We start from the raw sequence: 57671 nt of genomic DNA, 5'->3' as shown, positions 1-57671 counted from the left end.
CATTGATCCGAAATGTTGGTACGGCGGAAGTGACAGCTTCTGGGATGCCTGGGAGTGGAAGGGTCCCGTCATCAATAAGATGAAGTGCGCCTACGGGAAATTCCTTAAAGGCAAGGCTATGTATATCAGCTCCAAGTGGTTTCCGGATTTTGCTAATTTTCGCAGAGACGGCTATGATTTCGATGCCAGATATGATGACGGACTTGCATCATACCACGACAAGGAACTGTTCGAGCTGATAGATGCCAATGCACCGATTCTCTCAAAACCGCTGAAGAAGCTCGGCGATTACGGTAAGGGTGGCAAGAAGGGCTATGATACCATGATCACAAGACTTCAGAAGCAGTGCTATATAATTACCAGTGACTTCAAGTACGCGACAGACAAGTTTGGCAATCAGTACGGCTGGGGAATAGCAGAGTATTCAACTCCCGAGAAATTTTTCGGCAAAAAGTTCAGAGACAAAGTCTACAAAAGAACACCCGAGGAATCCTACGAAAAGATTCTCGGGCAGTTTTCAAAAATCCTCCCAGAGGCAGATGAAGCCAGTATACGGAAAATATTAAAATAGACAATAAAAAATCCAAACTACTTGGTAGTTTGGACGATAGGGTTGGGCTGTTTACACAGTCAGTAGCTCGTAGCGGAATCGAACCGCTGATTCTGCCGTGAGAGGGCAGCGTCTTAGCCGCTTGACCAACGAGCCATATTGTTTTTGTTGTCGCCTTTCGTTTGGCGACTTGATTATATTATTACAACTTCCAAAATAATGCAAGTACTTTTTTGAAAAAAATTAAAAAAAATTTCAAAAGGCAAAAAATGTTATTGCAACAATTAGGAATTAAAAAGCAAAAAGTGTAATGCCAAGATAGACAAAAAACATTATAATTATCATTGTGCGATAGTGTCGTTGGGGATGATTTTTCACCGGGACATATGGCATGAAAAAAGTAAAAAAAGACACAAAAGAAATTGGGAGGTTACATATGCTTTACATAGGTGTAGATCTTGGAACATCATCGGTTAAGCTTGTACTCATGGATGAGACAGGTAAGATTCACGGCACAGCCACAAGGGAGTATCCTTTATATTTCCCGCAGCCCGGTTGGTCAGAGCAGAAGCCTGAGGATTGGTACACACAGGCAGTAGAGGGACTTAAGGAGCTTCTTAAGGATGTTGATAAGTCACAGGTTGCCGGCATCAGCTTTGGCGGACAGATGCACGGACTTGTTATTCTTGATGAGAATGATAACGTTATCCGTCCCGCAATCCTTTGGAATGACGGCAGAACTCAGAAACAGGTAGATTACCTTAATAACGAGATCGGTAAGGATAAGCTTTCCGAGTACACAGCAAATATTGCTTTCGCTGGATTCACTGCTCCAAAGATTCTCTGGATCAAGGAGAACGAGCCTGAGAACTTCAAGAAGATTAAGAAGATAATGCTTCCCAAGGATTATCTTGCATATAAATTCACAGGAACTTTCTGCACAGATTACTCTGATGCATCAGGAATGCTCCTTCTTGACGTTAAGAACCGCAAGTGGTCTGAAGAGATGTGCAAGCTTTGCGACATCACTACAGATATGCTTCCGGGGCTCTATGAGAGTTATGAGAAGGTTGGCGAGCTCACAGCAGAGCTTTCTTCCGAGCTTGGACTTAAGAGCGGCGTAGTTGTGGCAGCAGGCGCAGGCGACAACGCAGCAGCTGCTGTTGGAACAGGTACAGTAGGTAACAACAAGTGCAACATTTCACTTGGTACCAGCGGAACAATTTTCATGTCCTCCAACAACTTCGCAGTGGATAGCAATAATGCGCTTCATTCCTTCGACCATGCGGACGGACACTTCCATCTCATGGGCTGCATGCTCAGCGCAGCAAGCTGCAACAAGTGGTGGAATGATGAGATTCTTAAGACCAAGGATTATGCAGCAGAGCAGAAGGGTATTGAGAAGCTTGGCGAGAACCACGTATTCTTCCTTCCTTACCTTATGGGTGAGAGATCTCCCTGGAATAATCCGAATGCCCGCGCTACCTTTACAGGCATTACAATGGATACCACAAGAGAGGATATGACTCAGGCAGTGCTCGAGGGCGTTGCTTTTGCTACAAGAGATATGTACGAAGTTGCCAAGAGCATCGGCGTTAAGCCCGAGAGAACTATGATCTGCGGCGGTGGTGCTAAGAGTCCTCTCTGGAGAAAAATGATTGCGAACATTCTTAATATAGAAGTAGATGTTCCTGTTTGTGAAGAGGGACCCGGCATGGGCGGCGCTATGCTTGCCATGGTTGCATGCGGTGCTTACGCAAGTGTTGAGGATGCTGCGGCTGCTATCGTTAAGGTTGATAAGACCGAGAAGCCCGATCCCGCTCTTGTAGAGAAGTATGAGGCAAGATATCAGCAGTTCAAGAACATTTATCCTGCACTCGCTGACACTTTTGATAAGATTATCTGAACGTATTGACGGGACGAGGTTTATTGGTATAATTAGTCTCGTAAACAAAAACAAGCAGAGTAGAATCCGGTGCGTTAAGTGCCATCTGGACAGGGACTGCCAGAAGGACGAAGGGCAACCGCGGTGTCGGATTCGGTTCCCACTGTAGCATATCGAATGTGTTGTAATTTCAGACACCTCCTTGTGCATACTGTGGAATGCATTAGGAGGTGTTTTTATGCAGAAAAATGTAACAGTTAATGAAGCAAATGAGATCAGTGTAAACAGATGGCTCAGATCCCTGAATGAGTTCAAGAGCCTACGAAACGTAGTGTTTTGTGGAATGATGGCTGCTGTAGCGATTATCCTCGGCTATGTAGCCACCATCAGAATCGGTCAGTTTATCAGAATCGGTTTCTCGGGACTCCCGAATCAGGTTGTAGACTATCTCTTCGGACCTGCGGTAGGTGCTATCTTCGGAGCGGCGCTTGATATCATCAAGTGGTTTTTACAGCCCTCAGGTGATTTCTTCCCGGGCTTTACAATCAGTGCGGCCCTTGGCGGAATCATCTATGGCTTCGCATTTTATAAAAAGAACATAACTCTTCCGAGAATCTTTGTGGCTCAGCTTATTGTCAAAGTCTTCGTAAATATCGGACTCAATTCACTCTGGCTCAAGATGCTCTACGATCAGGCGATAATTGCGATGCTTCCGGGAAGAGTATTATCCAATGCAATAATGCTCCCTATTGATACTTTTATCACTTATGCAATGCTCAAGGCTATAGAGAGAACAATCAAGCCTATGATGCAGGGACTTTGATGGATATGGGCTTTACACAATCTTTACTTGACAAAAAGCAGTAGCGGTGCTACATTACACTTGTAACTTAATAATAATTCAGACTAGAAGTGGACTTGCAAGAGTCCACTTTTTCTATGCAAGTGCATTTGTAAAGAAATTTATGCACGCTTGCGTAAGAGGAATATCCTATGTCCAGAAGAGAAGAAATAGAGAACAAGACAGAAGCTCTTCTTAAGCCGATAGCTGAGAAGAACGAAGTTCGAATCTACGACGTCGAATTTGTTAAGGAAGCGGGACAGTGGTACCTGCGAGCTTACATTGACAGAGATGGCGGAGTTGATATTAACAAATGCGTGGATGTCAGCCACGAGCTCTCCGATGCTCTTGATGAACACGACTTCATCGACGAAGAGTACATCCTTGAAGTCAGCAGCCCGGGACTTGGCAGAGCACTTAAAAAGGACAGACATTTTGAGAACAGCTTAGGCCAGGAGGTTGACGTCAAGCTTTACAAGGCTCAGGACGGCACCAAGGAATTCACCGGAAATTTAAAGAGCTACGATTCAGATACAATCACAATCGAAACTCCCACCGGAGACAAAACATTCATTAGAAAAGAAGTTTCAAGCGTTAAGCTTACGCTGGACTTTTAACATTAAATATGTATATTCACAAACTTTCATAGATCAAGGAGAAAAAAACTATGAGTAAAGAATTGATGGACGCACTCGATTTGCTTGAGAAGGAGAAGAACATAAGCAGAGATTCTCTGTTTGATGCTATCGAGAACTCACTCATCACTGCCTGCAAGAATAACTTTGGCAGAGCTGAGAACATCCGTGTTGAAGTTGATCGCGATACCTGCGATTTCAGATGCTTCGCTGACAAGGAAGTTGTTGAGCTCGAGGACGACGTAATGGATCCCCTTCTTGAGATCTGTCTTGATGATGCACATAAGATCGATCCTAAGGCGCAGATCGGCGATATTGTTGCGGTTTCACTTAATTCCAAGGAATTCGGACGTATCGCAACACAAAATGCGAAGAACGTAATCCTTCAGAAAATCCGCGAGGAGGAGAAGGACGCAATCTACAGCGAGTATTATGAGCATGAGCATGACATCGTTACAGGTGTAGTTCAGAGATTCATCGGTAAAAATATCAGCATCAACCTTGGTAAGGCTGACGCTATGCTCAATGAGAACGAGCAGGTTAAGACTGAGCACTATCGTCCCACAGAGCGTATCAAGGTTTACATTCTTGAAGTAAGAAATGGTAACAAGGGTCCCAGAATTCTTGTATCCCGTACACATCCCGATCTCGTTAAGAGACTCTTCGAGCAGGAAGTTGCTGAGATTCAGGATGGAACAGTTGAGATTAAGAGTATTGCCAGAGAAGCCGGCAATCGTACAAAGATTGCGGTTTATTCCAATAACCCCAACGTTGATGCGGTTGGTGCCTGCGTTGGCGTGAACGGAAGCAGAGTTAACCTTATCGTTGATGAGCTCAACGGTGAGAAAATCGATATCGTTAACTGGGATGAGAACCCCGGAAACCTTATTCAGAATGCACTTTCACCTGCAAAGATTGTTGCAGTTTTCGCTGATCCCGATGAGAAGAGCGCAAAGGTAGTTGTTCCTGATTACCAGCTCTCACTTGCAATCGGTAAGGAAGGCCAGAACGCAAGACTTGCTGCACGTCTTACAGGTTATAAGATTGATATCAAGAGTGAGACTCAGGCTAAGGATGCTCCCGGATTCCGCATTGAGGATTACATGGATGATGAGGAAGAGTACGATGAGTACGAAGAGGGTGAGTACGCCGAGGACGGAGAGTATGAAGAGGCTGAGTACGAGGAAGAGGCTGCAGCTGATGCTGAAGAAGAGACTTCCGAGGAAGAGTAATTACAGAATGCTTCGTTACTATATATAAAGGATAATTATGGAAAAAAAGAAACCTATGCGAAAATGCGTCGGTTGCGGAGAAAGCAAGGAAAAAGCGATGTTGATCCGCGTTATCCGGGATACGAACGGAGAGATTCATTTGGATCCGACCGGACGTGCGAATGGAAGAGGCGCTTATGTATGCAGGGATGCCGGGTGTCTTGAGAAGGCCATCAAGAGAAAAGGTCTTGAGAGATCACTTAAGGTCAGCATTCCGGAGGAAACTCTGGAACAGTTAAAGAAGGAGCTTGAGGTAAATGGATGAAAATAAAATTTACTCTCTGCTCGGATTATGTCAAAAGGCAGGAAAACTTGTAAGCGGTGAGTTTGCGGTTGAGAATGCCATAAAGAGCGGGAAAGCCTGTATGGTCATTGTGAGCAGCGATGCTTCAAATAATACGGGCAAGAAATTCCGGGATAAATGTGATTATTATGATGTGCCGTTTTTCATGTTTGGGGACAAAGAGAAGTTAGGACATGCGATCGGCAAAGAAGTTCGAACGAGTATTGCGATCACGGACATGGGATTTGCAAAAAGCTTTCAGAAGAACTTACGCGTAGATGAATTGTACGGAGGAAATGCGAATGTCGAAAATTAAAATATCCGAACTCGCTTCGGAACTTGGTGTTGAAAGTAAGGAGCTTGTGGCATACCTGCAGGAGCAGGGTGTTGAGGCTGCAAAGAGATCAACAAGTTCAGTCGAAGACGATGATGCGGAGAAGGTAAGGAAACACTTCGGAAGCGGAAAGGCAGATGCTAAAAAGGAGAAGGCTGAGGCTCCTGCAAAGGAAGTAAAAGAGCAGGCTCCTGCTAAAGAAGATGCGTCAAAAGCTGCATCTTCGTCCGATGATAAAAAGGCTCAGAAGCCCCTTAAGAAAAAGCCCGAAGGTGAAGGTGCGGTTAAAAAGAAGAAAAATATCATTTTTGTAACCAACCCCAATAACTCAAAGAGCGGCAATTTCCAGGGTAACCAGAATAATCAGAATCGCGGTACCCAGAATAAAAACCAGAACCGTGATAATAACAGAGGTGGTCAGAAGCAGGGTACATTTGCCCGTTCACAGAATGTATATCATCCGATTAAGCCTTTGACAGCACCGTCACAGCTTGAGTCTTATAACACAGATATACCTAAATATCAGGAGACTGCAGCAAAGCCTGCTAAGGCAGAGACACCTAAAACAGAACCTGCTAAGAAGCCCGTACAGGCAGCAGAGACACCTGCAAAGCCTGTGGCAGCAGAGGCACAGCAGAAGCCTCAGACTGAGAATCGTGAGAACCGTGTAAACCGTGAGAATCGCGATAACCGTGAGAACCGTGAGAACAGAGGCGGAGAACTCAGAAGAGGAGAAGGAAGAGATCAGGGCGGCCAGCAGCGAAGAGGCTCTCAGAACGACAGAAGAGGTGCAGCTCAGGGTGCTCCTCGTCAGAATATGGGCGGAGCAAGACCCGGACAGGGCGCACAGGGAAGACCCGGCGACCGTCAGCAGGGCAAAGGAAAAGATTTTGCAAAAGGACAGGGAAGAGGCGGATTTGACGCAGCTCCCATGAACGAAGGCGGTAAGGGCGAAGGAAAGAGACGCTCCGGCCAGGATAAGGATAAGAGATCTAAGAAAGATCATATTTATGAAGAGAATGAAGAGATGATGCCCAGAAGTAAGAGGGTTGGTCGCTTCATTAAGCCTGAAGTTAAAAAGGTAGAGGAGCCTGAGGAGCAGATCAAGGTTATCACAATTCCTGAAAAGCTTACGATCAAGGAACTCGCCGATAAGATGAAGCTTCAGCCTTCAGCTATTATCAAGAAGCTTTTCATGGCAGGCCAGATCGTTACCGTTAACTCAGAGCTTTCATACGAAGATGCTGAGAATATCGCGATCGATTATGATATCATCTGCGAGAAGGAAGTTCAGGTAGACGTTATCGAGGAACTTCTTAAGGAGGAAGAGGAGGACGAGAGCCTTCTTACATCCAGACCCCCGGTTGTCTGCGTAATGGGTCACGTCGATCATGGTAAGACATCACTTCTTGATGCTATCCGTGACACAAGCGTTACTGATAAAGAGGCCGGTGGTATCACACAGCGTATCGGTGCTTATCAGATCAAGGTTCAGGATAGAAAGATCACCTTCCTTGATACACCCGGACACGAAGCTTTCACAGCTATGCGTATGCGTGGTGCAAATTCTACAGATATTGCAGTTCTCGTAGTTGCAGCGGATGACGGTGTTATGCCTCAGACAATCGAGGCTATCAACCATGCTAAGGCTGCAGGCGTTGAGATAATTGTTGCTGTCAACAAGATTGATAAGCCCAGTGCTAACGTTGACAGAGTTAAGCAGGAGATGACAGAGTACGGCCTTATTGCTACAGATTGGGGCGGATCAACAGAGTTTGTTCCCGTTTCCGCTAAGACCGGCGAGGGTATGGATGTGCTTCTTGACACAATCCTTATCACTGCTGACATCCTTGAGCTTAAGGCTAATGCAAACCGTGAGGCAAGAGGTCTTGTCCTTGAGGCTAAGCTTGATAAGGGTCGCGGCCCCGTTGCCAACGTACTTGTACAGAAGGGTACACTCCATGTGGGAGACTTCATTTCTGCAGGTGCATGCTCCGGTAAGGTTCGTGCGATGATAGATGACAAGGGTAAGAGACTTAAAGAGGCTAAGCCTTCACAGCCCGTTGAGATTCTCGGTCTTTCAGATGTTCCGGGAGCAGGAGAGGTATTCCTTGGACACCAGAGCGACAAGGAAGCTAAACAGTACGCTAATACATATCTTCAGCAGCAGAAGAAGGATCTTATCGAGGAGACTAAGGCTAAGATGTCACTCGATGATCTGTACTCCAAGATTGAGGAAGGTAAGTTAAAAGAGCTTGATATCATTATCAAGGCTGACGTTCAGGGTAGTGTGGAAGCTCTTAAGGCAAGTCTTCTTAAGCTTTCAAATGACGAGGTTGTTGTTAAGGTTATCCACGGCGGTGTTGGTGCCATCACTGAGTCTGATGTATCACTTGCCGCTGCATCCAATGCGATCATCATCGGATTTGACGTTCGTCCCGATGCGGTTGCAAAGAGCACAGCTGAGCACGAAGGCGTAGAGATCAAGCTTTACAAGGTTATCTACCAGGCTATCGAGGATGTTGAATACGCTATGAAGGGTATGCTTGCTCCCGTATATGAGGAGAAGGTTATCGGACACGCTGAGATCCGTCAGCTCTTCAAGGCTTCCAAGGTTGGTAATATCGCCGGTGCTATCGTTACTGACGGTATGGTCCAGAAGGATTGCAAGGTTCGCATCTCCAGAGATGGCGAGCAGATCTTCGAAGGTGATCTTGCAACTCTTAAGAGATTTAAGGATGATGTCAAGGAAGTTAAGGACGGCTACGAGTGTGGTATGGTATTTGACGGCTTTGACCAGATCAATGTAGGCGATATCGTAGAAGCATACATCATGGTCGAGATTCCTCGTGAGAAGTTAGACAAGAAATAACAGCCTTCCCCTTGGGGGCGCAAAAAATAAAAGCCTTCCCCTTGGGGGCGCTCGACGTCCGGGGTTGCTACTCGTCCGGGGGACGAGTGCTTAGCAACGACCGGAGTGGAACGTAGACCGTCGGTCCAGCGCGGACCGAAGCGGAGCGTAGACAAGGTGGCACGAAGTGCCGGATGAGGGGCATGGAGTAAAAATATGAGAAAAAACAGTATAAAAAATATCCGTATAAACGGTGAAGTACAAAAGGTCATATCTGAGGCAATCAGATACAGCAAGGACCCCAGGATCAGCCCAATGACATCCGTTATGGATGTCGAGGTTGCACCTGACCTTAAGACCTGTAAAGTATGGGTTTCTGTAATGGGCAACGATGAGGACAGACTCCGCACTGAGGAAGGCCTCAAATCCGCTGCCGGCTACATCAGAAGTACAGTAGCCAAGGAACTCAATATGCGTTACACCCCCGAGCTCAGATTCATCATGGATGATTCAATTGAGTATGCCATCAACATGTCGAAGAAAATCGACGAAGTTGCAGCAAAGGACGCAGCTGCAAAGGCAGCAAGGGGAGAAGTGGACGAAGAACCCACAGAGGAAGAATAATAGATGAGAATAGACGAACTCGTAAAGGACGCCAAAACCATTGGAATCGGTGGGCATATTCGCCCCGACGGAGATTGTGTTGGCTCTACAATGGCATTATATCTCTATTTAAAAAAGAATTATCCGGATCTCAAGGTGGACGTTTTTCTTGAAAAGATTCCCGAGAGCTATAAGATAATCGAAGCTACTGCTGAGGTTAAATCGGACTTTAAGACTAACGTCGACAGCTATGATATTTTCTTTGCCCTCGACTGTGGAAAAGAAAGACTCGGAGATGCTGAGAAATTCTTTGATGCCGCAAAAAAGACAGTTAATATAGACCATCATGTCAGCAATGAAGGCACAGGTGATGAGAATTATATTGTTCCCACAGCCAGTTCAGCATGTGAGCTTGTTTATGATTGCATTGATAAGGACAAGCTTGACGCTGAGATAGCCAAGGCTATCTACATGGGAATAATTACAGATACCGGGGTATTCAAGTATTCAAACACATCACCCGCTACCATGCAGGTGGCTTCGGATCTCATAGGCTACGGCTTTGATTTTGGAAGCCTTATAGATTCTGTATTCTATGAGAAAACCTATGTTCAGAACCAGATAATGGGACGAGCACTTCTTGAGAGCATGCTTTTCATGCACGGAGACTGCATCGTGAGTGTGGTATCCAGACAAACGATGGACTTTTATCACGCTGAATCCAGTGATCTCGACGGAATAGTCAGCCAGCTCCTTCTGACAACAGGTACGGAGTGCGCAATTTTCATGTATGAGATCGGAAGCCTTGAGTACAAAGTCAGCCTTCGCTCCAAGGGAAAAGTGAATGTTGCAAAGATCGCAGAGCTTTTTGGCGGTGGCGGACATTCAAGAGCTGCGGGCTGTACCATGAACGGAACCCAGCATGATATAATAAACTCACTTTCAGAGTATATTGAGAGAGATTTGAAGGGCGTTCTCGCTGCAAAATAAATATATGAGGGTCATATGTACAACGGACTAATTAACGTATACAAGGAGGCTGGCTATACATCTAGTGATGTGGTGGCACGCCTCCGTGGCATTTTAAAGATGAAAAAGATCGGACATACAGGGACTCTGGATCCGGATGCGGTCGGAGTCCTTGTTATTTGTCTGGGAAACGGGACAAAGCTCTGTGACATGCTCACGGATCACGACAAGGAATATATCGCCGTCTGCAGACTTGGAGTGACGACAGACACTCAGGACATGTCTGGAAGAGTGCTTTCCGAGAATGAGGTCAATGTCACAAGTGAGCAGCTTCATGAAGCGGTTAAACGCTTTGTGGGTGAGTATGACCAGATTCCGCCCATGTATTCCGCGATTAAGATAAATGGCAAGAAACTCTATGAGCTTGCAAGACAGGGCAAGGAAGTCGAGAGAAAGCCAAGAAGAATCAAAATCGAGGCTATAACAATTCTCGATGAATCTCATCTTCAGGATGAGCACGTTTTCACAATGGAGGTTAAGTGTTCAAAGGGCACCTATATCAGAACCCTTTGCAATGATATAGGCGAGGCTTTGGGCTGCGGCGCAGCCATGGAACATCTCACAAGAACAGCTGTAGGAAGCTTTCATCTCGAGACTGCGCACACCCTTGATCAGATCGAGCAGCTTCGCGATGAGGGAAAAGTGGATACGATAGTTGCCTCCACTGAGAGCCTTTTCAGAGACCTTGACTATTGTATTGTTAAGGATAGCTTCAGGCGTATGCTTGAAAACGGCAACAGCTTCAAGGTGGAGAACCTTGTAAGTGAAGCTCCCGAGGATGAGCAGGATTTTGTAGAACCCGAAAAGCTCTATGCTGACGGCACCAGAGTGAGGGTATACGCTGAGGACGGCACATTCTTTGGCATTTACAAATGCGACGGCAGAACCGGCCAGTTCAAGGTGGAGAAGTTTTTCTATACGGAGAGGTAAAAATGCGGATAATATCCGGAACCACACAATTTAATATAGAGGATAAAACCGCAGTAGCCATCGGTAAATTTGACGGAGTCCACATGGGGCATCAGAAGCTCCTTAAACATATCCTTGATAAGAAAGATCAGGGTATGAAGGCGACAATCTTTACCTTTGATCCGCCGCCGGCTGTATTTTTCTCACAGCTTATGGCAAAAAGCGAGAATGAAAAAAAGGATATCATTTTATCCCAGCTTCTCACTAAGGATGAAAAGAGACGTAAATTCGAGGAGCTTGGAGTCGATATCCTTGTGGAATTTCCTATGAATGCGGAGACCGCGCGAACGGCACCGGAGGACTTTGTCAGAAAAATCCTTCATGAGCAGATGAATGCAGCCTACCTTGCAGCAGGAGATGACTTATCCTACGGATATAAGGGAAAAGGCGATTTTGCGCTTTTAAATAAGCTTGCACCTGAACTCGGCTACAGAACTCGCGCCATAAAAAAGCTTCAGATGTTCGGAAGGAATGTTAGCTCAAGCTTTATAAAAGAGGAAATACTTCAGGCTGAGATGGAGCGTGCATCTGAGCTTCTGGGAGAACACTACTATGTGGGAGGCTTTGTCGAACATGGCAAAAAGCTTGGCAGAACAATTGGCTTTCCTACGGTAAATCTGCTGCCGCCTTCTGAAAAGTGCCTGCCACCTTTTGGGGTATATTTTTCGGAAGTCAGAATTGATGGCAGAAAATATCATGGAATGACTAACATCGGACTTAGGCCGACGGTTTCAGACAGCGGTCAGGTGAGTGTTGAGACTTACATTTATGATTTCGATGAAGATATCTATGGAAAATATTTAGAGATTGCTCTTTTGACTTTCCATAGAAAAGAACAGAAATTTTCAGGTGTTGAGGCTTTAAAGGGGCAGCTTCGGCTTGACCTTGACGCTGGAAGAAATTTCTTCGATTATGAATGACGATGGCCTTCACTTTACATTTATTGCTCACTGTGTTAAAATCAATTGGTTTCTCGCATGAGGAACAGTAACGTTATTACCGATACTCGGAGGTAGGATACTCCAGCCGCTTCTGTGTATTCGGCACATTGTAATTAAAGGAGAATGAAACATGATTACAAAGGAAAAGAAGACAGAGGTTATCAATCAGTACGCTAGAACAGCTGGCGACACAGGTTCACCGGAGGTTCAGGTTGCTATTCTTACAACCAGAATCAAGGAGCTCAACGAGCACCTTAACACACATCCGAAGGATCACCACTCAAGAAGAGGTCTTCTTAAGATGGTAGGTAGAAGACGTGCTCTTCTTGCATACCTTAAGAAGAAGGATCTTGAGAAGTATCGTAAGCTTATTGCTGATCTTGGACTCAGAAAATAATTTCCGATGGGAGAATAGGGCGGGGATGCCGATTAGAAATAGTCGGCTTGTTCCGCCTTGTTTCTTTTATTAAGGTAATAACTATTAAGTTTACATATTTTAATGCGCCCGAGGATGGCGCGAGAAGGAGAAAAACATGAAAACATTTTCAACAGAACTTGCAGGAAGAACTCTTACAATTGAGATCGGCAAGGTAGGAAAACAGGCTAACGGATGCGCATTCATGAAGTACGGCGATACAACCGTTCTTTGTACAGCAACAGCTTCCGACAAGCCCAGAGACGGAATTGATTTCTTCCCTCTCAGCGTAGAGTACGGTGAGAAATTCTATTCTATCGGTAAGTTCCCCGGAGGATTCAATAAGCGCGAGGGAAAGCCTTCTGAGAATGCTATTCTCACAAGCCGTGTTATTGACAGACCTATGCGTCCTCTTTTCCCTAAGGACTACCGCAACGATGTAACAATTGAGACTATGGTTATGTCTGTAGATACACAGTGCAGACCTGAGCTTGTGGCTATGATCGGTGCATCTGTAGCTGTTTCTATTTCAGATATTCCTTTCGATGGCCCCTGCGCTATGACACAGGTTGGACTTATCGATGGCGAGTTCGTTATCAACCCTTCACAGGAGCAGTGGGATAAGGGTGATATGCGCCTTACAGTTGCTTCAGTAGGTCAGAAGGTTATCATGATCGAGGCAGGTTGTAACGAGGTTCCCGAGGATAAGATGAAGGAAGCTATTTACCTTGCACATGATGTAAACCTTAAGCTCATCGAGTTCATCAAGGGTATCGTTGCAGAGGTTGGTAAGCCGAAGCACGAGTATGCAAGCTGTGCAGTACCGGAAGAGCTTTTCGCAGCAATCAAGGAAGTAGTTCCTCAGGAAGAGATGGAGAACGCTGTATTCACAGATGAGAAGCAGAAGCGTGAGGCTAACATCGCTGAGATCACAGCTCGTCTTGAAGAGAAGTTCGCTGACAACGAGGAGTGGCTTGCTATCCTTGGAGAGGCTATTTACCAGTATGAGAAGAAGACAGTTCGTAAGATGATCCTCAAGGATCACAAGCGTCCTGACGGAAGAGCACTTGATCAGATCCGTCCTCTTGCAGCAGAGATTGATCTTATTCCGAGAGTACACGGAAGTGCTATGTTCACACGTGGACAGACTCAGATCTGTGACGTTACAACTCTTGCTCCTCTTTCAGAGATGCAGAAGGTTGAGGGACTTGATCCTTTCGTAACAGGTAAGAGATATATCCACCAGTACAATTTCCCTGCTTATTCAGTAGGTGAGACAAAGGTTTCAAGAGGACCCGGACGTCGTGAGATTGGTCACGGCGCACTTGCAGAGAGAGCACTTCTCCCTGTACTTCCTTCAGAGGAAGAGTTCCCTTACGCAATCCGCTGCGTTTCAGAGACCTTTGAGTCTAACGGATCAACATCAATGGCTTCCACATGTGCATCATGTATGTCACTTATGGCAGCAGGTGTTCCGATCAAGAAGATGGTTGCAGGTATCAGCTGCGGTCTTGTAACAGGCGATACAGATGACGATTTCGTAGTACTTACAGATATCCAGGGTCTTGAGGACTTCTTCGGAGACATGGACTTCAAGGTAACAGGTACTAAGGAAGGTATCACAGCTATCCAGATGGATATCAAGATCCATGGTCTTACAAAGGATATCGTAACTCAGGCTATTTCACAGTGCCGCGAAGCTCGTCTCTTCATCATGGATGAGTGCATGAGCAAGGCTATCGCTGAGCCTCGTAAGGAAGTTAGCCAGTATGCTCCCAAGATCATCTCTATCGAGATCGATCCTGATAAGATTGGTGATGTTGTTGGTCAGAGAGGTAAGACAATCAACGAGATCATCGACCGCACAGGCGTTAAGATCGACATCACAGATGATGGTAAGGTAAGCATCTGCGGTGAAGATAAGGATAAGATGCAGCAGGCTATTGATATGATCAATATCATTACAACAGATTTCGAGAAGGGCCAGATCTTCACAGGAAAAGTTGTAAGCATCAAGGAATTCGGCGCATTCGTTGAGTTTGCACCCGGCAAAGAGGGTATGGTACACATCAGCAAGATCGCTAACGAGCGTATCGATCACGTTGAGGATGTTCTTACTCTTGGCGATGAGGTTAAGGTTGTATGCCTTGGCAAGGATCGTATGGGCAGAATCAGCTTCTCAATGAAGGATGTTGCACAGAAATAATCAAAAGCAGATTTGCTGCGATAAATACAAAATAAGAAGAACTGAGAAAGTGACCTTGAATCATTTTCTCAGTTTTTTTAATATGGAAAAAACTCATTTTATCAAAAAATTATAATGTTTTGATACTATTTCATGATAAACTAATAGGGTAGGAAAGATTTACCTACTATTTCTAATTTTTCCGGAGGATACAAATATGGGAAGAATTTTTCTAATAGTGCTTGATAGCTTTGGTGTCGGAGAAGAGCCCGATGCTGCAGAGTACGGAGATTTTGATGTAAATACAATAAGGTCATGCGCTACCAGCAAGTATTTCAGCATGCCTAATATGGGAGCGATGGGACTTTTCAATATTGATGGAGTTGACTGTGTGCCTTCCGTTCCCAATCCCATAGCAGCTTATGGCAAATGCCAGGAGGCAAGTAAGGATAAAGATACAACGACAGGTCACTGGGAAATCGCAGGTGTGATATCACCCAAACCCATGCCGAAATTCCCCGACGGATTCCCGCAGGAGTTCCTGGATGCATTCAGTAAGCGCGTCGGAAGAGGAGTTATCTGTAATAAGCCTTACTCAGGCACTCAGGTAATCAATGATTACGGCGATGAACATGTAAAGACAGGAAATCTTATCGTCTATACATCTGCAGACAGTGTGTTCCAGATTGCAGCACATGAGGATATAGTTCCGCTGGAGACCCTCTATGAGTATTGCCATATTGCAAGAGAAATGCTTCAGGGAGACCTTGGCGTGGGACGTGTAATTGCAAGACCTTTCGTCGGTACAAGCGGCAATTATACAAGAACTCCTCACAGACACGATTATTCACTTGAGCCTCCGAAGACAACCATGCTTGATCAGCTGAAGGCAGCAGGCAAGGATGTTCTGGGAGTTGGTAAGATAAGAGACATATTTGAAGGAAAAGGCCTTACGGAGTTTGTTTTCTCCGAGAGCAATGCCGATGGAATCGAAAAGACACTCGCATATATGGACAGGGATTTCGACGGACTCTGCTTTGTGAATCTGGTAGATTTCGATATGCTTTACGGACACAGAAGAGATATCGACGGCTACGCAAAGGCGCTTAATTACTTTGATAACAAGCTTCCCGAGATGGTCGCTAAGCTTCGCGATGATGACATCATTATGATGACAGCTGACCATGGCTGTGATCCCGCATACCAGAAGACCACGGATCATACCAGGGAATACATACCTTTCATTATGTATGGCAAGAATGTAGCACCGAAGAACCTCGGAACCAGAAGTACTTTCGCTGATATAGGAGCCACTGTTCTTGACTACTTTGGAATTAAACCGGAGTTTGAAGGAACATCAATGTTATAAAACGTAAATTTAGGAGGAAGAAGTATGAAAAAACTAGGGGTAAAATCAATTGTAGCTATTGGTATCGGTGCGGCACTTTTCTTTGTGCTCGGAAGATTCGTTGCAATCCCGAGTCCTGTGCCCAACACTAACATTTCAATCCAGTATGGTCTGCTTGCATTTATAGCCGCTGTTTTCGGACCGATTCCGGGAGCTCTCGCAGGCCTTATCGGACACTTCTTTATCGACTTCAGTTACGGCTGGGGAGTATGGTGGAGCTGGGTTATCGCTTCAGCGGTATTTGGTTGCCTCATGGGAATCGTAACAATGAAACTGAAGATAGATGAGGGCGAGTTTGGTACAAAGGGTATTATTACTTTTAACGTAGGTCAGGCTATTGCACATGCTATTTCATGGATAGTTGTTGCACCTATCCTGGACATCCTTATGTTCCAGGAACCTGCAAATAAGGTATTCGTTCAGGGTGTGACCGGTGCTATCATAAACATTATTACAACTGCCATTGTTGGAACAATTCTTTGCATAGCTTATTCTAAGGCAATCCCGAAGAAGGGCAGCCTTACGGAAGAAAACTGATTATAATATGAGCGAATATATACTGGAATTTAAGAATCTTGGATTTAAATATAGGGCGCAGGCTAAGCCTACGCTCTATAATATTGACCTCAAAATTAAAAGGGGTGAAAAGCTGCTTATAGCGGGGCCTTCCGGTTGCGGTAAGTCCACTCTGGGAAGTCTTATAAACGGTCTTATTCCGTCGTCTTATAAGGGCGATATAACCGGATCCCTTTTGATCAACGGTAAAGATTCAAAGGAAATGTCAATCTTTGATATCTCACATATCGTGGGAACTGTTCTTCAGGACAGTGATGCCCAGTTTGTAGGGATGACTGTTGCGGAAGATTTGGCTTTTGCTCTTGAGAATGACTGCGTTCTTCTACCGGATATGAGAAAGAGAGTGGATGAAGTTGCGACAACTCTGAATCTAAAGGACTTTCTGCTTCACGCGCCCGGGGAGCTTTCCGGTGGGCAAAAGCAGAGAGTATCCGTCGGAGGAGTTCTAGCCAGTGATGTTGATCTCTTTTTGTTTGACGAGCCTCTTGCAAACCTTGATCCCAAGACGGGAAAACAGGCGATTGAACTTATCGCTGAGCTTCAAAAAAAGACAGGTGCTGCGGTTATCATAATTGAGCACCGTCTTGAGGATGTCCTTCACAGAAGTGTTGACAGAATTGTTCTGATGCAGGAGGGACATATAGTTGCAGATGAAAGTCCTGATGAGCTTCTTTCAAAAGGGCTTCTTGCCGAATGTGGTGTAAGAGAGCCTCTGTATCTTACTGCTCTTAAATATGCAGGCGTGAGTATAGAGAGCAAAATGCGACCTTCTTCAATAGAAAATCTTATTCTTTCCGATACTGACAAAACTCAGCTAAGGAAGTTTATGAAGGAGGTTCACAAAGATAAAAAGGCTTCATCTAAAGAGAAGCTCCTTGAAACAAAGGGTCTTTCTTTTACTTATGAAAAGATGAAAAAACGGGCCCTTGATAATATTTCCACTGCTGTTTCGAAGGGTGAAATGGTGGCAATCGTCGGGACCAACGGCGCCGGGAAATCCACCTTTTCCAAGGTTGTCTGCGGAATGGAAAACGAAGATGAAGGGCAGATATTCTTTGAAGGCAGTGACTTTTCTGCACTGTCTATCAAGGAGAGAGCGGCCTATGTGGGCTATGTAATGCAGAACCCGAATCAGATGATCTCCAAGGTCATGATAATGGATGAAGTCGCTATGGGCTTAAGGCTCAGGGGAGTCCCGGAGGAAGAGGTTCAGGAAAAGGTCACAAAAGCGCTCAAAATCTGCGGACTCTATACGATGAGAAACTGGCCTATATCAGCGCTTAGCTATGGACAAAAGAAGCGAGTTACCATTTGCTCCATTCTTGTGCTTGAGCCCAAGGTGCTTATTCTCGATGAACCCACTGCAGGACAGGACTATAGGCATTACACCAAAATCATGGAGTTTTTGAGACAGCTGAATCAGCAGGGAATCACGATAATCATGATAACTCATGATATGCATCTTATGCTGGAATATGCTGACAGAGGCATAGTCTTTTCCGGCGGGAAGATAATCGCGGATAAAACCTGTGCAGAGATTCTGACTGATTCTGAAATTGTCGACAGGGCAAGCCTTAAAGAGACCAGTCTTTACGATCTGGCAAATTTGTGCGGTATTGAAGATGCTGCCACCTTTGTTCAGGACTTTATCGACTATGAGCGAGAGAATGTGAGAGGATTATGCGATGAATAATCTTTTTAATTATATAGAAAGAGAGTCTCCGATTCATGAGCTTACAGGGGCTACCAAGCTGGTGTGTCTTCTTTTGTGGAGCCTTGCCGCCATGACTACATATGACACGAGACTTCTTGCTGTTATGTCGGTTTTGGGAGTCGCGCTTTTCCCTGTAGGCAGGATAAAACTTAAGGATGTAACCTTTATGCTTGTATTTACACTGGTTTATCTTGCATTGAGTACAACGTTGGTTTATCTGTTTTCGCCTCGCCACGGCTGTGGAGTTTACGGCAGTACAACCCTTCTCTTTGGACTATCGGGATACTTCGCGCCCACCGCGGAGCAGCTGTTTTTTCAGCTCAATTATATTCTGAAGTACTTTGCGACAATTCCGTTTGTGCTGCTGTTTGTCTGCACCACGAACCCCAGTGAATTTGCGGCATCTCTTAATAAGATAGGAGTTCCGTATTCCGTTGCTTATTCAGTGGCGCTGGCACTTCGCTACATACCGGACATACAGAAACAGTATCACGAGATCAGCCAGGCATCTCAGGCCAGAGGGATAGAGCTTAGTAAAAAAGCGTCGCTTATAAGCAGGCTTAAGTCGGCTTCTTCAATTCTTATACCGCTGGTATTAAGCAGTATGGACAGAATCGAGGTCATAGCAAATGCCATGGAGCTTCGCTGCTTTGGGAAAAACAAAAAGCGAACCTGGTATATGGAGAGAAAATTCAGATGGATAGACTACCTTTGCATCGTCGTATGTGCATTGCTTTTGGTGGCATCGATTACACTTACGCACATAAACGGCAGCAGGTTCTATAACCCGTTTTTATAGAGAAAATACAAATAGATTAAGTCAGTAATTGACTTTACGCGCACCTTTCCTTAAAATAGGTTGGGTGCGCATTTTTTTAGGTGAGATATTTTTTCATGAGCGCACGGCAGATATTTTGGAAGTAATAGTAATTTTTGCGTTTTTTTGAAAGGTTTTAAAATGAGTAACAACCAGATCACAGAAGAGATAAATAAGAGACGTACCTTTGCAATCATTTCCCACCCCGATGCAGGTAAGACCACACTTACAGAGAAATTCCTTCTCTACGGCGGAGCCATCAATCTTGCGGGATCCGTAAAGGGTAAGGCTACAGCAAGGCACGCCGTTTCAGACTGGATGGAGATTGAGAAACAGAGAGGTATTTCGGTTACATCTTCAGTCCTTCAGTTTAACTTTGAGGACTGCTGCATCAATATCCTTGATACACCCGGACACCAGGATTTCTCAGAGGATACTTACAGAACACTTATGGCTGCTGATTCCGCAGTCATGGTCATCGATGCAAGTAAGGGTGTTGAGCCCCAGACCAAGAAACTTTTCAAGGTCTGCACAATGAGACATATTCCGATCTTTACATTTATAAATAAGCTCGACAGAGATGCGATGGATACATACGAGCTTCTTGATGATATCGAAGACCACCTTGGAATTGCTACATGCCCGATGAATCTTCCTATCGGATCAGGTAAGAACTTCAAGGGAATTTATGACAGAGCGGAGAAACATGTCGTAACTTTCCAGGATACAATGAAGGGAACAAAGGAAGGTACAGAGACCATAATCCCTATGGAAGACAGGGATCAGCTTGTTTCCACAATAGGTGAGGAAGCTCTTGAGAATCTTGAGGGTGAGATCGAGCTTATGGACGGTGCAGGTGCTGAATTTAATCTTGAAGAGGTCAGAGCGGGTAAGCTTACTCCCGTGTTCTTCGGTTCTGCGCTTCAGAACTTCGGTGTTGAGCTCTTCCTTCACAACTTCCTTCAGATGGCTACACCTCCGAGTGGAAGAACTGATTCAGAGGGAGAGGTTATCGACCCCAAGGAGCACGAATTTACTGCTTTTGTTTTCAAAATCCAGGCCAACATGAACAAGGCACACAGAGACAGAGTTGCCTTCATGAGAATATGCTCCGGACGCTACGATGCGGACAAGGAAGTTAAGCATGTTCAGTCAGGAAAAGTGTTCAGACTTTCACAGCCTCAGCAGCTTATGGCCGATGAACGTAAGATTTTAAGTGAGGCCTATGCAGGTGATATAATGGGTGTATTCGATCCCGGTATCTTTTCAATCGGTGATACGGTATGCATGCCCAAGGATTCCGTAACCTATGAGGGAATCCCGACCTTCGCACCCGAGCACTTTGCAAGGGTTCGTCAGGTTGATACCATGAAGAGAAAGCAGTTCGTCAAGGGTATCGAGCAGATTGCGCAGGAAGGTGCTATCCAGATTTTCCAGGAATTCAACATGGGAATGGAGGAAATCATCGTAGGCGTTGTCGGCGTACTTCAGTTTGACGTACTTAAATTCAGACTTGAGAACGAATATAATGTCGAAATTATCCTGGATATGTTACCATATGAGTATATACGTTGGGTTGATAACGAGGATGTCGACATGAATTCACTTGTGGGCACCTCTGATATGAAGAAGATAAAGGATATGAACGGAAGACCGCTTCTTATCTTTATCAACGAGTGGAGTCCCCAGATGGTTCTCGACAGAAACAAAGGATTATCGCTTAGCGAGTTTAGGAAAAACTAATGAGAAGAGACAGATGTTTTAAAAACTTAATAGGGAAAGCATCTGTCTTTTTTGCATCCGTTTTTATGGCTGCATTTCTGACAGGATGTAATGATTCGGTTACTGACTTTTTTAAGGCCAACAATCTTATTAATTCCGATGATGAGATTTTGGTGGGAGAAGAAGTAGCAGCAGAATCTGAACCTGCAGCCGCGGAGGCAGAAGCTTCAGATGCCCCTACAACCGACGCTTCTGTAGATTCCGTTGAAGTCTCTAATAACGATGCCTCCCATTCGGGTACATTTGATCCCGATAAGGTTAACCAGGCTATCGATGATCTCATCACTCAGATTGAGAAGGAGACTGGAAGAACAGGACGCCGCAAGGATGTTGAGGAAACCGACGAGGAGCAGGGGAAGGACGCGACAACCTATTTTAGTGACTCCTTCCAGCAGGCGCAGAGAGAATCCCTCGGTTTATCTGTAGTTGATATAGAGGATTTAAAGAAGGCTCAGCAGGGCAACTACGCCTATGAACATCTGACAAAGGAAGGACAGACCTTATACGTCGAGCTTCTTAGAATTATTGAGAGACGCGCCGAGGACGTAGTTGTATCGACACTTGATGAAGAGGTTCTCGATGTGGTATGTCAGTTTGTACTTGCCGATCACCCCGAGCTTTTCTATATGGACGGTTATACCTACACGCGCTATACGGTAGCAGGAGTTCTGAAGAAGATATCTTTTACAGGCAATTATATTTACAGCGATGAGGAGATTGATTCACGTCAGGCCAAAATCGATGCCTACGTGGATACATGCCTGGCAGGAGCTCCGCAGGATGCTGATGATTATGAGAAGGTCAAGTATGTCTATGATTATCTTATAACCAATACTGAATACGACGCGAGTGCGCCGGATAATCAGAATATATGCTCGGTATTTTTATATGGAAAATCGGTGTGCCAGGGCTATGCCAAAGCTACGCAGTATATCCTTAACAAACTTGGGGTTCCTACCACGATGGTCACAGGTAAGGTGAACGGTGTCGGCCATGCGTGGAATCTTGTATATGCTGACGGAGAGTTCACCTACGTCGATACGACCTGGGGAGATTCCTCTTATCAGAAATTTGAGAGCGGAGGAGCTGATTCGCAAAAACTTCCGCTGATCAACTACACCTATTTGTGCTGCACAACTCAGGATATCAGTAAGACACATACCATATCCGAGACGCTTCCAATGCCGGATTGCACTTCAATGCGCAACAATTATTACGTAAGGGAAGGTGAGTACTTTACGGAAAATGACATGACTGCGCTGGGGAATCTTTTCTCAAGAAGATACGCCGACGGAAGTAACAATGTCACGATAAAATGCAGTACAAGAGCCGTATACGACGAATTCATAAGAAGGCTCATAACCGATCAGCAGGTATTCGGATATATGGAGGGCTCAAACAATACAGTTTCATATACGACCTTTGATGAACAATACATTCTTATAATCTGGTTATATTAAAACTTCGTACTTTAAAATGTTGCTGAAAATTGCATTTTTGGTACGAAGTTTCTTTTTGCAAATATAGATATTACCTTGCTTAGAGCGTTCCCCGGTGGTAAAATTGTATCGTTCGGTTTTTATGATTATCTACATGTTTTCATACATTCGTAAGGACCGGGTAACTATATAAACACCAAGGAGGAAATGGTATGTTTAATTTGTTCGATGTTACTAGTTTCATGACCGGCATATTTGGGGGCCTGGGGAAAGTGATAGTAGCGCTTGTTATTCTGCTTATAGCCTACATCGCGGCTTCAATTGCCAAGACACTCATCATTAAGTTGATGACACACACTAAGCTTGGATTCATTGTTTCCAGAGCAGATGGTCCGAGACCCGGAGTTACAATTACTTACATCAGTAAGCTTGTTTACTTCCTGGTATTCTTACTTTTTATTCCACAGATTTTTAACACATTGGGAATTGACAGTGTTACATCTCCTGTAATGGGACTGCTTAACACAATTTGGGGATATGTTCCCAACGTTCTTGCAGCACTTATCGTTATCTTTGTAGGTAACCTTATCGCTACAACAGTAAGAACACTTCTTGTTCCTGTATTTGCAAGACTTAAGGTTGATGAGCTTCAGGCTAAGGCAGGCATTGAGGTTAAGGACACAGCTAAGCTTTCATATACACTTGCTTACATCGTATATGTTCTTATCATGATCCCTGTTTTCATCGTAGCACTCAACGTTCTTAAGATTGATGCTATCACAGCACCCGCTGTAAGCATGCTCACAGTTGTTGTTGAATACATCCCTCGCATAGTAGTAGCTTGCCTTGTTGTATTTGTCGGCTACCTTATCGGCAGATTCGCAGGTCAGATCGTTACTCAGCTCCTTGCTTCAACAGGCGTTGATAAGAAGCTCACAGACGCAACAGAGGGTAAGACAGAGAAGTTCGTTCTTTCAAAGGTTACAGGTACCGTTGTTCAGGTTGTTATCAACATCATGTTCATCGTACAGGGCTTTGCGGTAGTAGATCTTAAGCTCCTTACAGACATCGGCGCTGCTGTTATCGGCTATATGCCCAAGGCTCTTGCTGCTATCATCGTTCTTACACTTACATACTTTGCTGCAATCCTTGCAGAGAAGGCTCTTAAGAAGAACGGAATGGACGGCTATGCACTTGTTTCCAAGGCAGTTATCTTTGTAATCGGCATTTTCATGGTTCTCAACCAGCTCGGAATTGCTACTACAATCGTTAACTCAGCATTCATTATCATTGTTGCAGCACTTGCTGTTGCATTTGCAATTTCCTTCGGTATCGGCGGAAAGGCATTCGCTACAAAGCAGCTTGATAAGCTCGATAAGTACATTGAAGAGAACAGAAAGAGCGACAAATAATAGCACGAAATTTTACGAAAAAACATATTGAAGCTTTGGCGGAGGGTATACATAAAAAGTTGCCCTCCGCTTTTCTATCTTGTATAATTATAAGGATTTCAGTATGAAAGGAACGTGATTATTATGGAAAAGGAAGTACAGAATAATACACTATTAAAGGCAAAGGGAATCGGCTCTGTAAAGATTGCCGACGACGTTGTTGCCAAGATTGCTGCGCTTGCTGCTCTTGAGATTGACGGAGTAAGTGAGATGGCAGGTGGTTATACCAGTGAAAATATAGATAAGGCAGGTCCGAAGAACATCCAGAAGAGTTCCAAGATCTTTTTGAATGAAGGTAAGGTACGTGTGGATATGTCCATTCTTATGGATTACAGCTACAACATTCCCGCTACAAGTAAGCAGGTCCAGGATAAGGTTAAGAGCTCCATCGAGAGCATGACAGGACTTAGTGTTACTGACGTCAACGTACGTATTGCCGGCATCAAGATGCCTGATTAAGGATTACAGAGGATATTATGAAAAGATCAGAACTTAGAGAACAGGTTTTTCAGCTTCTTTTTCGTGTAGAATTCAATACACCCGAGGAGATGCGTGAGCAGGAGGACCTGTTCATTGAAACAAGCGACATAGAGATGAGTGCCAAAGATGTTGATTACGTGAAGGAGCGCTACGAGAACATCGCAGAGAAGCTCCCGGAGATTGACAAGCTCATCAATGAAGTGACAACGGGATGGGATACAGGGCGTATCGGAAAAGTTGAGCTCGCAATCCTGAGACTCGCTGTCTATGAGATTAAATTCGATGAATCTATCCCCACAGGGGTAGCAATCAACGAGGCAGTTGAGCTGTCCAAGAAATTCGGCCAGGACGGCGCTTCTTCCTTTGTAAACGGAGTGCTGGCAAAACTTGCGTAATGTATATACAGTTGAGCAGATAAATTCCTATATTAAAAATATGTTCACGCAGGACTTCCTGCTCTCATCACTTACGGTGAAGGGCGAGGTCAGTAACTGCAAATATCACTCCTCCGGTCACATCTACTTCACGCTTAAGGATGCGTCCGGAGCGATTTCTTGTGTGATGTTCCGGGGAAGCGCCGCTACGGGGCTTAGATTCCGTATGCAGGAGGGCCAACAGGTCTGCGTTACCGGATCAATAGATGTATATGAACGGGACGGGAAGTACCAGCTTTATGCCAGAAAAATTGAACTGGATGGAGCAGGTGCTTTGTTTGAGCGTTTTGAGGCTTTGAAAAAAGAGCTGTCAGAGCGCGGAATGTTTGCTAATGAATATAAACAGCAGATACCAAAGCATATAAAAACGCTTGGAGTTGTGACAGCTCCTACCGGTGCGGCTGTGCGAGATATTATAAATATTTCCACCAGAAGAAATCCCTATGTGCAGATATATCTGTATCCTGCAATAGTTCAGGGAGATCAGGCGAAGGAGAGTATTGTCCGAGGCATAGAGACTCTCACAGCAATGAATGTGGATGTAATCATTGTCGGAAGAGGCGGCGGATCCATTGAGGATCTGTGGGCATTTAACGAAGAGATTGTGGCGGAAGCGATTTTCAACTGTCCGATTCCCATCATCTCGGCAGTAGGCCACGAGACGGATACTACGATAGCCGATTATGTTGCGGACTTAAGAGCACCGACACCTTCTGCTGCAGCAGAGCTGGCGGTATATGAGATCGACCTGCTTTTTCAGGATATCGATGCCTACCGCGATATTCTTACCCGCAGAATGAACGACAGGATAATGAGACTCCGCGAGAAGGCAGCCTCCGATAGGCGCCTTTTGGAACACCTTTCACCGGAGGCGAGAATACGCGATCAGAGAATGAGAGCTGCGCAGGCTGCTGACAAGCTTGAGCGTCTGATGACAGACCTCATAAGGGACAACAGGCACCGCCTGGATGTCGATATAGAGAGGCTTAAAGCCCTCAGTCCTCTTGATAAACTGCAGTCGGGATTTTCCTATGTGGCTGATTCCGAAGGCAAGAATGTCAGGAGTATCAAAAATGTAGCGCCCGGCGACAAGATTGAAATAAATGTCAGCGACGGTGTTATCGGGGCAGAAGTTGTGGGTGCGGAGAAGAGAAAATATGGCTAAGAAAAACGAAGAAAAAGAAATCACAATAGAAGAAGCCTTCGCTGAAGTAGACGAGCGCATCAAGGCTCTTGAAAAGAGCGATGTCACTCTTGAGGAATCCTTTAAATTCTTCAAGGAAGGCATGGATTTGCTTAAATACTGTAACGATTCCATCGACAAGGTTGAGAAAAAGGTTCAGAAGGTTATGGCTGACGGCAGCACGGAGGATTTTGAGTAATGTCCGATTTTGATAAGATGCTGGATAGCAGAGCGGCAGAAGCAGAGGATATCATAAAGAGCTTTCTTCCCGCTGAGGAAGGCTATCAGAAAAAAGTAATCGAAGCCATGAATTACAGTGTCATGGCAGGTGGCAAGAGAATCAGACCGGTTCTGATGCTTGAGATGTTTAAGATTTTTTCCGGAAAGGACAAGGATCTGGTGGCGCCTTTTGCAGCGGCCATTGAGATGATCCACACCTATTCCCTTGTGCACGACGATCTTCCGGCGATGGATAACGATGAATACAGAAGAGGCAGGAAGACCACCCATGTTGTATATGGTGCGGGAATGGCTACTCTTGCAGGAGACGGACTTTTAAATTATGCATACGAAACCGCTCTGAAGGTATTTTTATGCAAAACAAATCCCGATCCCTTCGATGGAGATATTAGCGACAGACGAGCTAAGGCTCTTGAAATCCTTGCCAGGAAGGCCGGTATATACGGAATGGTTGGCGGACAGTGCGCAGACATAGAGGCTGAGGGAAAGGCTGCAGCGACCTCCGAGGAACTCATTTTCATTCATGAGAATAAGACAGCTGCAATGCTGGAGAGCAGCATGATGATAGGAGCGCTTCTCGCAGGAGCCGATAAAAAGACACTTGATGATATTGAACAGGCTGCGAGGAAGATCGGAGTTGCCTTCCAGATTCAGGATGATGTTCTTGATGTTACGGGCGACGAAGCGGAGCTAGGAAAGCCGATTGGTTCAGATGAAAAGAATGAGAAGACTACATATGTGACACTTCACGGACTTGAAGAATCAAAAGAAGAAGTCAGGAAGCTTTCGGACGAAGCAGCCTCCATCTTTTCAAAATACGATGGCAGCGAAGAATTCCTGATACCTCTTGTAAAGTGGATGATCTCAAGACAAAAGTGATAACATTTATGCCTTCTCCTATGGAGAAGGTGTCAGCGAAGCTGACGGATGAGGATTAACATGTTACTCGACAGTATAAAGAAACCAAACGACATAAAGAAAATACCGAAAAACAAGCAGGGCGAACTTGCGCAGGAGATTCGTGATTTTCTCATAGAAAAGATAAGTGTGACCGGTGGACATCTGGCATCAAACCTTGGTGTGGTTGAGCTGACCATGGCCCTTCACTTAGAACTAGATCTTCCGAAGGACAAAATTATTTGGGATGTCGGACATCAGTCCTACACACATAAGCTTTTAACCGGTCGTAAGGACGGCTTTGATAATCTGAGGAAATTCGGTGGGATGAGTGGATTTCCCAAGAGATCGGAGTCGGAGTGTGACTGCTTTGACACAGGCCACAGTTCCACCAGTTTATCTGCGGGACTTGGTATGGTAAGAGCAAGACAGCTCTCCGATGAGAAGTTTACCATCGTATCTGTAATCGGTGATGGTTCACTTACAGGTGGCCTTGCCTACGAAGCCCTTAACAATGCAGCGAAGCTTGATACGAATTTTATCATGGTACTAAACGACAACGAGATGTCTATTTCAGAGAATGTTGGTGGAATGGCAAAATACCTCAATGTCGTAAGAACCAATGAGGGATACCTTAATTTGAGGGATGATATATACAACTCCCTTAAGAATTCCAGTCCCAAGATGGTCAAGGGAATCAGACGTGCAAAGAACAGTTTTAAACAGCTCTTTGTTCCGGGAATGGTATTTGAGAATCTCGGCATCACATACCTTGGACCAATCGACGGTCATGATATCACAGCACTGCGGGCTGCTATCCGCGAGGCTAAGAAGGTTCGTAAGGCTGTTATGATTCATGTGGTTACCAAGAAGGGTAAGGGCTATGAACCTGCAGAGAGGCATCCTGCGCGCTTCCATGGTACGGAGCCGTTCCTTATTGAGAACGGAATTCCGAGGAATCCCAGAACCACAGCCAATTATCAGGATATTTTCAGCACGGTTATGTGCAAAATAGGTGAACGCGAGCCCAAGGCGGTTGCAATTACAGCAGCAATGGCGGACGGAACCGGACTTAAGAGATTCAGGAATATGTACCCCGACAGATTTTTTGATGCGGGAATCGCGGAGGAACATGCGGTTACCTTTGCAGCAGGACTTGCAGTCGGCGGTTTCCATCCGATTTTTGCGGTGTACAGTTCATTTTTACAGAGAGCTTACGATCAGGTACTGGAGGATGTTTGTCTTCAGAATCTTCCGGTTACCTTTGCGATAGACAGGGCAGGACTTGTTGGAAGCGACGGTGAGACTCACCAGGGAATATTTGATTTGTCCTACCTTTCCAGTATGCCCAATATGCATATAATGGCGCCCAAGAATAAATGGGAGCTTTCCGACATGCTTAAGTTCGCGATTGCTTTCGATGGACCTTCGGCGATCAGATATCCGAGGGGTACAGCATACGATGGACTTGCAGACTTCCGTGCACCTATTGAGATGGGTAAGGCAGAGCCACTGTACAAGGAGAGAGATATCATCCTCTTTGCATTGGGAAGTATGGTGAAAACCGCGGAGAAAGTTCGAGAGATACTTCTTGAAAAAGGCTACAATTGTTCACTTACCAACGCGAGATTTGCTAAGCCTATTGACGGAGAGCATGTGAGAGACGCAGCGAAAAAGCATAAGCTTATCGTTACGATGGAAGAGAACGTTGAAAACGGCGGTTTCGGAGATCAGGTAAGACGCTTTATCTATGATGAAGGAATTGATATTCATCATCTTTGTATAGCTCTTCCGGATGAGTTTGTAACTCACGGCTCATGTGATCAGCTCTATAAGGCACTTGGTGTTGATGCAGAGTCGATTGCCAAAAAAGTAATGAGAAAATATGAGGAAATAACAGTAGATGGCTAAGGAAAGACTGGATGTAATTCTGGTTTCCAGAGGACTTGCCACTTCCCGTGAGAAGGCAAAGGCTGTCATTATGGCAGGCGATGTTTTCGTAAACGGTCAGAGAGAAGACAAGCCCGGAACATCCTTTGATGAATCAAAAATCACATCTCTTGAAGTAAAGGGAGAACAACTCCCCTATGTCAGCAGAGGCGGTCTCAAGCTTGAGAAGGCTATGAAGAGCTTTGAGCTAAAACTCGACGGCTTTGTATGCATGGACATAGGAGCTTCCACCGGAGGCTTTACGGATTGCATGCTTCAAAACGGAGCAGTGAAGGTGTACTCGGTGGATGTGGGACATGGTCAGCTTGCCTGGAAACTTAGATCCGACGAGCGCGTTGTCTGCATGGAGAAAACCAATTTCAGATATCTTACAAGAGATGATATAGATGATGATCTTGATTTTGCATCGGTTGATGTGTCTTTCATCTCACTTACCAAAATACTTATTCCCGCAAGAAAGCTTCTTAAGGATGGCGGAGAGATGGTATGTCTTATCAAGCCCCAGTTTGAGGCTGGCCGCGAGAAGGTAGGTAAAAAGGGAGTTGTGAGAGAACCTGAGACTCACAAAGAGGTCATCTGCAAGGTAATAGATTTTGCCCACATAATCGGATTTAAGGTTTTAAATCTCGATTTTTCACCGGTTAGGGGACCGGAGGGAAATATAGAATACCTTCTTTATATCAAAAAGGATGAGAGCAGAAACGATGAGGTGTCTGAAATCAATGAAGGCGAGGGACTTCATTTGCTGTCAGAGGTTTTGAGTGCAGGCAATGGTTTTTCAACGGAGTCTGATATGAAGGAACTTATTGAGGAGACGGTAGGAAGAGCACACGGGGAGTTATAAGGTCTATGAGACGGTTTTTCATAATCACTAACAGAGGCAAAGATCCCGGAATGAAGGCCACCCTGCGCATCAGGGATTACCTTGAGCAGAAGGGGGCATTCTGCGAGGTCGCCGAGATAGAGAGTACGGCGAATAAAAACGGCAAGGAGTATTCCTGCAAGGTTCCGGACTGCGTAGAGTGTTGCATTGTTCTTGGAGGCGATGGAACGATGCTCCAGGCGGCGGGTAATGTCCTTGGGAAAAATATCCCGCTTATCGGAGTTAATCTTGGAACGCTGGGCTATATGGCGGAGGTTGACCTATCTGAGGTCGAAAGCGCCATGGATAAGCTTCTTAGTGATGAGTATGAAATAGAAGACCGTATGATGCTTCAGGGAGTTCTCTGTCAGGGAGAAGAAAAAGGTGTTATCAACTACGCCTTAAATGACATCGTAATCGCAAGATGTTCATCGCTCCGGGTTTTCAATTTTAATGTGTATGTAAATGATCTGCCGCTTACAACCTATCAGTCCGATGGAATAATTCTTTCATCGCCTACGGGTTCGACGGCTTATAATATGTCTGCAGGCGGACCGATTGTGGATCCAAAGGCACGGATACTTCTTCTGACACCGATATGTCCGCATGCGGCTAACGGAAGGACAATAGTGCTTTCCGAGAATGATAAGGTCACTATAGAAATCGGAAAAGGAAGCGGAGACAGTACTTTGGAGCTGGAGGCTTCTCTCGACGGAAGAAAAAGGATGATGATGAAGAGCGGGGACAGGATAGATATCACCGCAGCAAAACAGGTTACCAAGATATTGAAACTAAGCAGTGAAAGCTTTTTAAACATTTTAAGGAAAAAACTTGTATGAAGAAAAAACGTCACAGCAAACTGATCGAAATAATTCAAAACAATGTTATCGAAACTCAGGAGCAGATCGCGGATATGCTCAATGCTGCGGGTTTTAAGGTTACCCAGGCGACCGTATCCAGAGACATAAGAGAGCTCCGACTGACCAAAAGAGCTACTCCTGACGGAAGGCATAAATATGTTTTTGTTCAGGACAGTGCAGGAATGACTGACAAGTATGCGGATGTCCTGCGAGCAGGATTTATCAGTATGGATCATGCTCAGAATATTCTGGTTATCCGCACGGTATCGGGAATGGCGATGGCTGTAGCCGCTGCTCTTGATGCTATGGAATTTGAAGAGGTAGTAGGATGTATTGCCGGTGATGATACCATCATGGCAGCTATACGTACCAATAACGATGTTCAGAAGGTTATGGATGCCCTGAACGAAATAATAGGCTGATAGTACCTGTCCCATTAAACGGACAGTTATTATATACATTTCCTTGATTTGCCCGAAGAAGCAAAAAGGAAAGAGGTAAATATGTTATACAATCTACATGTGAAGAATCTTGCTCTGATAAATGAGCAGGAGGTTGAGTTTGAAAACGGTCTTAACATAATGAGTGGTGAGACCGGCGCCGGTAAATCAGTTATTATCGGCAGTGTGAATCTGGCGCTCGGTGCTAAAGCTGACAGTGGTATGATTCGCACGGGAGCTGAATATGCTCTTATCGAGCTGACCTTTGGAATCAAAAATGAAGCGCAGCTAAGAAGCCTTAAGGAACTTGATATTCCTGTAGAAGAAGACGGAACACTTATTTTGCAGAGAAAAATCATGGAGGGCAGAAGTGTCTGCAAGGCAAACGGCGAGACAGTAAGCGCAAGGCAGCTTCGTGATCTTTCAAACATACTTATAAATATTCACGGTCAGAATGACCATCAGGAACTCCTTCACAAGAAAAAGCATCTGGAGATACTGGATGATTTTGCAGGTGAGGAGCTTTTGCAGCTTAAGGAAAAGTGTGCAAAGGCTTACGGAAGCTGGAAGGATGTTCTGAAGGCTCTCGATGAGACCAACTTAGACGAGAGAGAACGTGAGAGACAAAAGGATCTCGCGAATTTCGAATACAATGAGATTACTGATGCAGACCCCAAAGAGGGTGAGGATGAGGAGCTTGAGACCAGATACAGAAGAATGGTCAATTCCAGGAAGATTGCCGAGGCAGCAGGTATTGCCGCTGAGGTGACGGGAGCAGGCGACTCCGGTGAAAGCGCTGCGGATGCTATAGGAAGAGCAGTGCGTGAGCTCTCCTCGGTTAGCAGCTATGACGATAAGGCTGCGGAGCTTTTGGAACAGCTCTCTGATATCGATAATTTATTATCTGATTTTCGTCATGCTATTTCATCCTATATCGATGAGCTTGAGTTTGATCCCGAAGATTTTGCGACAACAGAGGACAGACTCAACACCATAAACCATCTCAAGGATAAGTATGGCGGAAGCATTGAGGAAGTTTTAAAGTACAGGGATGAGAAGGAAGAGGAGCTAAAAAAACTCGAGGACCTTGCAGCATACCGAGACGGTCTTCTTGCTGATGAGAAGAGGTTCCATGATGAGTTGTTATCCGCCTGCAAGAGCATCTCAGACCTGAGAAAAGAAAATGCCAAAGCTTTATCGGAGCTTCTCCGCAAAGCGTTGGAGGATCTTAACTTCATAGATGTAAGATTCGAGATTGATGTTAAGCCTGACGGAGAGAGAGTTTCCGCGGGAGGCTATGATGATGTGGAATTCATGATTTCCACAAATCCCGGAGAGAGGATAAGACCCCTTGATCAGGTGGCAAGCGGCGGTGAGCTCTCAAGAATCATGCTTGCAATCAAGACCGTTGTCGCTGAAAAGGATGACATAGATACACTCATTTTTGATGAGATAGATGCGGGAATAAGCGGACAGACTGCCTGGAAGGTTTCGGAGAAACTTGGACTTCTTGCAAAGGGTCACCAGATAATCTGCATCACACACCTTCCTCAGATTGCATCTATGGCTGACACTCATTATGAGATCGCGAAGGGAACTCATGAAGAGGGCGGAAACGAGAGAACCGTCACCCGGATCAGAAAACTCTCGGATGATGAGAGAGCATCAGAACTTGCAAGAATGCTTGGCGGCGCCACAATCACAGATTCTGCAATGGAGAATGCGAGGGAGATGATGCGCCAGGCAGAAAAGGTTAAATCTAAATAGCCTTCCCCTTGGGATACTAAATTGGAGTGAATTTATGACACTAGACTATGATGATTTTCTAAACAGCATAATGGCCAGCATGGACAGAACCACTCAGGTTGATGTTAATGATATCCCTAACATCGACCTGTATATGGACCAGCTGCTTACTTTTATGGATGAGAGCCTTAGGAAGTCCTCAAGGCATCCCGGAGTGGATAAGATACTCACGAAGACCATGATCAATAACTATGCCAAAAATGATCTGCTTCCCCCTCCGGTAAAGAAGAAGTATTCCAAGGATCACATCATACTTTTGATGTTCATCTACTACTATAAAAACATGCTGTCCTTCAGTGATATCCAGACCTTGTTTGAGCCTGTTTACAAACGTTTTGGAAAAGACGATGAGGACATAAATTTAAAAGATATCTACAAGACAATCTACGATGAGCAGAAGGATATTATCGCCCATCTTAAAACTGACATCGAGGAAAAATATAAGACCGCCCAGAAATCATTTCCCGAGGCGAAGGGCGAAGACAAGAACGAACTTCAGATGTTCAATTTTGTCTCTATGCTTGCTTACGATGTTTTCATGAAGATGCTTCTTATCGAGAACATCATCGATCACATCGAAGAGGAGCGCGAGGGCGACAAAGAGACAAAGAAGAAGAAAAAATAATGCCTTCTCCCTCTGGGAGAAGGTGTCGGCGAAGCCGACGGATGAGGGTAATTTTCGAAAGGTAGTACATATTTAATGAGCATTTACGACACCCTGAATAGTGAACAGAAAAAAGCGGTTCTGCAGACAGACGGTCCGGTCCTGATACTTGCCGGAGCAGGTTCGGGAAAGACCAGAGTCCTGACGCACAGGATCGCTTATTTAATTGACGAATGCGGAGTTAATCCCTGGAACATTCTCGCGATAACCTTTACCAACAAGGCGGCTGGCGAGATGCGCGAAAGAGTTGATAAGATTGTAGGCTTTGGCGCCGAGAGCATATGGGTTGCGACTTTTCACTCAACCTGTGTAAGAATCTTAAGACGCTACGCTGACAGAATCGGTTACAGCAACAATTTTACAATCTATGATACGGATGACTCCAAGTCGGTACTTAAGGATATCTGCAAAAGATATCAGCTGGAGACAACTCAGCTAAAGCTCCGCAACATCCAGACTGCGATATCGCATGCAAAGGACAACTGCGTCGATGCCAATGAATACATGCTGGCATCGGGAAACGACTTTAAGAAGCAGAAAATTGCGAAGGCATACATCGAGTATCAGAATACGCTTAAGAAGAATAATGCAATGGATTTTGATGATCTTCTTCTTAACACGGTGAAACTTTTCAAGGACGAGCCGGAGGTGCTTGCGCAGTACCAGGAACGCTTCAGGTACATAATGGTTGATGAGTATCAGGATACCAACAACGTACAGTTTGAATTCGTAAGGCTTCTTGCAGACAGGTATAAGAACCTTTGCGTGGTCGGTGATGATGATCAGAGTATTTACAGATTCCGCGGAGCGAACATCAGGAATATCCTTGATTTTGAAAAAGTGTATCCCGATGCGACAGTGATAAAACTGGAACAGAATTACAGATCTACACAGAGTATTCTTGATGCGGCAAACGCTGTCATAAGGAATAACTACGGAAGAAAAGACAAGGCTCTCTGGACTGACGAAGGGAAAGGCGAACTCGTCAGATTAAAGGTTGTGAATCAGGCTCCCGAGGAGGCTGAGTTTATAGCATCCGAAGTTTGCAAACTCAAAAAATCAGGCAAAGCGGATTATAAGGACATTGCAGTTCTCTACAGAACCAATGCGCAGTCGAGACTCTTGGAAGAGCGATTCGTGTATGAAGGAATTCCGTACGACCTTGTGGGAGGAGTGAACTTCTACGGCAGACGTGAGATCAAGGACTGTCTCGCCTATCTGAAGACTATTGATTCCGGTGTGGATGACCTTGCTGCGAGACGTATCATAAATGTTCCGAAAAGAGGGATCGGAGCTACAAGTATCACTCATGTTCAGGAATACGCAGATAAGGCTAATATCAGTTTTCTGAAGGCGTGCGCCGAGGCTGATATGATCCCGGGACTTAATAAGACAGCGCAGGCAAAGTGCAAGGCATTTGCGTCAATGATCGGAGTTTTCAGAGCCTTTGCAAAAGAGGCGAGACTTGATCAGCTTATGCAGCACATCATCAGAGAAATCGGCTACATCGATTATCTCTATACAATCGATGAGGACGCGAACACCGAGGATAACGAGCGTGAGCAGAACGTGGACGAGCTTATATCCAAAATGGCCGGCTACGAGGAAAAAGAGGATGAGCCTACGCTTACAGGATTCTTGGAAGAGGTCGCTCTGGTAGCGGATATTGACAATGTATCCGAGGATGACGACAAGGTGCTCCTCATGACACTTCACAGTGCAAAGGGACTAGAGTTTGATCATGTGTATCTCGCGGGTATGGAGGAGAATGTTTTCCCCAGCTTCATGGCGCTGATGGACGAAGGAGTAGATCCCGAGGGACTCGAGGAGGAGAGAAGACTTGCTTATGTTGGAATAACCAGAGCAAGAAAACATCTCACACTCACAAGTGCCAGAAGCAGAATGACAAGAGGCCAGCTCCAGTACAACCCTGTGAGCAGATTTGTAACTGAGATTCCGGCTGAGCTTCTTGAAAAGGTCGGAGCGGCTGAAGCTTCCTTCATGTATGATGGCGGAGAATCCATTGATGACGACGATGATATCGATCTTGATACAGGTCGCATTTTTAAGAAAAAGATGGACTTCTCAAAACCCACCTATGCAGCCGGTACAGCAAACTCGCCTCTTAAGAGAAGTGCTTATGCCGGGACGAAAGCGGCGACCCAGCCCGCTTACGGAAGACCTGTTGCAAAGCCGGCACCTCCCCAAAAGAGAGCGGTACCAAAGGACAAACCGTTTATTGCCGGAGCTGCCAGTGCACACAGTAAGGCTTCTCTCGGAAAACCGGGACTCGCCGGATTATCCAAAGGAATGCCGACAGCCGGAGCAGCACTTGATTACGGCGTAGGTGACAGAGTCCTGCATGTTAAGTTCGGTGAAGGAACTGTCCTTGATATCGTCAAGGAACCGAGAGACTATAAGGTCACAATCGATTTTGACGATTACGGACAGAAAATCATGTTCGCTGCATTTGCGAAGCTTAAAAAAGTATAAACTTTGCCAATTCAATAGATTGTGAATTAATAAATGCTATAATATATATAACATTTTATGCCTTCTCCCGCTGGGAGAAGGTGGCACGGAGTGCCGGATGAGGGGTATTAACCACTAACTACATCTTGGAAAGGGGTAAGTAATGGATAAGAACAGAATCGAAGAACTTCTTGAAACAGTCAGAATCAATGAGCTTTTAGAGAAAAAAGAAGCTGCAAACGCTAAGAAGCCATCAAACATTGTTTTATGGTGCCTTGCAGTTTTCGGAGCAATTGCTGCTGTAGCAACAATCGCTTATCTGGTATTCAATTACATGATGCCCGAGTACGAGGATGATTACGATTATGATGATGACGATTTCGACGACTTTGATGACGACTTCGTTGATCTGGATTTGGAGAAATGAAGAAAAAAGATATAGTAACGGGCAGAATTGTTAGGGTTGAATTTCCTAACAAAGGCATTATGGAGACACCTGAGGGAAAAGTGATAGTTAAGAACACACTTCCCGGTCAGAAGGTGTCATGTGTGATTATTAAAAACAGAAATGGCAGAGCAGAAGGTAGGCTCCTCGAGGTTCTCGAAGAGCCTATTGATGCTATAGAAAGCCCCTGCATACATTTTGGCAAATGCGGAGGCTGCAGCTATCTTACCATGCCTTATGTCAAAGAACTTGGCATGAAAGAACAGCAGGTAAGGCATATTCTTAATCCTATTCTGGAGAAGCAGACTCAGAGTTATACCTGGGAGGGCATAAAAACAAGCCCCATTAAATTTGCATACAGAAATAAGATGGAATTTACTTTTGGAGATGAGGAGATAGGTGGTCCCCTCACTCTTGGCATGCACAAAAGAAACAGCATGCATGATATTGTCAGCGTAACAGGCTGCAGAATTGTGGATGATGATTATAACAACATCTTAAGCGCCACACTTTCGTATTTCGGAGAATTATATAGACAGGAAAAAATCACTTTTTATCATAGAATGAAACAGGAGGGTTATCTTCGACACCTTCTCGTAAGAAAGGCTCAGAAGACAGGCGACATCCTGATAGACATAGTGACGACGACACAGGAAGACCACAATCTCATGAATTACGCGGAGATGCTTTTAACCCTTGAGCTCTCCGGGCATATCGTTGGTATTCTTCATACAAAAAATGATGCCAAGGCAGATGCCATAATTGATGAAGGAACAACTGTACTTTATGGACAGGACTACTTTTATGAGGAGCTTCTTGGACTTAAGTTCAGGATTACACCCTTCTCATTTTTCCAGACAAATTCTCTTAGTGCAGAGGTTCTGTATGGCACTGTCAGGGAATACATCGACGGACTTTATGACAACATGTCGGAGGATCCGGGTGACAAGATCATCTATGATCTATACTGCGGAACAGGAACCATTGCCCAGATAATTGCACCCATTGCCAATAAGGTGATAGGTGTTGAGATTGTTGAAGAAGCTGTTGCGGCCGCAAAGGAGAACGCTGCGAGAAATCAGCTTCTGGACTGCGAATTTATCGCAGGAGATGTGCTTAAAGTTCTTGATGATATCGTGGACAAGCCCAATCTCATCATTCTTGATCCTCCCCGTGAAGGCATCAATCCCAAGGCACTTAAAAAGATCATCGACTACGGCGTAAAGCACATGATCTACGTAAGCTGCAAACCTACTTCCCTCGCCAGGGATCTCGAAACCCTTGCAGAGGGCGGCTATTATGTTCAGAGGGCTGTGGCAGTAGATCAGTTCCCATGGACAAATCATGTTGAGACTGTGGTGTTGCTAACACGACAGAATTAGTGCAAATGCTTGAGTTTACGCACTTTTTTGAGCATTTTGCATTTGGGAAAACATCTGATAATTCAGTCGAAAAAGTGCTTTTAAACAATGTAACGGTAAAAGTAGGAATTGATATGGTAACAGGGAACATTTAACCTTGTAATGTTACAATTGTGTTGTTGTAAAAAAGGACGCTCCTTCAATGAAGTGTCCTTTTGTTTTTACATATTAAACAAATCTACTGAATGGTCGTCGTATGAGTTAGAACAGTATCCAGGTTTGGGTTGTGAGAAGTCCTCACATGAAACTGGTATGTTGTTGATAGTAGAGCATGTATTGTCCGGAGAATTAGTGTCTTGCTTGTTTTTTTGCTTTTCCCTTCTGGCACGCATCTTATCAGCATTTGTTTTTTTTCTGTTAGCTGCCATTTCATAATTATATACTTGCTGGCAGCAGGTAAGATACTCTCCTTCAACAATATTTTCATCTTTAACAATGTAAAAATACTGACTATCTAGAAGTTTTTGGATGATAGCATCTATTTTTTGTTCTTCCATACATAGGAAGAAAGCCATTTCTCTAACTTTTTGTCGACGAAAACGTTCATCGTATTTAACACAGTATCCTTTTGGACACATTAGATTTCTGAGATACATAATGATAGCTACAACACTAGCACCTTCTTCGCTTATAAGGTCGATAATTACTGGGTCTTTTATGAAATCCTTTTCAAATGTTAAATACTCTAGAGATACTGGAAAAACTAAATCGTTCGCAGTCTTGAGCGGAGGGTAGGGATAATCCCATTCAACTGTCTTGAATAAAACTTTTGGATGTTTCGTTAAGTAATTTCATTCCAATCTTAAGGTTTCTGAGCATACCCTTGCCATATATTCAGGAGATTCTTTCATGCCGTTTTTTATCCATGTCAGCGACACTTCCCATAAGCCGGCAGCAATACCTCTGGCAATGTATTCATGTTGGGAAGCGTATTCGCTGTCTGAGGCAATACACAAGGCATTATAGAACATATCCGTAAAAGAGATATTTGAATTACGGATAAGTACACACATGTCTTTATCGGAGTGCAGCCTTGAAAACACCTTTAAAAACCACTCATATGTGTTACTTTTATGCAACACTCCTGTCAGAGAAGCGCTGAGCTCGTCAGTTATGTTTTTTGTAATGTCCTGAATGATAGCCTCTTTTGAAGGATAATTTCTGTAGACAGAAGCTCTTGAAGCTCCTGATTTTTTTATTATCATGGTCATATTTATATCTTTGTACGGATGCTCTTTCATCAATCCGATCAGCGCATCACATATGCATTCTTTAGTAATTCTGTTGGACTCCTTATTTGACATTCTTCGTATATTTCTTTTTTCAAGCTCTGTGGACATTTTGGCCTCCATTTGTATTGTCACGACATTTTGTAAAATTGTGTATCAAATACGCACAACATATTGTTTGACATTTGTATAGATGATATAAATGTATTATCAGACAGATGTTTTGTCAATGTACATAAAAATACTGGGAGACGATATGAACACATTTACAAATATTTCACATGCAGCGCAAAGACAAGCTTTTAGTGTCCTGATAGACAAATTCCTTGGCCATCTTGATAAGACTGATGACCGCACCAAAACATACTTAAAGCTCGTTGATGAAGCAGAACGCTTTTGGGGAAAGAAGGCTGCTGATCCTGAAAAACTGGAAGCTGTTAGACGTGCATTTAAGGATCCGGATAACCGCTGGGTAAACTTTATAAACAGAGTATTGGATGAAACTGATCCGCATGTAGCCAAAATGACCATGCTCAATCTGGGGTACGAAGCTTTCTTCAGGGGAACAAAGACTATACGGAAGAACAGGGAAAAATACGGCTGTAACATACCATGGCTTATACTTTTTGATCCTACTTCTGCCTGCAATATGCACTGTGAAGGATGCTGGTCAGGCACTTATGGACCAAAGAACAATTTGTCTTTTGCCGATATGGATAAGATAGTAACTCAGGGAAAAGAGCTGGGCGTGTATCTCTATATGATGACAGGTGGAGAGCCCCTTGTCAGGAAGGCAGATATACTTAAGCTTGCAGAAAAGCATAATGATGTGCAGTTTGGAATATATAGTAATTCAACTCTTGTGGATGATGATTTTTGTAAAGAGGTTGTACGGCTGGGAAATATTACATTCATGCTTTCCATCGAGGGGACACCTGAAACTAATGATGCAAGAAGAGGAATCGGTCATTATGATGCAGTGATGAATGCAATGTCTCTTTTCAAAAAATACGGGATTCTCTTTGGTACATCTATTTGCTATACAAGAAATAATATTGAAGCCGTGACAAATCCTGAATTTATAAAGTATATTGCAGAAAAAGGCGCGAGATTTGGCTTTTTCTTCCACTATATGCCGGTTGGAAATAATGCGGTACCGGAGCTGATGCCTACCGTAGTGCAGAGAAAGCTGATGATAGAACGTATCAGATGGATTCGCTCAAACGAATGTGATACAGGCTTCTTTCCGATGGATTTTCAGAATGACGGAGAAGCTGTAGGTGGATGTATTGCAGGTGGAAGGAATTATTTCCATATTAACTCAAGCGGAGATGCAGAACCTTGCGTTTTCATCCATTTTTCAAACACTAATATACATGACAATTCTATTTTGGAAATGCTAAAGAGTCCGCTTTTCATGGAATATCATAAGGGACAGCCCTTTAATAAAAATCACTTAAGACCGTGTCCGATGCTCGAAAATCCAAAACTTCTAAGGGAGATGGTTGAAAGATCAAAAGCACATGGCACAAATGAAGAATCGGAGGAGAGTGTAGAGCATTTATGTGCAAAGTGTGATGACTATGCTCTCAAGTGGGCCCCTGTTGCCGATGAGATTTGGAAATCGCAGCCACATCAAAAAAAGAAGTATGAAAATTATGCACCGGCTAATAGGATAGAAAATGATAATCTTATGAGATTTGAAGAGAAGAAAACAGGCCTTGCCAAAGATTTCAAAAAACATGCATGATTATAGAATTGCGAATGCCTTCTGATATAATAGAAACAGCTTAACCAAGCCATTTCTGGAGGTGTTTAAGAAGGATTTCCGCATTGAATTTACTAATGAAAGAATCATCCCATCCGGTGGTCTCGCTGTAGTAGGAGCTATCCTTGGAAAAAGCGATTTTGTCAAAAGGCTTAATCGAATGGATGTTACACCTAACCGCTCGCAGCATCAGATCAAGAATGGAGATATTCTTCTTACATATACTAGCATGCAGTGTATGGGACAGCCACAGTTTGAGGCTGTCCATGCTCATTTCAGCTGCAACTAGAATGAACAACTTTTGATTATCATATGAAACTATCTCTGCCTTAATTATTTATTTCTTTTCTGAATTATTTGATTTTTTTGGGAGGGATGAGCACGCTATCTATTGTTTGTTGGAAACTAACTTTTAGCAGTTTTCTGGATTTTGATAGCTCACTGTCCTCTTCAAAATGGTCTAATGTGTTTTCAAGTATTCTGATAGCTTCGTCCACGGTTTTACTAGGCTAATTGGGAGGTTTATACAATGAGACAAACCATAAATGATATTCATGCCATAAGGTTAACCGAGCAGATGTACAACGTTGAATTGTTTCAGCCTGGTGATACCACTGTTACCGAGCTTAGCGAAGAAGGGATTACAACGTATTACACGGAGTACAAAAGCAGAAAGAAGCATGATGTTGTAAAAACTCCTGTGGATAGACAAGAAATGACAGCCTTTTTTAAGGAAGTGTATAAGTTTATCAGAAACGCTGATGAAAGCAGCACTCCTATAGATGACTGTAGCTATAAGCTTACGTTATATTACAACAGCTACCACAAGGAGATTCTTGAAGGGGATACCAGTTGTGGGGACGAATATTTGCTGGGAAAGATATACAGGTTTGTTGAGGCTCACAGGGGACAATGAGGTTTTGTTATGGAAACAGGATATTTATTTAAATGTAAGAACTGCAAGAAAAGATACTCGGTTCAGCTGGGGATAGGATTTCTTTTTCCTAAGGTGTATAGAGAAACGCTGGAAAGTATAGATAATGGTAAGTATGGTGAAGAAATGCAGAAGCTTTTCAGAGAAACACCTTATGCTGCAGTGGATGCAGAACGTGAACTGTTTATATGTGATAATTGTGGTAACTGGAAGGTGGATGCAAATCTATCATTGTACGCACCGAATGATATTGAGCTTTTAAAGAGGCGGTCGTATGGCGAAAAAACTGTTGAAGAACTTGGACACGAGCCTTGTGTAATGCGTTTTGATTTGGAAGAAAATTATCATTTGATAAGGGAATATAGTCATATTTGCAGTAAGTGTGGGAATGTTATGAAGAAAAATTCTGACATTATCCCAAGTATGCTACCGTGCCCTAAATGTGGCACAGAAAATGCAGTGGCGAACTTAATGCAGTGGGATTAATGCTTCTTGACTATTCCTTCCTTATAAGTGATGTATGGTATACCGCTTCGGCGGACAAATACTATATGTTCAAATAAGGAGGGATCGCAATGAATGCAGAAATGGCACGTCAGATTACGGAGCTGCGACATAAGGGACTTGGGTATAAGTCCATAGCCATAGTTGTTGGAACTTCTCGTGAGAATGTCAGGTACTATTGTAAGACACATGGCCTTGCAGGAGATGTTGAGCAAGTAAAGGCAACCTTCAAAGATGAGAACGTCCCTAGCAGATGCAAATTCTGTAGTAAAAGGATCGAGAGAAATCCTAAATCCGGGAAGAAGCTCTTTTGCTCGGATGAGTGCAGAAGAGCATGGTGGAAGCAACACCCGGAGAAAAGTGTTCATTCCCAAGAGGCAACTTACACTTTTGAGTGCGCCTACTGCAAGCGGTACTTTTCTGCATATGGAAATAAGTTTAGAAAATACTGCAGCCATGATTGCTATGTTATGGACCGTTTTTGGAAGAATGGAAATTTAAATCATGTGGTGCCCAAGTCAAAGATCAGGGCAGGAATTAAGGATATTGTTTTGGAAACGTAAACTAAAATGGTTTACAAGTTAAATATGCATGCTGAGATTAGTGGTTGTTGCATTTTTTGCAACAACCATTTTATGAAAACGCTGTTGAAAAACTAACTGTATTCGCTATAATAAGCTTAACAGGAGCTCCCACACCTCTCATTGAAGTGTCCAATGGGAGCACATTTTATTTGTTTTGATATATGTTTAATAATACACGTTGTGTAAATAAGAGCGATATGTTATTCTTATACACAACGTGTATTTTGTTTGAAGGAGCATTCTTATGGATAATAAAGCTAAAAAAATAAAAGAACTACGTGAAAGTACTGGCATGAACCGCAAGGAGTTTTGTGAGTATTTTGATATCCCTTATAGAACTGTCACTGAATGGGAACGTGATATGCGCCATGCTCCGGACTATGTAGTAAGGCTTTTGGAGTACTACATAAGAATGGAAAAGCTGTTTAAAAAGGATGAGGACGATAAAACATGCTAAGAATTATCTTTGGTGAAACAGAAGGAGCTATGCATGTACCATCATGGTTCAGATTTAATTACGAAGAGGAGTGGTTTGAGGATCCTCTTGTAGCTGAAATAATGGCAGATGTAGATAAGTCGTATTATAAGGGAAATCAGCTTATCATAAATGATGAGATGGGGCCTATTCCGCCAGAAAGGCTTTCAGAAGGAGTACAAACACTCATTTGTATTTATAAGATGCCTGATCTTATGTATAACGCTACAAAGTGCGGAGAGAATTGTGCCAAGTGGCTTGTTGAGATTGGACGTAGAGAAGATGTTACTGTTAATTTGAGATACTATTTGCCCTTTGATGATTGTGGTGATATAGAAATTGAAATTCTCAATGCGCACAAGAAGGTTTATTCTGCTGAGGAATATAGGCATATTGCACTGAAATATGTTTGATGCCAATAGAAAAATGCTGAAGGTGGTTATTTCCATTTTGGAAACAACCACTCATCATAATAGCCGCAGCAGATCGTCAGATAAACTGCACAATTTATCTGACGAAACAGGGTGTTTGCGTATTGAAAAAGTGTCACGATAATTGTATAATAATCGTGACAGGAGGAGCGAAATGGCTACGACTATTTCTAATGAAATCAACAATAGAATATTAGAAGCAGAAGATGGTGCTATTTTTCTTACATCTGATTTTTCAGACTTGGCAAGTAATACTACGGTTAGAAAGTGCCTTGGAAGACAAACGGAAAAGGGCAACATCAAAAGGGTTATGGATGGCGTATATGAAAAGCCACGTTATAGTTCTTTCTTAAAAGAAATACTTCCTACAAATCCAGAGGCAGTTGCTTATGCTATAGCCAGGGGATATCACTGGAATATTTCTCCTGCAGGTGATGTTGCGCTTAATAAGCTGGGGCTTTCTACGCAGGTTCCTTCTGTTTGGGTTTTTGTTAGTGATGGCCCATATAGGGAGTTTGAAATAGAGAATGCGAAGCTTTCGTTTAAACACAGGACTAATAGAGATATCAGCAATATGTCGACCTTAACCGTGATGATTATTGAAGCCTTAAAGACATTAGGAAAAGAAAGAGTAGATGAGAGCATAATAAAAACTCTTAGAAATAAGATTGCTCATGAGGATAAGGAGTTGATCCTTATGGAATCGGCTGACAGCGCGGAATGGATACATGAAACTATAAGGAAGGTTTGTTGTTAATATGAGAAAGGTAGCCACAGCAAGTAATCAGGATAGAAGGGACCTTTTTGAAGCAACTGCTGCAAAGGTAGGAATAAGAGCAGATGCAATAGAAAAGGACTTTTGGATTTGTTTCCTGATAGATCATCTTTTTAATGAAAGCAGTTTTAAGGAAATATTTGTATTTAAAGGTGGGACAAGCTTATCGAAATCTTACCATGCTATAGAAAGGTTTTCTGAGGATATAGATTTAATCCTGGATTGGAGAAAAGTCACTGAGGGAAAGGCTGACCCATGGGATAACAGATCCAAAACCAAACAGGATCAATATAATAAGGAGCTTAATTCTGAGGCAGCTTCTTTTTATAGAGAAGTGCTGGTACCAACATTGGAAAAAGAACTGTCGGATAAACTTGGAAAGACAGGCATTATCGCTGTGGACACTGAGGATGAGATGGTTGTTAATTTCTATTATCCACAGCTATTTGATGTTGATTATCTGCGTCCTGTGGTAAGACTGGAGATTGGACCTCTGGCAGAGTGGATGCCATCACACCATACTGAGATTATACCATTTGCGGCAGAAAAGTATCCGGATGTATTTGAGCAGAAAACCACAACTGCATTAACTATAGATATTGAGCGTACTTTCTGGGAGAAGATTACGATTCTCCATAAACTTGCTAATTTCCCAGAAGGTAAGCCTTTGCCAGCAAGGTATGCAAGGCACCTTTATGATGTATACTCTATGGGAAACTCAGCGGTTAAAGAGTCTGCATTTGGAAGAAAAGAACTATTGGAAAAGGATGTTGCCTTTAAGCAGAAGTTCTATTATTCCAAAGGTGCTCATTATGAAACAGCTACATTAGCAAATGTACAGCTTATTCCAAGAGAAGATATAATGGCGGAAGTCAAAGCTGACTATAAAGCTATGGAAAATATGATCTATGGCACAGTTCCTTCTTTTGATGCGATTATTGAGTATCTTCATGAGCTTGAAAAAGAGATACATAGCCTTGCTTAAAGGGGGCAACTTTTTCCAAAACAGAAATAGTTGTCCGCTATTTCTTAACCCCTTCATCCCAAACTATGTAAAAAGGGGTGAACATACCTGGGCCCAGTAGCTACGCAGTATGTTTAAATTTTATGCGGTAGTACCGCATGTTGAGACGGTTGTGCTTTTGTCCCAACAAAAACCAGGCGAGCATATCCGCATAAAGATTGACTTGGATGAGCTTGATGAAACCAGCGCAGAAACAAAAGCTACGTATGATAAGATTAGAGACTGGGTTGGGGATAATTATCAGTTTCATGTATCTAACCTTAATATTGCTCAGGTAAAAAGAAAGAACGGTATAGAGTTACGTGAAAATTATAATAAGCCAAAGTCAGATGATAGTAGACAACCGGGAATTGCACCAGAGAAAGAGAAGGCTATCACGGAAGCGCTTAAGCATTTTAAGATGATTTGACGAAAGAGAGGCATTCTTTTATAGAGTGCCTCTTAAATTTTGCTCGGGAATACTTGGTTGTAGCTATTGTGTATGTTGGAAAGCCCTGCTATGCTATGATTATTTAGTGCGCGATTTATAATGGTGAAAGGTGAGCAGTATGGAACTTCGAAAGATTAACTTACAAGATGTAGAAGCACAGTGGGAGTATACAACGAATTTACCGGAAGACGAGAATGGTTTAACCAATTCTTATCGTGGAGTTTCTTTTGATGAGTATAAAGAAAAAGTTCTTCCTAAGCAGATTTCTCATGAAAACCCGGTCGATATGCCTGACTGGTTTGTACCTGAAACCTATTACTACTTATGGGATGAAGATAAACTAATTGGTGAGTTTAGGATAAGACATCACCTTACCGACGCTCTTCGTGAAGGCGCGGGTCACATAGGATATAGCATTTCAAAGGAGTATCGTGGCAAGGGATATGGAACGGAAGGGCTTAGATTAACTCTTTTAAAGGCAAAAGAGATCGTGCCTGAAGATGAAATCTACCTGCGCGTCAACAAGGATAATATCGCATCCCAAAAGGTAATGCTAAATAACGGAGCCTATAAGGTTGGCGAAGATGATGAGCATTTATTTATGAGGATTTTGAAAAGATAAGATTTGAAATGCCATGGATTGTTGAGTTTGATGCTGATAAAAAATGTGTTGAGATAAATAAATACAATGTAAACTATACAATTTATCTGACGAAAATACTTAATAATAAATATATGACTGTTTTTCTCAGCATTGTGGGATAGCCCCGATGCTGAGTTTTTAGTTTACTTGAAAAATAACTATTATAGTTGTATCATAAAAGTGAAATCAATGGTTTCAAAAATATGAGGATGATATTATGGTAATTGATTATATTATTGAAAACTACACAAATGGCGAACCAATCTTTATTGATGAGCTACCAGGCAATTCTAAAGATTATCTCAGGCAGGAAATGAAGAAGCTTGTAGACGAGGGAAAGTTGGAACGTCTATACAATGGAGTGTATTATCTGCCATATCTTACAATACTTGGGACTAAGGGAAGAATTTCTGTAGATAAGTACATAGATAAAAAGTACCTGAATGCCAATGGAGGAGTTTCTGGTTATGTAACTGGACTTCAATTGGCGAATAAGTATGGTTTTACTACGCAGAATCCATCATGCTATGAGATTTGTAGCAACGAGGCTACTACCAAGCAGAGAAAGCAGGATTTTGATGGGAATACTATTATCGTTTATAAGCCTGTGGATATTGTTACTGAACACAATAAAACTGCATTACAGTTTCTAGATCTTATGACAAATATTGACAAATACAGTGAGATTAAAGGCACTGAACTTCTAAAAAAACTGAAGAAGTATGTAAAAACAACAGGATTGGACTTTTCTGTTGTGAAAGAGTACCTTCCGTTTTATCCAGACAAGGTATATAGAAACATTTATGAAGGAGGCTTGATGGGTGAGCTGGTATAAAGAACATAAGCAGGAATGGAAGGAAATAATAGAAACTATATCTCGAGAGGTAAACAGAACTCCACAGATTGAAATTGGAAAGAAACTTGATGAGCTTATAGATGATGTCAGAGATGACAGGATGTTATCCAAGAATAATCCTTCCGCTCAGCTTGATTATAATATTCCAGAAATGCTTAAAGAAATTATTGATAGTAGGTTCTATGAATCAGACTATAACAATATAACGAAGAAGCTTCTTTATGAGGATGTTTCGTATAATGAAGCAATCCAAAATGGAATAGCTATAATTGCTGACTTGGATATCTTTAATTATAATAAGTGAAGAATTGTGGTTGTTGCATTTGGAGCAATAACCAGTCATGGAGTAAATATTTATATGTAATAAAATCCCTACGCACTGCATAAATCTTTCATGTAAACGCAGACAGTTTCTGGCTTTAGCACATACTTGGGGTGTGAATACATCCGTATGTACTAAGGAAGATGTAGCATATACAGTAAATATCAGGAAAATGTATTTGCTTAAATTTTTAACACCCATAATCATTATTTTTTCCAAAGGGGTATACAGTATTAGTCCGTATATGTACATGCAAACATAGATGATTACGCATGTTGAGACAGTATGTCTTTTGGGTAAAAATGTTACTAGATCGAAATCTCATGTAAATCTTGGCTTAGATGTCGAGGATTACTATAGAATTAAAGATGAGTAACAGAAATAATATTGAAACGCGAGTCTGCAGGTGTTGGGAGAAATCCCGATACCGGCAGGCTTTTTGGGTTACGAAAAAAATTTTGACTATTATAATAAACATGACATATAGTTGTCGTGTTGACTTTAATAAGATACATATGGAGCGTGAGAGAAATGAAGATAGACAGGCTGATTGTATAACGAGTTATGATCTGAAAAAGCTGGATGAAATGTATGCGTACTATGCTGATAAAGGCTGCGAAGTATTGCCGCTTGAAGAGTGCATGAGAAAAAGGAGGCTTGACGTCATGAGGTTGGACGGTTTTGGATTATTGGCTGAGGATATGGGAAAGATGATCCGATTTTACAGGGATGTGCTTGGATTTGAGATCAAGGAGGCGGAGGATGCATCCAATGTATATCTTGTAAAAGACGGGACGCTGTTTCTATTGTACGGCAGGAAAGATTTTGAAAAGATGACTAACCGCCGGTATGAGTATGTGCGGGGCCTGAATGGACATTCGGAAATTGCTCTTTATGTAGATACCTTTGATGAGGTCGATGCTGCGTTCAAGAATGCAATTGAAAATGGGGCAACGCCGGTATTGGAGCCTGAGTTGGAGCCTTGGGGACAGAGGACCTGCTATATCGCTGATCCGGAAGGAAATCTGATTGAGATCGGTTCCTGGAATAAACCTTTTGAAGATAAGGATGCGGGGAGGTAAGCAGCGGTGGCGTTTGATTTCAAGAAGGAATATAAAGAGTTTTACATGCCAAAGAATAAGCCTGACATTGTAACGGTACCAAGCATGAATTATATCGCAGTACGAGGATCAGGAGATCCGAATCAAGAAGATGGAGAGTATAAGCAGGCTATCGGATTGCTGTATGGGATTGCCTTTACAATTAAGATGAGCAAGAAGAGCGATCATCGGATTGAGGGTTATTTCGATTATGTTGTTCCGCCGCTGGAAGGATTCTGGTGGCAAGATGGAGTGGACGGAATTGACTATGCGCACAAGGAAAAATTCCATTGGATATCTGTGATCCGCCTTCCGGATTTTGTGACTGATGAAGATTTCCGGTGGGCTGTAGATGAGGCGACTAAAAAGAAAAAGATGGATTTTTCCAAGGTAGAATTTTTGAAAGTCGAGGAAGGACTTTGCGTCCAGTGTATGCATATCGGTTCTTATGATGATGAGCCTGCTACGGTGTCTATGATGCATGAGTTCATGGAACAGCAGGGGTATGAACTGGATATTACGGATAAGCGGCTGCATCATGAGATTTATTTGAGCGATGCCAGAAAGGTTGCTCCGGAGAAGCTGAAGACTGTGATCAGGCATCCGATTAAGGCAAAGGGGTATTGAACACATGGAATACATTAGGGTAAAGGCATAACATATACTTCAACTCATGGGGATTACACGGCTTGTCAGTTAATCTGCGATGGAGGAGAAATTAAGGCGGTTATCGATTTCTCTTCGGCAGGTTGTATTCCTGCAGTATGGGAGATTATGAGGTCATATATCCAATCAGGTGGAGTAAGCAGAAACGGATCATATTTTGATGTTGGGGATTTTTCTTTATATGTAAAAGAGTACGTGAAATACTCGCCGCTTACTGAAAGCTAAATAAGATAGATGAGACATCACTGATTCGCGGCGAAGAGATACCGGATGGGATGTTTCATCTTTGTTGTGAGATTATAGTAAGACACAAGGATGGTACATATCTGTTAATGCAGCGTGATGAAAGAAAACACTTTGGAGGAATGTGGGAAGCAACCGCTGGAGGCTCTGCTTTGCAGGGAGAAGATCCAATGACTTGCGCCCAAAGAGAGTTACTTGAAGAAACCGGTATTTCTTCCGACGAATTAGTTGAAATTGGACGAGTACTGCATCATGGGCATAAGACATATTATGTAGATTACCTGTGCGTTACAGATATCGATAAAAACAGCGTAGTTTTACAGGATGGAGAAACTTCTGCTTATAAGTGGGTTACTGCAAGCGAATTACGAAAAATGTCCAGAGATGAGTTGGCTACGCAAAGGCAAATTAGTTTTATTGAGGAATTACACTAACAGACTGGAGCAGGAATAGGTTAAACTATGGAGTTAGACTGATTCATAGGGAAATGGGGATTATAAAATGACAGAAGAAGCTGGAAAACGAGCTATTGAGAAGGCACTATTATATTCTAAGCATGAGTGGTATGCATCAGAGAAAAATGTAATGCATGGTATCGACAAAAATGGGAGATATGTAGATACGCCGGATATTACATGGCGAGGTGAAGAATTCGATTGTGGTTGGTGGAAGCCGGGACAGCTGAATGTAGGAATTCCCTATGGATGGGGGAATGCTTCATCATTGGAAGAGTTTGACCTGGGTATTGTTGAAGGTAAGTACGCTGGAAATGTACCGGAAGATACATCACGATATGGAAGTCATGAATGTGTGGGTGTAGATTGCTCGGGGCTTGTAACAGTATGTTGGGAACTACCAAAGAAAATACGGGCTAGAGATATTCCCGAAATTGCAGATTTAATAGATATAAAGGATATTAGACAGGGTGATGTCTTTGCGATATCTTCGCATGTCATGTTGTTTAAGGAATTCATTAATAAAGATAAGTGTAAAGTTAGAATTATAGATTCAACCAGAAGTATTGGCAAGGTGTCTCAAAGAGAATTTTTATTAGAAGATTTGCTTTGTCAAGGATATCGCGCATATAGGAAAAGATAGAATTTTTTTAGATAATACATTCATAATAATGGATTTTTATAATTTTGGTATGTACTAAAAATGTACATACCTTTTTTGTTTTTAGTTTAAATTCTTAATATCTGTTCTGTCTGGAATTAATATCTGCACGGTAATTTGGTTAACATAACGAATGAAAACCAAAATTCTTTGTGTAATAAGTTCACAAAATTTTAATGTTCGATTAGTGCAAGTATACAATACATACAATGAATAGCAATTTTTTGGTTGACTTAAGTAATAAATGTGCATAATATATTAACAAAGTTAATACATTAACAACGGAAATAAATAAATGGGGGCATTAGTGAATTGGATAACAATCCGATAGTCAATAACAGCGATATGAATGAAGCTCACAGAGCGCAGTTATTGAAGATTATTCATCAAAAGGAATTACAAAACGAAATATGTTCCAGGGCAGAGCTTGCGAAAATGACGGGACTCACCCAGGCATCCATAACCAAGATAGTTGCATCTCTTATTGAGAGTGGAATTGTGTTAGAGACGGGTATTATCAAGGGGAGCGGAAACAGGCGTGCGATCGGACTTAAGCTTAATTCTGAGAAGAACTGTGTGATTGGGGTCAAGTTTTCAAGATATATGTACACAGTTGGTTTGTTTGATATATCAGGTAAGTTCTACAAACAGACTGAAGTCGAGTTTGACATTACGGATGATCCGAAGATAGTTCTTAAGGATATGAAGAAGCTGATCCGTGAGTATCTTGATAAAAACGAGAACGTTGTGGCAATAGGAATGGCGGTTCCGGGGCCTTATCTTAAAAATGAAGGGCACATAGCTGTTGTGTCACACATGATGTCGTGGCACGATGTAAATTTCCTTAAGGAATTTGAGAATGAATTCGATAAGCCATTTTTCATAGAACAGGATGCAAACGCCGGAGCCATGGCAGAGTGGTGGTTTGGTAATCATAAAAAGCCCATGAATACACTTGCATACTTCCTAATGGGAGAGGGTGTAGGTTCCGGAATAGTTGAGAATGAGAAGCTTTTATTTGGAAAACAGGGTGCAGCAAGTGAGGTTGGACATATTAGTATAGACTATCGCGGACCCAGATGTGAATGTGGCAATTACGGATGCCTTGAGCTTTACTGCTCTACACGGGTAATGCTTGCAAGAGCAAAGGAAGCTTTGCCATCAATTTTTACTGATAAAAAGCACAATAGAATTGATGATTACGATGTGATATTCGAGGCTGCAAGAAAAGGCGATGGCGCCATACTCGATATCATGAAGGAAATGGCCCAGTACATAGCCTATGGCTGCGTTACCTTAATAAATGCATATAATCCCGACATCATAGTAATAGGCGATGTCATTTCGAAAGCGGGTGATATTTTATTACCGCAGATAAAAAGAATAGTTGAGGAGAGAACCATTCCTGAGCTGTTTTCACAGGTCGACATTATGATGTCCGAATTAAGTGTTGACCCTACACTTTATGGAGCAGCAGCGATTGCTACTGACAGAGTACTGGGGAAACCCAGTGAATATCTTACGGCAAAATAATTCAGGATATGAATTCCTGATATTTTAGCAATATAAGGGGAGGTTAAAGGCGGCAATGAAAGAAAATCCTTTAATTCTTGAAATGCGAGGAATTACAAAGGTGTTTCCCGGGGTTAAGGCACTTTCAGATGTAACACTCGAAGTCAAAAGAGACTCAATTCACTCGATATGTGGTGAAAATGGTGCCGGTAAATCCACGCTGATGAAGGTATTGTCCGGTGTATATCCTTATGGGACATATAGTGGTCAGATCATCTTTGACGGGCGGGAGATGAAATTCCGTAATATCAAGGAATCCGAGCAGACAGGAATTGCAATTATTCATCAGGAACTTACGATGATTCCGGAATTGTCAATCACAGAGAATATTTTCATGGGAAATGAGCTGACAAATGGCGGACTTATCGACTGGACAGAGCAGCGAAGAAGGACAGTGGAGCTTCTTGACAAGGTAGGGCTGAATATCAGTCCTGATACGCTTATTAAGAACCTGGGTGTAGGACAGCAGCAGCTTGTTGAGATAGCGAAGGCACTTTCCAAAAATGTTAAGCTTCTCATACTTGATGAGCCTACATCAGCTCTTAATGAGGATGATTCGGCCAATCTTCTTGAACTCATGAGAGGTCTTAAGGAGAAGGGCATCACCTGTATCATGATATCTCACAAACTTAATGAGATTGCGGCGATATCTGATGCGGTTACGGTTATCCGTGACGGACAAACTGTTGAAAGCTATGAAGTAGTAGCCGGACAGGTGGATGAGAACAAGATCATCAGGTCGATGGTAGGTCGTTCGATTGAAAACAGATATCCGGAGCATAAGTCCAATCCGGGAGAGGTCATTTTCGAAGTATCAAACTGGAATATTGAGGATCCTGCAGTCAAGGACAGGATGGTCTGCAAAAACTCTTCATTTTATGTACGCTCAGGTGAAGTCGTAGGATTTGCGGGACTCATGGGAGCAGGAAGAACAGAGCTCATGCGTTCAATTTTCGGGCAAAACTACGGAATCTATAAATCAGGAACAATCAAAATAAAGGGAAAGAAAGTTAAGCTGAAAACCGTTCAGGCGGCCATAAAGCATGGAATAGCTTATGTGCCTGAGGATCGTAAGAATCTGGGACTTAACCTTTTGGACAGCATCAGAAAAACCATAGTTTCAGCCAACATGGACAAGATTCTGACAAACGGACTTCTGGATTCGACAAAAGAGCTTAAGGCATCTGAGGAGTACAGAAAGGCGCTTCGAATCAAATGCAAGGACGTAGGAGTTGGAGTAAGCACTTTATCAGGTGGTAATCAGCAGAAGGTAGTTCTATCAAAATGGATGTTTACAGAGCCGGATGTGCTGATACTTGATGAGCCTACAAGAGGTATTGACGTAGGTGCAAAATATGAGATTTACAAGCTGATACATGAACTTGCCGATCAGGGGAAGGCAGTCATAATGGTTTCTTCAGAACTTCCTGAGCTATTAGGGGTAGCAGACAGGATATATACAATTTTTGAAGGAGCTATCACAGGGGAACTGAGAGCTGAGGAAGCTGATCAGGAAGCACTAATGAAGCGAATGACAGTTACATCCGCTTAACAACAAATAGGGAAGAGGTTTAAAGTCATGAAATATATTAAGCAGGTTTTAGGGGAAGACCTTCGTCAGTACACCATGGTTCTGGCACTGGCTGTGCTGATTGTTGTATTCAATGTTATATCTGATGGAAGAATGCTCACTTCTTCCAATTTCCAGAATCTTTTATCAGGTAATGCTTACGTCCTTATTCTGGCGCTTGGCATGCTGATGGTTATCGTAATAGGTCAGATTGATCTGTCAGTTGGTAGTGTTGCCGGTTTCTCAGGAATGGTAATGGCTAAGGTAGCAAGTGAATTAAATCTCCCTTGGTATCTGGCAGTGCTCATTGCACTTGCAATCGGAGCACTTGTTGGTGCCTGGAACGGTTTTTTCCTTGCAAAGCTCGGTATTCCGGGATTCATCACAACACTGGGAAGTATGATGATGTTCAGAGGCGCAGTTATCTGGATATCTCAGTCCATCTCAGTTCCCGCACCTGAAGAACTCAGATTTTTCGGAGCAGGCTACATGCCTGAGTGGGGACCTAAATTCACAGGAATGAATAACTCAACTCTTGTTTTGGGAATAATCGGTATTATCGCTCTTATAATCGTTGAAGTCAGAAAGTACAAAAATTCCGGACAGATCGCCGGTGCAAAGCAGCCTTTATGGGTTGTAGTAGCAAGAATAGTTCTGATTTCTCTGATAATAGCTTACTTTACCTGGCTCTATGGAACAGGAAGAGAGGGAACTTCCTTCCCGATACCGGGACTGATTCTCCTTATTCTTGTTATCGTTTATCACATTATTACACAGAAGACCAGATTTGGTCGTCACATCTATGCAGTAGGTGGAAATAAGAGTGCAGCAGCTCTTTCAGGTGTAAATGTGAGCCGCACATATTTCCTTACAATGATGAACATGTCCATGCTTGCAGCAGTTGCCGGAATTCTTTTCGTAGGAAGATCTACAGCAGCAGGTCCTGCTGATGGTAACCAGTGGGAGATGGACGCTATTGCATCAGTATTCATCGGCGGTGCAGCTGTTTCAGGTGGTGTTGGAACCATCATTGCAACCATGGTCGGTGGTATGGTTATGGCAGTTCTTAACAACGGACTTATGCTCATGGGTGTAGGTGCTGATAAGACACAGGTTATAAAAGGCCTTGTCCTTCTTATTGCCGTAGCATTTGATGTTTACAACAAGAAGGTAGGAAAAGCTTCTATTATAGGAAGACTCTTCCCTTCAAAGGAAGCAGCAAAGAACTGAGGATAAACAGGAATCTGTAAATTTGTAAGGCGTATCCGGCAGGTAGCGCTGCCTGCCGGCCTTAAATAGAAAAAAGGTTATATTTACCAAGGAGGAAAGTTATGCAAAAGAAAAAGATTATGGCAATGATGCTGTCTGTAGTTCTTACAGTAACTACACTTACAGCATGTAGTTCAGCTCGCGAGGGCTCATCAAGTTCATCTGATGAAAAGAAATCAGAAGCTACAACAGAAACAGCTACTGAAGCTGAGTCAACTGAGAAAGCAGCTGATACAACAGAAGCTACAGAATCTACAGAAGAGACTGCTTCAGATTCAGAGGCAACTCCTGCAGCTACAGAGGGCTTTGAGGAAGGTGCTACCATCGGCGTTTCACTTCCCTGGCTTGGAACTCAGAACTGGAAAGAAGCTGAGACAATGTTCAAAGAAGAGCTTGAAAAAGCAGGATATAAGCCTATAGTTCAGGCAGCTGACCAGAAGGTTCCTCAGCAGCAACAGCAGATCGAGTCAATGATCGAGAACGGCGCTAAGGTTATCGTTGTAGGTCCTATCGATGGAACACAGCTTGGTAGCGCACTTGAGCAGGCTAAGGATGCCGGTGTTTATGTAATCGGTTATGACCGCCTCATCGAGAACACAGAAGCAGTTGACGGCGTTGTTCAGTTCGGTAGTGTTCGTACCGGTGAATTACAGGGACAGGCACTCCTTGACGGTCTTAAGAAAGAAAAAGGCGAAGGCCCTTACAACATCGAGCTTTTCGGTGGCGGCCCTGCTGATCCTAATGCTCCTAACTTCTTCAAAGGTGCTATGTCAGTTCTTCAGCCTGAAATTGATGCAGGTAACATCGTTGTAGTATCCGGTCAGACAGAGTTCACACAGTGTGCTACAGAGGACTGGGACAATGCTAAAGCTCAGAAGCGTATGGATTCACTTCTTGCAGGTAACTACTCCGATAAAGAGATCGACGGTGTTCTTTCTCCTAACGATGGTATCGCAAGAGCAATCGTAACAGCTTGTGAGGATGCAGGTCAGCCTAATCCTGTAGTTACAGGTCTTGATGCAGAGAATGAGTCAGTTGAATGGGTATGGCAGGGCAAGCAGTACTGCACAGTTGCTAAGCCTACACAGGATCTTGTTGCTAAGTCAATCGAGATCATCAACGACCTTAAGGATGGTAAGGGAATGCCCGCTACAGATGTAACAACAGACAACGGCAAGAAGGAAGTTCCGATCTATGAGCTTGATCCTACAGTTGTTACAAAGGACAACGCTAAGGAAGTTTTCGCAAACGATCCTGATCGTATGGCCCTTATGGACTAATAGTTTTTGTCATAAAAATATGAGTGGTACAGGTGTGTAAATGCCTGTACCATTTTTTTTGAGCACTTAGCAATGCTCTTCACATCTTTTGGGGATACGGAGTATAATCAGAAGGCTATGGCAGTTATACCTAAAGGAGCCATTTTTGCTGCAGAAAACCTTGATAAAAGCAGTTATTGTTTCACGTCATGTGCCACTACTCCTAAGTTTACTTATGATGGATTCAGGCTTGTATCGAATAAAGAGATAAGGGACATCTGTTCTGCAGATTATGAGAAGATAAAGCACCTTGCTTCTTGTCAGAAACATGTCCTTCCTAATGAAGAGCATAGCTCTAGGAAAAGAAAAATATGGCATGCCAAAATCGGAAGAACACTTGTGGACACATTTTATCAGTGAATGATTTAATACTCTTTTTGTCGATGCTAATCAAAGTTAGGAAAAGACTGTGAAAAATGCTTATTTAGCATTCTTTGCAGTCTCTTTTGATGTAGCGGTATTTTCTTTTGAACCAAAGGTAATGAAGAATAGCATCATAAAGATAAGTCCAAAACCTATGGCATCGTAGATGGTGAATCTACTCTTTAAAACAAATGTTGAGATAAGGGCAGCTGTTATTGGTTCAGCAAAACTGTAAAGAATAGCTTTTTGTGGACCGATCTTTGAGACTCCGCTTATGTATAGGGTAAATGCACAAATATTACCGATAACGACAACAAAGAGTATTCCCAATATTCCCATAAGGTT

The 57671-nt window shown here is 43.2% G+C and carries 58 protein-coding genes, 1 tRNA gene, 3 pseudogenes and 1 riboswitch (1 of these 63 running past the window's edge); of the genes and pseudogenes, 57 read left to right on the top strand and 5 right to left on the bottom strand.

Features of this window, described 5'->3' with window-relative positions:
- A protein-coding gene (locus tag BMW61_RS09340) for an AlkZ-related protein (RefSeq protein ID WP_026498088.1) crosses the window boundary here: on the top strand, positions 1-571 show its 3' portion. It extends 119 nt beyond the left edge of the window; only the last 571 of its 690 coding nucleotides appear in the window; the start codon falls outside the window, past its left edge; the stop codon is at positions 569-571.
- A gap of 63 nt (positions 572-634) precedes the next feature.
- Here BMW61_RS09340 and BMW61_RS09335 read toward each other — a convergent pair.
- Positions 635-706, bottom strand: a tRNA-Glu gene (locus tag BMW61_RS09335).
- Between the two features lie 280 nt (positions 707-986).
- Here BMW61_RS09335 and xylB point away from each other — a divergent pair.
- The 34 genes from xylB to rlmD all read left to right on the top strand — a co-directional run bounded on the left by xylB (position 987) and on the right by rlmD (position 38094).
- Positions 987-2456 carry a xylulokinase gene (gene xylB / locus BMW61_RS09330; RefSeq protein WP_026498089.1) on the top strand — a complete coding sequence of 490 codons (1470 nt, stop codon included), beginning with the start codon at positions 987-989 and terminating at the stop codon, positions 2454-2456.
- Between the two features lie 53 nt (positions 2457-2509).
- Positions 2510-2603: riboswitch (THF riboswitch) on the top strand.
- Positions 2604-2673: 70 nt separating this feature from the next.
- Positions 2674-3258 carry a folate family ECF transporter S component gene (locus BMW61_RS09325; protein WP_026498090.1) on the top strand — a complete coding sequence of 195 codons (585 nt, stop codon included), beginning with the start codon at positions 2674-2676 and terminating at the stop codon, positions 3256-3258.
- 170 nt (positions 3259-3428) lie between these two features.
- Positions 3429-3893: a ribosome maturation factor RimP gene (gene rimP, locus BMW61_RS09320; protein WP_022763099.1), complete on the top strand. Its 465-nt coding sequence runs from the start codon at positions 3429-3431 to the stop codon at positions 3891-3893.
- A gap of 50 nt (positions 3894-3943) precedes the next feature.
- Positions 3944-5143 (top strand): transcription termination factor NusA, encoded by a 1200-nt coding sequence (nusA, locus tag BMW61_RS09315; RefSeq protein ID WP_091821241.1) that lies wholly within the window; start codon positions 3944-3946, stop codon positions 5141-5143.
- Positions 5144-5180: 37 nt separating this feature from the next.
- Positions 5181-5447: an RNase P modulator RnpM gene (gene rnpM / locus BMW61_RS09310; protein ID WP_022763101.1), complete on the top strand. Its 267-nt coding sequence runs from the start codon at positions 5181-5183 to the stop codon at positions 5445-5447.
- Positions 5440-5781: a L7Ae/L30e/S12e/Gadd45 family ribosomal protein gene (locus tag BMW61_RS09305; RefSeq protein ID WP_022763102.1), complete on the top strand. Its 342-nt coding sequence runs from the start codon at positions 5440-5442 to the stop codon at positions 5779-5781. Before rnpM ends, BMW61_RS09305 begins: the two co-directional genes overlap by 8 nt.
- Positions 5768-8671, top strand: a complete 2904-nt coding sequence (gene infB, locus BMW61_RS09300; RefSeq protein ID WP_091821238.1) for a translation initiation factor IF-2 — start codon at positions 5768-5770, stop codon at positions 8669-8671. The genes BMW61_RS09305 and infB overlap by 14 nt, the downstream gene beginning before the upstream one ends.
- Before the next feature lie 195 nt (positions 8672-8866).
- A complete protein-coding gene (rbfA, locus tag BMW61_RS09295; protein WP_022761953.1) occupies positions 8867-9274 on the top strand; it encodes a 30S ribosome-binding factor RbfA in 408 nt (135 codons plus the stop codon).
- Positions 9275-9277: 3 nt separating this feature from the next.
- Positions 9278-10243, top strand: a complete 966-nt coding sequence (locus tag BMW61_RS09290) for a DHH family phosphoesterase (RefSeq protein ID WP_026498093.1) — start codon at positions 9278-9280, stop codon at positions 10241-10243.
- 15 nt (positions 10244-10258) lie between these two features.
- Positions 10259-11212 (top strand): tRNA pseudouridine(55) synthase TruB, encoded by a 954-nt coding sequence (gene truB, locus BMW61_RS09285; RefSeq protein ID WP_022761951.1) that lies wholly within the window; start codon positions 10259-10261, stop codon positions 11210-11212.
- Between the two features lie 2 nt (positions 11213-11214).
- Positions 11215-12171 carry a riboflavin biosynthesis protein RibF gene (ribF, locus tag BMW61_RS09280; protein ID WP_091821235.1) on the top strand — a complete coding sequence of 319 codons (957 nt, stop codon included), beginning with the start codon at positions 11215-11217 and terminating at the stop codon, positions 12169-12171.
- A 151-nt stretch (positions 12172-12322) separates the two neighbouring features.
- Entirely contained in the window at positions 12323-12589 is a 267-nt protein-coding gene (gene rpsO, locus BMW61_RS09275; RefSeq protein ID WP_022761949.1) for a 30S ribosomal protein S15, read from the top strand.
- A 136-nt stretch (positions 12590-12725) separates the two neighbouring features.
- On the top strand, positions 12726-14813 hold the full coding sequence (locus BMW61_RS09270; protein WP_026498095.1) for a polyribonucleotide nucleotidyltransferase: 2088 nt from the start codon (positions 12726-12728) through the stop codon (positions 14811-14813).
- A gap of 196 nt (positions 14814-15009) precedes the next feature.
- Entirely contained in the window at positions 15010-16161 is a 1152-nt protein-coding gene (locus tag BMW61_RS09265) for a phosphopentomutase (protein WP_091821232.1), read from the top strand.
- A 24-nt stretch (positions 16162-16185) separates the two neighbouring features.
- Positions 16186-16737, top strand: coding sequence for an ECF-type riboflavin transporter substrate-binding protein (locus tag BMW61_RS09260; protein WP_022761946.1), 552 nt, complete (start codon positions 16186-16188; stop codon positions 16735-16737).
- Between the two features lie 7 nt (positions 16738-16744).
- Positions 16745-18469: an ABC transporter ATP-binding protein gene (locus tag BMW61_RS09255; protein ID WP_091821229.1), complete on the top strand. Its 1725-nt coding sequence runs from the start codon at positions 16745-16747 to the stop codon at positions 18467-18469.
- Positions 18462-19289, top strand: coding sequence for an energy-coupling factor transporter transmembrane component T family protein (locus BMW61_RS09250; protein WP_026498097.1), 828 nt, complete (start codon positions 18462-18464; stop codon positions 19287-19289). The genes BMW61_RS09255 and BMW61_RS09250 overlap by 8 nt, the downstream gene beginning before the upstream one ends.
- A 159-nt stretch (positions 19290-19448) precedes the next feature.
- Positions 19449-21050: a peptide chain release factor 3 gene (locus BMW61_RS09245; protein ID WP_022761943.1), complete on the top strand. Its 1602-nt coding sequence runs from the start codon at positions 19449-19451 to the stop codon at positions 21048-21050.
- Positions 21050-22549: a transglutaminase domain-containing protein gene (locus tag BMW61_RS09240; RefSeq protein ID WP_091821226.1), complete on the top strand. Its 1500-nt coding sequence runs from the start codon at positions 21050-21052 to the stop codon at positions 22547-22549. Before BMW61_RS09245 ends, BMW61_RS09240 begins: the two co-directional genes overlap by 1 nt.
- A gap of 191 nt (positions 22550-22740) precedes the next feature.
- The gene (locus BMW61_RS09235) at positions 22741-23940 is read left to right on the top strand and encodes a mechanosensitive ion channel (RefSeq protein WP_091821224.1); all 1200 of its coding nucleotides are present in this window, start codon (positions 22741-22743) and stop codon (positions 23938-23940) included.
- A 123-nt stretch (positions 23941-24063) separates the two neighbouring features.
- Positions 24064-24438 (top strand): Asp23/Gls24 family envelope stress response protein, encoded by a 375-nt coding sequence (locus BMW61_RS09230; RefSeq protein WP_022761940.1) that lies wholly within the window; start codon positions 24064-24066, stop codon positions 24436-24438.
- A gap of 17 nt (positions 24439-24455) precedes the next feature.
- Positions 24456-24854 (top strand): transcription antitermination factor NusB, encoded by a 399-nt coding sequence (gene nusB / locus BMW61_RS09225; RefSeq protein WP_022761939.1) that lies wholly within the window; start codon positions 24456-24458, stop codon positions 24852-24854.
- Positions 24847-26058, top strand: coding sequence for an exodeoxyribonuclease VII large subunit (xseA, locus tag BMW61_RS09220; protein WP_091821222.1), 1212 nt, complete (start codon positions 24847-24849; stop codon positions 26056-26058). The genes nusB and xseA overlap by 8 nt, the downstream gene beginning before the upstream one ends.
- Positions 26051-26275, top strand: coding sequence for an exodeoxyribonuclease VII small subunit (xseB, locus tag BMW61_RS09215; RefSeq protein WP_026498100.1), 225 nt, complete (start codon positions 26051-26053; stop codon positions 26273-26275). The genes xseA and xseB overlap by 8 nt, the downstream gene beginning before the upstream one ends.
- Positions 26275-27195 (top strand): polyprenyl synthetase family protein, encoded by a 921-nt coding sequence (locus BMW61_RS09210; RefSeq protein WP_091821219.1) that lies wholly within the window; start codon positions 26275-26277, stop codon positions 27193-27195. The genes xseB and BMW61_RS09210 overlap by 1 nt, the downstream gene beginning before the upstream one ends.
- 60 nt (positions 27196-27255) lie before the next feature.
- Positions 27256-29124, top strand: coding sequence for a 1-deoxy-D-xylulose-5-phosphate synthase (dxs, locus tag BMW61_RS09205; RefSeq protein ID WP_091821216.1), 1869 nt, complete (start codon positions 27256-27258; stop codon positions 29122-29124).
- Complete coding sequence (locus tag BMW61_RS09200) at positions 29117-30007, top strand: TlyA family RNA methyltransferase (RefSeq protein WP_022761934.1); 891 nt, start codon at positions 29117-29119, stop codon at positions 30005-30007. Before dxs ends, BMW61_RS09200 begins: the two co-directional genes overlap by 8 nt.
- A gap of 5 nt (positions 30008-30012) precedes the next feature.
- The gene (locus BMW61_RS09195) at positions 30013-30864 is read left to right on the top strand and encodes an NAD(+)/NADH kinase (RefSeq protein ID WP_022761933.1); all 852 of its coding nucleotides are present in this window, start codon (positions 30013-30015) and stop codon (positions 30862-30864) included.
- On the top strand, positions 30861-31307 hold the full coding sequence (argR, locus tag BMW61_RS09190; protein ID WP_022761932.1) for an arginine repressor: 447 nt from the start codon (positions 30861-30863) through the stop codon (positions 31305-31307). Before BMW61_RS09195 ends, argR begins: the two co-directional genes overlap by 4 nt.
- An 81-nt stretch (positions 31308-31388) precedes the next feature.
- On the top strand, positions 31389-33092 hold the full coding sequence (recN, locus tag BMW61_RS09185) for a DNA repair protein RecN (RefSeq protein WP_026498101.1): 1704 nt from the start codon (positions 31389-31391) through the stop codon (positions 33090-33092).
- Positions 33093-33126: 34 nt separating this feature from the next.
- The gene (locus BMW61_RS09180; RefSeq protein ID WP_026498102.1) at positions 33127-33756 is read left to right on the top strand and encodes a DUF1836 domain-containing protein; all 630 of its coding nucleotides are present in this window, start codon (positions 33127-33129) and stop codon (positions 33754-33756) included.
- Positions 33757-33831: 75 nt separating this feature from the next.
- Complete coding sequence (locus BMW61_RS09175; protein ID WP_091821213.1) at positions 33832-36288, top strand: ATP-dependent helicase; 2457 nt, start codon at positions 33832-33834, stop codon at positions 36286-36288.
- 142 nt (positions 36289-36430) lie between these two features.
- Positions 36431-36694 carry a hypothetical protein gene (locus tag BMW61_RS09170; protein ID WP_022761928.1) on the top strand — a complete coding sequence of 88 codons (264 nt, stop codon included), beginning with the start codon at positions 36431-36433 and terminating at the stop codon, positions 36692-36694.
- On the top strand, positions 36691-38094 hold the full coding sequence (gene rlmD, locus BMW61_RS09165; RefSeq protein ID WP_091821210.1) for a 23S rRNA (uracil(1939)-C(5))-methyltransferase RlmD: 1404 nt from the start codon (positions 36691-36693) through the stop codon (positions 38092-38094). Before BMW61_RS09170 ends, rlmD begins: the two co-directional genes overlap by 4 nt.
- Positions 38095-38294: 200 nt before the next feature.
- Here the strand turns inward: rlmD and BMW61_RS09160 are convergent.
- Both BMW61_RS09160 and BMW61_RS09155 read right to left on the bottom strand, forming a co-directional pair.
- Positions 38295-38804 (bottom strand): annotated as a pseudogene (locus BMW61_RS09160) (Lin1244/Lin1753 domain-containing protein); the annotation flags it as partial.
- Positions 38805-38924: 120 nt separating this feature from the next.
- Positions 38925-39473 (bottom strand): TetR/AcrR family transcriptional regulator, encoded by a 549-nt coding sequence (locus BMW61_RS09155; RefSeq protein WP_026528614.1) that lies wholly within the window; start codon positions 39471-39473, stop codon positions 38925-38927.
- 145 nt (positions 39474-39618) lie between these two features.
- Here BMW61_RS09155 and BMW61_RS09150 point away from each other — a divergent pair, with 145 nt between their 5' ends.
- Positions 39619-41112 (top strand): radical SAM/SPASM domain-containing protein, encoded by a 1494-nt coding sequence (locus BMW61_RS09150; RefSeq protein WP_091821347.1) that lies wholly within the window; start codon positions 39619-39621, stop codon positions 41110-41112.
- 40 nt (positions 41113-41152) lie between these two features.
- On the opposite strand, the gene BMW61_RS21885 is transcribed toward BMW61_RS09150, so the two are convergent.
- On the bottom strand, positions 41153-41428 hold the full coding sequence (locus tag BMW61_RS21885) for a hypothetical protein (RefSeq protein WP_175475151.1): 276 nt from the start codon (positions 41426-41428) through the stop codon (positions 41153-41155).
- 231 nt (positions 41429-41659) lie between these two features.
- Here BMW61_RS21885 and BMW61_RS09140 point away from each other — a divergent pair, with 231 nt between their 5' ends.
- The 21 genes and pseudogenes from BMW61_RS09140 to BMW61_RS22910 all read left to right on the top strand — a co-directional run.
- Positions 41660-42046 carry a hypothetical protein gene (locus BMW61_RS09140; protein WP_091821205.1) on the top strand — a complete coding sequence of 129 codons (387 nt, stop codon included), beginning with the start codon at positions 41660-41662 and terminating at the stop codon, positions 42044-42046.
- Between the two features lie 9 nt (positions 42047-42055).
- Positions 42056-42550 (top strand): hypothetical protein, encoded by a 495-nt coding sequence (locus tag BMW61_RS09135; RefSeq protein WP_091821203.1) that lies wholly within the window; start codon positions 42056-42058, stop codon positions 42548-42550.
- An 89-nt stretch (positions 42551-42639) separates the two neighbouring features.
- Positions 42640-43131 carry a hypothetical protein gene (locus tag BMW61_RS09130; protein ID WP_091821200.1) on the top strand — a complete coding sequence of 164 codons (492 nt, stop codon included), beginning with the start codon at positions 42640-42642 and terminating at the stop codon, positions 43129-43131.
- Between the two features lie 265 nt (positions 43132-43396).
- The gene (locus BMW61_RS09125) at positions 43397-43609 is read left to right on the top strand and encodes a helix-turn-helix domain-containing protein (protein WP_091821199.1); all 213 of its coding nucleotides are present in this window, start codon (positions 43397-43399) and stop codon (positions 43607-43609) included.
- Positions 43603-44040, top strand: a complete 438-nt coding sequence (locus BMW61_RS09120; protein ID WP_026527517.1) for a DUF4869 domain-containing protein — start codon at positions 43603-43605, stop codon at positions 44038-44040. Before BMW61_RS09125 ends, BMW61_RS09120 begins: the two co-directional genes overlap by 7 nt.
- A 172-nt stretch (positions 44041-44212) precedes the next feature.
- On the top strand, positions 44213-44815 hold the full coding sequence (locus BMW61_RS09115; RefSeq protein ID WP_091821196.1) for a DUF6088 family protein: 603 nt from the start codon (positions 44213-44215) through the stop codon (positions 44813-44815).
- Position 44816: 1 nt separating this feature from the next.
- Complete coding sequence (locus tag BMW61_RS09110) at positions 44817-45818, top strand: nucleotidyl transferase AbiEii/AbiGii toxin family protein (protein WP_091821193.1); 1002 nt, start codon at positions 44817-44819, stop codon at positions 45816-45818.
- Positions 45819-45927: 109 nt separating this feature from the next.
- On the top strand, positions 45928-46266 hold the full coding sequence (locus BMW61_RS09105) for a hypothetical protein (protein WP_091821190.1): 339 nt from the start codon (positions 45928-45930) through the stop codon (positions 46264-46266).
- A gap of 139 nt (positions 46267-46405) precedes the next feature.
- Positions 46406-46909 carry a GNAT family N-acetyltransferase gene (locus tag BMW61_RS09100; RefSeq protein ID WP_022761850.1) on the top strand — a complete coding sequence of 168 codons (504 nt, stop codon included), beginning with the start codon at positions 46406-46408 and terminating at the stop codon, positions 46907-46909.
- 238 nt (positions 46910-47147) lie between these two features.
- Positions 47148-47765: a hypothetical protein gene (locus tag BMW61_RS09095; RefSeq protein WP_091821188.1), complete on the top strand. Its 618-nt coding sequence runs from the start codon at positions 47148-47150 to the stop codon at positions 47763-47765.
- Positions 47752-48090 carry a hypothetical protein gene (locus tag BMW61_RS09090; protein ID WP_175475150.1) on the top strand — a complete coding sequence of 113 codons (339 nt, stop codon included), beginning with the start codon at positions 47752-47754 and terminating at the stop codon, positions 48088-48090. The genes BMW61_RS09095 and BMW61_RS09090 overlap by 14 nt, the downstream gene beginning before the upstream one ends.
- A gap of 683 nt (positions 48091-48773) precedes the next feature.
- Positions 48774-49190 carry a VOC family protein gene (locus BMW61_RS09085; RefSeq protein WP_026671297.1) on the top strand — a complete coding sequence of 139 codons (417 nt, stop codon included), beginning with the start codon at positions 48774-48776 and terminating at the stop codon, positions 49188-49190.
- A 6-nt stretch (positions 49191-49196) separates the two neighbouring features.
- Positions 49197-49835 (top strand): GyrI-like domain-containing protein, encoded by a 639-nt coding sequence (locus BMW61_RS09080; RefSeq protein ID WP_026499336.1) that lies wholly within the window; start codon positions 49197-49199, stop codon positions 49833-49835.
- A 314-nt stretch (positions 49836-50149) separates the two neighbouring features.
- Positions 50150-50551: an NUDIX hydrolase gene (locus BMW61_RS09075; protein ID WP_091821185.1), complete on the top strand. Its 402-nt coding sequence runs from the start codon at positions 50150-50152 to the stop codon at positions 50549-50551.
- A 67-nt stretch (positions 50552-50618) separates the two neighbouring features.
- Positions 50619-51215: an NlpC/P60 family protein gene (locus BMW61_RS09070; RefSeq protein ID WP_091821182.1), complete on the top strand. Its 597-nt coding sequence runs from the start codon at positions 50619-50621 to the stop codon at positions 51213-51215.
- A 330-nt stretch (positions 51216-51545) separates the two neighbouring features.
- The gene (locus BMW61_RS09065) at positions 51546-52766 is read left to right on the top strand and encodes an ROK family transcriptional regulator (RefSeq protein ID WP_026499224.1); all 1221 of its coding nucleotides are present in this window, start codon (positions 51546-51548) and stop codon (positions 52764-52766) included.
- A 55-nt stretch (positions 52767-52821) separates the two neighbouring features.
- The gene (locus BMW61_RS09060) at positions 52822-54357 is read left to right on the top strand and encodes a sugar ABC transporter ATP-binding protein (protein ID WP_022761839.1); all 1536 of its coding nucleotides are present in this window, start codon (positions 52822-52824) and stop codon (positions 54355-54357) included.
- 27 nt (positions 54358-54384) lie between these two features.
- Complete coding sequence (locus BMW61_RS09055; RefSeq protein ID WP_022761838.1) at positions 54385-55605, top strand: sugar ABC transporter permease; 1221 nt, start codon at positions 54385-54387, stop codon at positions 55603-55605.
- A 101-nt stretch (positions 55606-55706) separates the two neighbouring features.
- Positions 55707-56924 carry a substrate-binding domain-containing protein gene (locus BMW61_RS09050; RefSeq protein WP_091821179.1) on the top strand — a complete coding sequence of 406 codons (1218 nt, stop codon included), beginning with the start codon at positions 55707-55709 and terminating at the stop codon, positions 56922-56924.
- 72 nt (positions 56925-56996) lie between these two features.
- Positions 56997-57143: pseudogene (locus BMW61_RS22915) on the top strand (cupin domain-containing protein); the annotation flags it as partial.
- Between the two features lie 76 nt (positions 57144-57219).
- A pseudogene (locus BMW61_RS22910) lies at positions 57220-57327 on the top strand (flavodoxin family protein); the annotation flags it as partial.
- 56 nt (positions 57328-57383) lie between these two features.
- On the opposite strand, the gene BMW61_RS09045 reads toward BMW61_RS22910, so the two are convergent.
- Positions 57384-57671, bottom strand: a 288-nt coding sequence (locus BMW61_RS09045) for a DMT family transporter (RefSeq protein ID WP_139176265.1), incomplete at its 5' end; no start/stop codon positions are given.

Source organism: Butyrivibrio sp. ob235 (genome assembly GCF_900109475.1).
Lineage (GTDB): Bacteria > Bacillota > Clostridia > Lachnospirales > Lachnospiraceae > Butyrivibrio.
This window is presented reverse-complemented; position numbering and strand designations above follow the sequence as displayed.

Excerpts from the sequence above, each read along its gene's own strand:
- nusB (WP_022761939.1), top strand. The coding sequence starts at position 24,456 with ATGAAAAGATCAGAACTTAGAGAACAGGTTTTTCAGCTTCTTTTTCGT.
- rlmD (WP_091821210.1), top strand. The coding sequence starts at position 36,691 with ATGAAGAAAAAAGATATAGTAACGGGCAGAATTGTTAGGGTTGAATTT.
- BMW61_RS09055 (WP_022761838.1), top strand. The coding sequence starts at position 54,385 with ATGAAATATATTAAGCAGGTTTTAGGGGAAGACCTTCGTCAGTACACC.
- BMW61_RS09125 (WP_091821199.1), top strand. The coding sequence starts at position 43,397 with ATGGATAATAAAGCTAAAAAAATAAAAGAACTACGTGAAAGTACTGGC.
- rnpM (WP_022763101.1), top strand. The coding sequence starts at position 5,181 with ATGGAAAAAAAGAAACCTATGCGAAAATGCGTCGGTTGCGGAGAAAGC.
- BMW61_RS09130 (WP_091821200.1), top strand. The coding sequence starts at position 42,640 with ATGAATGCAGAAATGGCACGTCAGATTACGGAGCTGCGACATAAGGGA.
- BMW61_RS09200 (WP_022761934.1), top strand. The coding sequence starts at position 29,117 with ATGGCTAAGGAAAGACTGGATGTAATTCTGGTTTCCAGAGGACTTGCC.
- truB (WP_022761951.1), top strand. The coding sequence starts at position 10,259 with ATGTACAACGGACTAATTAACGTATACAAGGAGGCTGGCTATACATCT.
- xylB (WP_026498089.1), top strand. The coding sequence starts at position 987 with ATGCTTTACATAGGTGTAGATCTTGGAACATCATCGGTTAAGCTTGTA.
- BMW61_RS09155 (WP_026528614.1), bottom strand. The coding sequence starts at position 39,473 with ATGTCCACAGAGCTTGAAAAAAGAAATATACGAAGAATGTCAAATAAG.
- BMW61_RS09250 (WP_026498097.1), top strand. The coding sequence starts at position 18,462 with ATGAATAATCTTTTTAATTATATAGAAAGAGAGTCTCCGATTCATGAG.
- BMW61_RS09075 (WP_091821185.1), top strand. The coding sequence starts at position 50,150 with ATGTTTCATCTTTGTTGTGAGATTATAGTAAGACACAAGGATGGTACA.
- ribF (WP_091821235.1), top strand. The coding sequence starts at position 11,215 with ATGCGGATAATATCCGGAACCACACAATTTAATATAGAGGATAAAACC.
- BMW61_RS09195 (WP_022761933.1), top strand. The coding sequence starts at position 30,013 with ATGAGACGGTTTTTCATAATCACTAACAGAGGCAAAGATCCCGGAATG.
- BMW61_RS09135 (WP_091821203.1), top strand. The coding sequence starts at position 42,056 with ATGGAAACAGGATATTTATTTAAATGTAAGAACTGCAAGAAAAGATAC.
- BMW61_RS09210 (WP_091821219.1), top strand. The coding sequence starts at position 26,275 with ATGTCCGATTTTGATAAGATGCTGGATAGCAGAGCGGCAGAAGCAGAG.
- BMW61_RS09120 (WP_026527517.1), top strand. The coding sequence starts at position 43,603 with ATGCTAAGAATTATCTTTGGTGAAACAGAAGGAGCTATGCATGTACCA.
- BMW61_RS09325 (WP_026498090.1), top strand. The coding sequence starts at position 2,674 with ATGCAGAAAAATGTAACAGTTAATGAAGCAAATGAGATCAGTGTAAAC.
- BMW61_RS09100 (WP_022761850.1), top strand. The coding sequence starts at position 46,406 with ATGGAACTTCGAAAGATTAACTTACAAGATGTAGAAGCACAGTGGGAG.
- BMW61_RS09290 (WP_026498093.1), top strand. The coding sequence starts at position 9,278 with ATGAGAATAGACGAACTCGTAAAGGACGCCAAAACCATTGGAATCGGT.
- BMW61_RS09270 (WP_026498095.1), top strand. The coding sequence starts at position 12,726 with ATGAAAACATTTTCAACAGAACTTGCAGGAAGAACTCTTACAATTGAG.
- rbfA (WP_022761953.1), top strand. The coding sequence starts at position 8,867 with ATGAGAAAAAACAGTATAAAAAATATCCGTATAAACGGTGAAGTACAA.
- BMW61_RS09255 (WP_091821229.1), top strand. The coding sequence starts at position 16,745 with ATGAGCGAATATATACTGGAATTTAAGAATCTTGGATTTAAATATAGG.
- BMW61_RS09235 (WP_091821224.1), top strand. The coding sequence starts at position 22,741 with ATGTTTAATTTGTTCGATGTTACTAGTTTCATGACCGGCATATTTGGG.
- recN (WP_026498101.1), top strand. The coding sequence starts at position 31,389 with ATGTTATACAATCTACATGTGAAGAATCTTGCTCTGATAAATGAGCAG.
- BMW61_RS09110 (WP_091821193.1), top strand. The coding sequence starts at position 44,817 with ATGAGAAAGGTAGCCACAGCAAGTAATCAGGATAGAAGGGACCTTTTT.
- BMW61_RS09305 (WP_022763102.1), top strand. The coding sequence starts at position 5,440 with ATGGATGAAAATAAAATTTACTCTCTGCTCGGATTATGTCAAAAGGCA.
- BMW61_RS09150 (WP_091821347.1), top strand. The coding sequence starts at position 39,619 with ATGAACACATTTACAAATATTTCACATGCAGCGCAAAGACAAGCTTTT.
- dxs (WP_091821216.1), top strand. The coding sequence starts at position 27,256 with ATGTTACTCGACAGTATAAAGAAACCAAACGACATAAAGAAAATACCG.
- BMW61_RS09140 (WP_091821205.1), top strand. The coding sequence starts at position 41,660 with ATGAGACAAACCATAAATGATATTCATGCCATAAGGTTAACCGAGCAG.
- BMW61_RS09240 (WP_091821226.1), top strand. The coding sequence starts at position 21,050 with ATGAGAAGAGACAGATGTTTTAAAAACTTAATAGGGAAAGCATCTGTC.
- BMW61_RS09070 (WP_091821182.1), top strand. The coding sequence starts at position 50,619 with ATGACAGAAGAAGCTGGAAAACGAGCTATTGAGAAGGCACTATTATAT.
- BMW61_RS09060 (WP_022761839.1), top strand. The coding sequence starts at position 52,822 with ATGAAAGAAAATCCTTTAATTCTTGAAATGCGAGGAATTACAAAGGTG.
- BMW61_RS09085 (WP_026671297.1), top strand. The coding sequence starts at position 48,774 with ATGAGGTTGGACGGTTTTGGATTATTGGCTGAGGATATGGGAAAGATG.
- BMW61_RS09180 (WP_026498102.1), top strand. The coding sequence starts at position 33,127 with ATGACACTAGACTATGATGATTTTCTAAACAGCATAATGGCCAGCATG.
- BMW61_RS09175 (WP_091821213.1), top strand. The coding sequence starts at position 33,832 with ATGAGCATTTACGACACCCTGAATAGTGAACAGAAAAAAGCGGTTCTG.
- infB (WP_091821238.1), top strand. The coding sequence starts at position 5,768 with ATGTCGAAAATTAAAATATCCGAACTCGCTTCGGAACTTGGTGTTGAA.
- BMW61_RS09115 (WP_091821196.1), top strand. The coding sequence starts at position 44,213 with ATGGCTACGACTATTTCTAATGAAATCAACAATAGAATATTAGAAGCA.
- BMW61_RS09105 (WP_091821190.1), top strand. The coding sequence starts at position 45,928 with ATGTTTAAATTTTATGCGGTAGTACCGCATGTTGAGACGGTTGTGCTT.
- BMW61_RS09230 (WP_022761940.1), top strand. The coding sequence starts at position 24,064 with ATGGAAAAGGAAGTACAGAATAATACACTATTAAAGGCAAAGGGAATC.
- BMW61_RS09260 (WP_022761946.1), top strand. The coding sequence starts at position 16,186 with ATGAAAAAACTAGGGGTAAAATCAATTGTAGCTATTGGTATCGGTGCG.
- xseB (WP_026498100.1), top strand. The coding sequence starts at position 26,051 with ATGGCTAAGAAAAACGAAGAAAAAGAAATCACAATAGAAGAAGCCTTC.
- argR (WP_022761932.1), top strand. The coding sequence starts at position 30,861 with ATGAAGAAAAAACGTCACAGCAAACTGATCGAAATAATTCAAAACAAT.
- rpsO (WP_022761949.1), top strand. The coding sequence starts at position 12,323 with ATGATTACAAAGGAAAAGAAGACAGAGGTTATCAATCAGTACGCTAGA.
- BMW61_RS09095 (WP_091821188.1), top strand. The coding sequence starts at position 47,148 with ATGGTAATTGATTATATTATTGAAAACTACACAAATGGCGAACCAATC.
- nusA (WP_091821241.1), top strand. The coding sequence starts at position 3,944 with ATGAGTAAAGAATTGATGGACGCACTCGATTTGCTTGAGAAGGAGAAG.
- BMW61_RS09170 (WP_022761928.1), top strand. The coding sequence starts at position 36,431 with ATGGATAAGAACAGAATCGAAGAACTTCTTGAAACAGTCAGAATCAAT.
- BMW61_RS09050 (WP_091821179.1), top strand. The coding sequence starts at position 55,707 with ATGCAAAAGAAAAAGATTATGGCAATGATGCTGTCTGTAGTTCTTACA.
- BMW61_RS09265 (WP_091821232.1), top strand. The coding sequence starts at position 15,010 with ATGGGAAGAATTTTTCTAATAGTGCTTGATAGCTTTGGTGTCGGAGAA.
- rimP (WP_022763099.1), top strand. The coding sequence starts at position 3,429 with ATGTCCAGAAGAGAAGAAATAGAGAACAAGACAGAAGCTCTTCTTAAG.
- BMW61_RS09245 (WP_022761943.1), top strand. The coding sequence starts at position 19,449 with ATGAGTAACAACCAGATCACAGAAGAGATAAATAAGAGACGTACCTTT.